The following is a 57,671-nucleotide window of genomic DNA, read 5'->3' as shown; positions in this document are numbered from 1 at the left end:
CTGCACGATGCCATTACTTTTTCCCCGGGTTCTTTCGATAAGACAATAAAAGCAGCGACGCTTCTCAGGGAAAAGAACATAAAAGTCGTCCTTAAGTTCCTTATCATGAACGACAATATTGAAGAGTTTAGGGCTGTTGAGTCTTTAGCGGGGGAGATCGGCGCGGATTTTGTATTTGATTATTGCGTCGTGGGCAGGAACGACGGCTCGAAAGGCCCCTTGAAATACAGGCTCAATGAGGAGAAGATCAAAGATTTCTTCGTATCAAACAGTATCCCCCTTAAGAAAAGAGAGGCTGATGGCGATGCGCTTCTTTGCATCGCCGGATTCAATAATATTTTTATTACGCCCCATCTCGATGTTTATCCCTGTATCGGGTTGAACGTAAAATTGGGCAACCTCCATGAAGAGAAGCTTGGGGATATATGGCGTTCCTCGGAGGGGTTAAAGTTCGTAAGAAATATAAAACTGCCCGACCTCCCGGAATGCAAGAGATGCGGCCTCGTGCAATTTTGTTTTAGATGTTCCGGAATAGCGCTTTCCGAAGACGGCGATATTTTTGGACCGTCGAATTTTGATTGTTCGGTCGCAAAAGCAATAGGAGAAATTGTAGCGGAAAGAAAGGAATTGATAAACGATGAAAGATAGCCCGCGTGAAGGCAAGAAGAAGCCGTACCGCAAGCCGGCCGTCATTTTTTCCAAGAGGATAGAGGTGATATCCACGGTTTGCAATACAGCCAGGGGAGGATTTAGCGGCTGCAGAAAAACAGCCCCCTGCACCCGCGTTCTTTCGTAAATAAGGGCCGGGTTAAAATGGCGGACGTGATGATGCATGGAATGAGATCATTCTCTATCATAAAAGAAGTCATGGCTCGCGAAGGATCTGCGATTAGGTTGTGCGCGAGAGGGGACAGCATGGGCCCGCTGATAAAAGAAGGGGATATCGTCGTCATAAGGCCCATCACTTTCAAAGAGATCAAGATCGGCGATATAGCCGTGTTTGGCGTTAAAGGAAAGCTATGCGCCCACAGGCTTATAATGAAACGGGGCAAAGGCGATCGTCATCTCCTCATTACTAAATCAGACAGGACTTTTACGGCCGACGCGCCTTTCAGACACAAAGATCTGTTCGGCAAGATATACCATATCCAAAAAGGCGCGCTGACGTTAGACCTCGAATCGTTTTTTTTGGCGCCCCTCAATCGCGTCCTGGGGTTATATCATTTAATACTGTGCCAGGCTGCCATCCATCTTCGCCTTCTTTACGCTGTATTTAAAAAAAACGATACTTAATGGGATGAGCAGCACGGAGAATAGCAACAGGAATCCCACCTCTTTGGCGAGCTGTGCCAGAGAATAACCCCTATAAACAGATAATTCCATAGCCCGGACAGCATAAGTTATGGGAAAAAATTTCGCCAGGAATTGCAGCCACCCCGGCAATACGGTAACGGGGAAATAGACCCCGCCTATTAAACCCTCGACACTATTTATTATCCAGCCCAGAGGGTTTCCGCGCTTGAAGACCATTACAAAACTTGCGGATATTATCCCTAATCCGCTAAAGGAAGCAACTGTCAAAAGCAGCGTTACAAGAGCGGATAATATATTTATGCCGGTGAAGTCTATTTTGAATAAAAAGATCCCCAGGGCGATAAAGATAACCATGTCTACAGTTGCGAAGATAAGGTTCCACAAGGCCATGGAGAATAATATGGTAGATATCCCGGCGGGGGTCAGGAGGACCGCTTCTAAGGTCCCCTGCGTTTGTTCGGACTGTATCCGGTTTGAAAAAGAACCCAACCCGATGCCGATATAACTGAAAAACGCCATGCCTAGCAAGACATAGGAAAAATAATTCACGCCAAATTCTTCCAAATGGCTGACCATCATCCGGCCGAATAATTTATCGATGAAGAAATAACCCAGCAGGCTTAGCAGGACCCCGAAGATATTGGCAAGAAAAGCCAGTTTATAACTGGACTCAATAAGGAAGTCCTTCTTTATGAAGGCCAGCGGTATTTTGTGCACCTTACGACCCCGTAGTCAGTTTCACGAACATCTCTCCCAGCGTAGCGGCGGGATCGCCTGCTTGCTTTCGTAATTGTCCTAACGAGCCCATGGCGCGGAGTTTCCCCTTATTTAATATCATAAATAAGTCACAAAAATCCAGGGCTTCGTCCATATGGTGGGTAGCGAGTATTACGGTTTTGCCTTGTGTTTTCACTAAAGTTTCTTTAACGAAGTTTCTCATGCTCAAGGCGGCGGCGTAATCGAGGCTTTTGGTCGGTTCATCTAACAATAGGAGTTCCGGGTCGTGGAGCAGCCCCCTCATTAACGCAAAACGTCTCTTCATGCCGGTCGAATAGGAATCGAACCTTTTGTCTGCGTAATCGACCGCAAATAATCCCGACAGCTCATTTATCCTGGATTTAGCGGTTTTTCCGTCGAGCCCGTAGAGAGCGGCAAAAAATTCCAAATTTTGCCTGCCTGTAAGGCGCCAGTAGAAACTTCTCTCTTCATCAGTCACCAATCCGACGGACATTTTTATCTTTTCTTCAAGATCAGAGCCGTTGAACGATACAGCGCCCTTGTCAGGCAGGAGGAGTGTAGCGATTATCTTTAAAAGGGTGGTCTTGCCCGCTCCGTTCGGTCCTAGGACAGCGAGTATTTTCCCCCTATCAAGGCGGAAGGAAACGTCATCGAGCGCCCTGACCGGTATCCCGCGCCTGAGATCGAACCTGATTAATTTTCCGAAAGAGAGGGGAGGGGTAAAATCCTTGGTTACCCCGTCTACTTCCAATATAGGTCTCATCTGATTAGGTTTTTATTTCGCCTTTGCCTAACTATACCACCGCAAAAAGTAATTGGCAACCAGTTTATTAATATTAATAAAGTTATTGAAAAAGCGGGGAGATATTGTTATAATGACCCTGAGATGAAAGATAAAAATCAGTTTATCGCAGTAAGCCTTATCCTTTGCCTCCTAGCTTTTTTGCCCGCCCCTGTCTTTTCCGAGGAGAAACAAGCCCAAGCCCAAGCCGGGAATAAAGGTTATCTTGCGGGGGGGCCTCCTAAAGAAGCAGAACCGGCCCCGGCCGCCGTAGAAGAGGAATATTGGACGAGGCCTTTGGAATATCACATAGGTACGGGCGATGTCATCGAAATTTCAGTGTGGGACATTAGCGAACTTTCCAAGGAAATAACAGTCCGTCCGGACGGGAAAATCTCATATCCGCTGATAGGCGAGGTCGATGTCTATGGATTAAGCATGAGCCGATTGAACGAAGAACTGACGAAAAGATTTTCCGTTTACGTCAGGCATCCGCAAGTCACCGTCATCCTTAAGAAATTTGAGGGCAAGAGCGTATTTATATTAGGTGAAGTCAAGAGCCCGGGTGTTTATAAGTATGGCGGACAAGTACGGCTTATAGAGGCTATCAGCGGCGCCGGCGGGTTCACTCTTGACGCGGTTCCGAGAAGCGTTCTGGTGATACGGGGGGATATTACTAAGAATAAAGACCCCCAGCTTATAAAGATCGATGTGGCAAATATCTATACAAAGGCAAATTTACGCAACAATATTTTATTGCAGCCTAATGACATCGTTTTTGTCTCCCGCTCGTTCATATCAAACGCCACAGATTTCTTCACGAAGATAAATCAACCGTTGACCTCATATATTTTGACTAAACAAATCATCAACCCCGGCTGGTAGAATGGTTTTTGATGAATTAGCAAAAAGGGCGCATGAGGAAGGGCTCAGCGCCCTTTTGTATTATAGCATCAAAAATACCGGCCTTTCGGATTCATTACCGCCTGAATTCGTTTCAGGATTAGCCCGCCATTATTATAATAACGCATCTTTCAATTTATTCGCTCAAGAGAAATTAAACGAAGTTCTGGCCGCTTTTGAAACGGCGGGTATCGATGCGATAGTCTTAAAAGGCCTCTCGCTGATGGATACGGTATACCCCAATATAGCCGTACGCCCCATAACCGATATTGACCTTTTAATCGAAGAAAGCGATTTTCCGCGCGCGAAAAATAAGTTAAACGAATTAGGCTACGCTTGCGAAGAATATTGCCGGGAGGATTTTTATAACGGCGAAATAGCCATTGATATCCATTCGAGCATATTAAATTCGGTCAGGGTGAAAAGCCGGCATAAAACCTGCAATATCGATAACGCCGAGTTATGGAGAGATTCCGGTTCCATAGCTTTGAGCGGGAGAAAGGTCAGGGTCCTCTCGCCCGAGGACCAGCTGATCTCGCTCTGCCTGCACCTGTTTTATCACCACGGGTTGAAGAGGCTGATCTGGTTCGTGGATATTTGCGCGTTATTAAATGCGTATGAAAATGTATTTGATTGGGCCAGGTTCCTGGATAAATGCCGCAGATTTAGGGTCAAAAGCCCTGTTTACTACTGTCTTATCGCCGCCGAAATAAAAATCGGGATCCGGGTCCCACGGGAAATCTTGGAAAAATTAAAACCGCCGGCTGAAAACATCTTAACGAGGAAGATCCTTGATCTGGCGATACATAAAGATATATCCGAAAAGGTAAGGTTCTATTTTATCCTGTTATCTTTGGAAAAGCTTAAGGATAAGCTTTTATACTTATTCGAGATCATCCTGCCGCGCCCAAGCGTTTTGAGGGCCGTTTATCTGCCCGGGTACTCGCTCCTGCGCCTTTATCTCTTTCATTTTAAAGCGATTTTCGTCGAATCTTCCAAGGCGGCAGGTTCGTTGCTTGACACCTCGCCATAGATGTTATATAATCAATGCCAAGTTTATGAAAATAAAAGAGTTCTGTCAGGGAGCATAAATGCCGCAGTATGAATTAAACCTGCGCGACTATTGGGTTATTTTACGAAAAAGAAAGACGATAGTTTTTCTTACTTTTGGCATCGTCTTGGCCTTAACCGCCGCTTATACGCTTCTCGAAGAACCGGCATATAAAGCCTCCGCGACCGTCAGCATAGCCGAAAAGAAAACCTTCGGAAAGTTATTAACGGAGGTATTTGTCGTTTCCCCGGGAGACCCGCTTCTTTCCCAGTCGAGGATCATAAAAAGCAAGCCGGTCGCAGAAGCGGTCGTCAGGGAATTAAATTTGGCCGGCACCCACCCAACCGAAGAAGAGTTCCAGAAGATGGTCTCGTCCGTGGAAGCATCCATCTCGACGGAGATCGTGACTAATACCAACCTCATCCGCATCGACGTGGTCAATAGAGACCCGCGGAAGGCCGCCGCGATCGCTAACGTCATCACCAAGGCGTTTGTCGTCGAAAATCTAAAGGAAAAGAATAAGCAGGCCCGCTCTGTGCGCGAGTTTGTCGAGAAAAGGATGGAAGAGATCAAGGAGAAGTTAAGGGCGTCCGAAGTCGCTCTTATGGAATTCAGGAGGAAAGAAGCGGCGGCGGGCATCGCGGTCCCGCTTCAAAATAAACTGGTAGAGCTTGAAAGCAAAAGGGCCGAGCTGCTTTTGACGTATACCGAACTTCACCCCGACGTAGTAAAAATAAAAGAACAAATCCAGGGAATAAAGGAGCGGCTCGAGAAGATGTCGGAAACGGAACTCGAATTTGCGCGGCTGACCCGGGAATTCCAGATGAACGAAAAGGCATATCGGGAATTAGAAGATAGGTTCCATGAAGCGCAGTTCGCCGAGGCGGAGGAGGTTTCCGATGTCAATATAGTCGATCCCGCGAGCGTCCCGGTGCGTCCCATGAAGCCGGACCGCGTATTGAATTTGCTGATGGGGGTGATCGTGGGCCTGACTTTGAGTTTTGTTTCGGCTTTTGTCACGGAACACTTAGATACCTCATTAGGGACGATAGAGGATATTGAAAGCGTAATCAAGCTGCCCGTTTTGGGAGTGATCCCCCACTTACCGATCAGAGGCGAAGAAAAGAAGAGCTTCAGGGAGAAAGTTTCTATAATAAAGGACGTCAAGGAAGACGATAAATTATCGCAGCTGAAGCAACAACTGATCATAAATTATCCGAACAAATCTCCGATCATCGAGGCATACCGGATTTTGTATACGAGCATACAAATAGAAGTCTTTGGCGGAGAGCTTAACGGGAAGAATTTATTATTAACGAGCACGGGACCCGGCGAAGGCAAATCGATAACGATCGCAAATTTAGGGCTTACAATGGCGCAGATGGGTAAAAGAGTCCTCCTGATCGACGCCGATCTAAGACGTTCCATAATCCATAAGATCTTCGGGTTCAAAGACAAAAAACCCGGGCTTGCCGATATCCTATTGGGCACTGCGACGGAAAGTTCAATAAGGGGTTTAACAGATTTTCTTATCGGGCTCGGCTGGGATGAGGCGTTGAAGATCCCCGGCATAGACAACCTGAATGTTTTAACTTCCGGTTCAACTGTTCAAAACCCGGCGGAACTTCTCGGTTCGCAAAATATGGTTAACTTTCTCAAGAAGATGAGGGAGAAATACGACGTCGTATTATTGGATTCCCCGCCGGTTTTGGCGGTTACCGACCCGTCTGTGCTTGCGCCGAATGTAAATGCGGTGATTTTACTTTATGAGGCTGGGAAGATATCCAGGAGCGCGCTCCATCGCGCAAAAATACAATTGGAATCCGTAAAGGCGCCTGTCAAAGGAGTGGTCTTAAATAATATCTCACCTGAAGTAGAGATGTATTCGAGTTATTATTATCACTATAAGCCTCATGAAGAGAAGCCCGGCCGGGGCGTGAAAGAGACATGATACTCTTTGGTTATACCGGTTTTCATCCTCAGGCGGCCTCATTTTCCGCATAAAATATCCTTGAGGAATAAAGGGGGGTATTTTTGATTGGGTGAATTTCTCATTCCATCCATAGCGTTGATTTGTCTATTCGCCGGCATTCTCGTCCTGGTAAATACCGATGCCGCGGTAATATTGCTTCTCTTTTCCATGCTCCTTTCTCCCGAATTAGAGGTAGCGCAGGTCCCCCGCCAGGCCGTAGTCATCAGGATCGACGATATACTACTCTGCGTGGTCTTCTTGACCTGGCTGGCAAAAATGGCCATGAATAAGCAATTAGGCCTGTTGAAAAATACCCCCCTGAACCTGCCGATAGCGGTTTATGTGACAATTTCTATTCTTTCGACGGCGTGGGGCATCGCCGGCGGCTGGATCATCCCGGTCAAAAGCCTCTTTTATTTATTGAAATATTTTGAGTATTTTTTGTTATATTACATGATCTCCAATATTATTAAAAGCAGGGAACAGCTAAAGGCGTTTACCTTTGTGTTTTTATTGACCGCGTTTATAATCTGTATCTACGCCTGGACCCAGTTCGGAACGGAAGCGAGGGTTTCAGCGCCGTTTGAGGGGGAGTCCGAGCCGAATACCCTTTCCGGATACCTGTTGATAATAATGGCCCTGTGCTGGGGGCTGGTCTTATGCTTGAAACGGTTTAGCTCGCGCCTGTTACTTTTCGGCTTGTTCCTTTTTACTCTTCTGCCTTTTTTCCACACGCTTTCAAGAGGCGCCTGGATAGGATTACCGCCGATGGCGATCGCGCTTACCGTGCTGCACAAACAGAAGAGCCCTATTCTCGTGGTCCTTTTGACCGCCGTTATTTTAGCGCTGCCGATAGTTTTACCCGATTTCGTAAAACATAGAATAGAGGAGACCTTTGTACCGGATTCTATAACCAAGGAATATGAAGTGGCCGGAAAAAAATTACCGGTAACTTTAGAGGGGTCGGCTATGTTGAGGATAGTAAGTTGGGAATGGATCATAACCGACAGGCTTCCCAAGAAGCCTTTCTTCGGGTGGGGCGTAACGGGCGTTGGGTTTATCGACAGCAACTATTTTCTTATGTTGGGCGAGATCGGTTTGCTTGGCATAGCGGTTTTCTTCTGGATCCTATCGACTATCTTCCGCCAGGCATACTGGAATTTTCAAAATATGAAGGATGGTTTTTACAGGGGCTTAAGTTTGGGCTTGCTCGTTTGTTTGATGGGGCTTATGGTCCAGGCGTTGACGGCAAATAGTTTTATCATAGTGCGCATAATGGAGCCCTTCTGGTTTTTGACGGCTATGGTCATGGTGTTACCCCGTCTGTCCGAGGAAAAAGCAAGCTGAAGATAAATGGCGGCTAAAACAAAACAGAGTCTATCGCAAAAGATAATCAGGAATACCGTTTTTAATGCCGCCGGTGATTTTTGGGGGATTTTAATTGCTTTATTTTTGACCCCCTACATTATCCACCATATCGGTATCGAGAGATTCGGGATACTGGCGATCGTAGGGGCGATAACCGGTTATTTTAGTTTGTTTGATTTTGGGATCGGCAGCTCCTTTGTAAAATACATCGCTGAGTTTTATGCGAAAAAAGATTATGAAAAAATAAATCAGGTCGTTAACACAGGCTTTGTTTTTTATTCCATATTTGCGATATTCATTATTATTTCAACCTTTTTTATTATTAACCCGCTGCTTGCCCTTTTTAAGATCCCCACCCATCTGTACAATGAGGCGTTATTTGTCTTTTTACTCGGGATCGTCCTCTTTGGTGTTACCAACGCTTTAAGCCCCTTTCTGGCGATCCAAGGCGGCTTGCAGAGGATGGATATTACAAATAAAGTGGCGATATCACTCTCGATACCGAGCGCTGCCGGGACAATTTTTTTCCTGGAAAAAGGGTATGGCCTGCCGGGATTAATGGTCAATATGGCCATTTTTTTTGTTATAAGCAGCGTGATCGGCATAGCCATCGCTTTCAAGATATTGCCCGAGTTAAGATTCAATCCTTTGTTGTTTAGCAGGGCGATATTCAGGAAGCTGTTTGGATTTGGATATAAGATGCAGGTATCGGCGATTGCCGGCATGCTTCATTTTCAGATAGACAAGTTTATATTGGTGTATTTCTTGAATTTAGGATTTGTTACTTACTATTCTGTCGCCGCGCAATTGGCCTCTAAGATAAGAGAATTACCCCTGCTGTTGGTTTCAGCGGTTTTCCCCGCCGCTTCAGAACTGGATGCAAGGGACGATAAGGAAACGCTGCATAAATTATACTTCCGCTCGATGAAATACGTTATTCTAATCGGACTTCCGATGTCGGTAGCAGCGATCCTATTGGCCAACCCCTTTATAGCATTATGGTTAGGTAAAGGATATGAAATGACCGCTTTAACGCTGCAAATCCTTATAGTAGGTTATTTTTTTAACATGATAACGGGGCCCGGTTTTTTTATTTTAAATGGTTTAGGAAAGCCTCAATATGGGATGAGGAGCTCGATCCTTTCTACTTTTCTCAAGTTAACCTTGAGCATTTTATTAGTGGTTAAAATAGGTTACTTTGGCGTAGTTATCGGGACGGCAGTCTCCATGATTATCGCAGCTATTTATTTTATTTTTGCGGCTCACAAGGTCATGAATATACCCCTCTGGAAGTTCAGCGGAAAAATATTGCCTAAACCTCTTATGGCGTGTATCGCGGCCCTTTTAGCCGTTTATATCCTGATTAAACAGACGGGACAGACGGGATGGCTTGGTTTCATCGGGGCGGGATCCTTATATTTTGTGATTTTTAGCGTGGTCATATGGCTAGTGAATTACTTGGACGATTTCGATAAGAGACTGGTAAGTAAACATGGCCCAATCCATACCGCAGTTCGATAAAGAAGCGCAGCGGTTAGTTTATTAAGCCGGTTCGCTCCAATAGATCAGCTTTTTTATTATTTTAATTATGGTAGGAACGATCTTCGAGGGGTCCCTGAGGCACTCTTTTATCAACTGTAATGCTAATTTTTTATAAAAGATCCTTAATTTTAACCTGTCTAAAAATTTATAGTCTATATTCTTGATCGTTGGCCTGTACACTCCGGTTCTTTCTATGGCAAAGGGATCGGTCAAATCCGGGAGTATAAGATCTTTTTCCCTGCATAGATCATAGATCTCCGTCCCCTTTATGGGCACAAAATAAAAGGGGCTGATGTAGTCCGGTTTTATCTTCATTATCATTTTGGCGGTCGCCGATTGTTCTTCTTTGGTCTCGGTGGGAAGCCCGAGCATAAAAGTCGCAAATATTTTTATGCCGTGTTTTTTGCAGATACTTGCGGCCTTATAATTTTGTTCAACGGTAGTCCCTTTTTTAAGGAGATCTAGGATTCTTTGGCTGCCGCTTTCGAAGCCTATCACGAAACAATCAACGCCGATTTCGCTTAAGCGTTTTACTATGTTTTCATTTCTGCAAATAATGTCAGCCCTGTTGCAGGCAGTAATAGCTACCCCGAACTTTTCTTTTTCGTAAAGATCGCAGAATTCAAGGGTCCATTCCGGATTTACGGTGAAGGTGTCATCCCAAAAAGTTATGCTTTTGAAGTCAAATTCATTTTTTAGCGACCTTATTTCTGCTATGACATTTTGAGGACTTATCATTCGGTGGGGCCTGCCATAAGTCAGATTTTCCGCCGGTTGGCAGTAGGCGCATTGATACGGGCACCCGCGGCCGGCGATCATTGTAACATGGGGAAGCGCTTGGTCCGGCGTAAAGTGGCAGTTCATCTCTCTGGAATAATCGAATAAATTCCGGTCAGCCCAGGGCAATTCATCCAGGTCCGGGACTTCTCCTTTGTTGAATTTCGGCAAATCCGCATTATTTTCTAATCCCTGGACTATTTTTGTGAAGGTAATTTCGCCTTCCCCCGTAACGATATAATCTATTTTTTGGTTATTTTTGTAACTTTCGGGAAAGATCGTCGGATTTAAGCCGCCGGCAATTATTTTGGCTGAGGGTTTCAAGCCTTTTATGATCTCTACGGCTCTCATCGCTACCTTATAATCAAGATTTGAGATAGAGATACCGATTATGTCCGCATTTAAATTTTCAACGGTTCTTTTGAAATCTTCCCAGGAATTCAATGTTCTCATATCGATAAGTTTGACATCATAGCCTTTGCTTTTGATATAGGCGCCGATGGACGCTAGACCATGATGTATCCAATTGATCTCACCGCTGGCGCTTTTTCCGGCCTGACCGAATCCGAAAATGCCTATTCCGGGGTAAATGAGCGTGATCCGGGATTTTATTTTATTGTTCATAATATTATTTGAATAACTAGCGATTAAATCAGCCACATTAAATTTCCGACATTAACAAGAACATAGCCTATTTTATCATATTATATCGGCATCAACAAGCTTAGGAAAAGAAAGATTGACGCTGGAACGCAGGAAGAAGTATAATCTGAGAAGTAAAAATATTAACGAAAACAATGCCCCATCCGGCACTAAAGAGCAAACCTGCATTAAGCCCATGATACTTATGCAAAAAGACCTGGTTTCTATAGTTATCGTCAACTGGAACGGCAAAAAATATATAATTCAATGCCTCGAAGCCGTATTTAAGCAGACCTATAGGGACTTCGAAGTTATAGTGGTAGATAACGGCTCAACGGATGGTTCCGACCGGTTGATCGAAAGTTATTCACCCCGGATCCGGCTGATCCGCAATTCTGCAAACGCCGGATTCAGCAAAGCCAACAACCAGGGGATCAAATGCTCAAAAGGAGAATTCATATTATTATTGAATACGGATGCAATTATGGAACCGGATTTTTTGCGGGAAGTAGTAAAAGCCGCTAAGTCAGACGAAAGAATAGGCCTGGTAACGGGTAAGATATTAAAGCAGGCGCCTGAAAGCGGCAAAAAGGTGATAGATTCGACAGGCCATACGGGTAGCAGGTATAGGCGTTTTTCCGACAGGGGAGGGGACGAAGAGGATAAAGGGCAATATGATACTTGCGGATATGTATTCGGCGTCTGCGCCGCCTGCGGACTATATAAAATGCTGATGCTGGAGGATATTTCAATAGACGGGGAATATCTTGATGAATCATTTTTTTTATATTATGAAGATGTGGATTTAGGATGGCGAGCTCAGCTTCGGGGCTGGAAAGCTTATTATACGCCCCGAGCAGTCAGCTACCATGTTCGCGGCGGAAGCAGCCTCCAAGAGCACTTGGGACGCTGTTTTGATTATCGGAATTGGCACCTGATGGTTTTTAAGAACGATTCTTTATTTAATATAGTTAAAGATTTTCGCCAGGTTTGTACTTATGATTACTACAGGTCTAAAACCGCATTTGCTGAAGGATATCTGCTTAAGAGCTGGCTTGGCATAATAAGGCTGCTTCCGTCGGTTATAAAAAAGCGGCGGATCATCCAAAGGAAAAAGACGGCAACCGATGAGTACATGCGCCGGTGGTTTAAAACATAACGACAGGGCAAATATGGCTAAAATAAATGTCTTATATTTTACGCCGACCCTTGATGTGGGCGGGGCAGAATGGACATTGTATATGCTGGCCAAGGGGTTAAATAAAGAGAGATTCAACCCCATTGTAGCTTACTTTTTTCAGAGCGGCGCGTTGGAGGATCTGCTGAAGAAAGAGGGGATAGAAGTCTTATGCGTAGGCCCGAATAGGATTAAAATTTCGAGATGGGACAGGCTCAAGGCGATCATAAAGATCTCCATGCTCCTTAAAAAAAACAAGATCAAGATCGTCCACACCTTCCAATTTGACGTGGATATATTGGGGGCTATGGCGGCGAAATTGGCGGGAGTCCCGGTCGTTATGTCGCATATATCCGGGGAAAGCTATCTCACGTGGTTCCAAAAATATAAATGGCGATACATGATTATTTCCAAGTTTTTTGTCGATAAATATATCGTGTGCTCCAAATTTCTAACGGAGCAATTTATTTCAAGTTGCAATGTTAACAGGGCAAAGGTGTCAACGATCCAGAACTGCGTAGACGAAGAGAGATTCCATCCCCGGTACGGCAAGGATGGAAATGACTTGCGCAAGGAATTGGGTTTAGGTAGCGATGAGATTGTCATGGGTTGTATAGCGAATTTTGGCCCGGACAAAGGACATCGATATCTGATCGACGCCATCCCTAAAATCGTATCCTTATTTCCTAATATAAAAATTATATTGATAGGCAGGTTCTTGCCGTTAAAAGAGGAACTTATCGAACAAGCAAAGGCGCTCGGCGTCTTAACCAAAGTCATCTTCCTGGATGTTCGTTTAAACATAGAGGAGATATTGGGTTTAATGGATATATTCATCTTACCGTCTTTATCGGAAGGTTTGCCGGTTGCAATTTTAGAGGCGATGTATATGGCTAAACCCGTTGTAGCGACCGGGATCGACGGTATCCCGGAGGCCGTTATTGAAGGCGAGACGGGAATTTTGGTGCCGCCAAGGAATAGCGCCGAGCTTGCCAAAGCGATAGTCTCTCTTTTGTCCGACAGGAATAAAGCCCTGGAGATGGGCAGGAGGGGCAGGGAAAGATGCCTTGAAGAATTCAGTTCAAGCGTCTTGGTAAGGAAGGTTGAAGGCTTATATGAGTCGTCCCTTAGTAAAAAAGATGTTAATTAATGTTTTCCATAGTCTGCGCGTATAATAATGAAAAGATCCTCAGCGATTATCTGCTCAGGGGCCTGAAAGAGCAAACCTCGAGCTTTGAGCTGATAAAAGTGGATAATACCTCCGGTACGATCAAATCGGCTGCCGAAGGGCTTAACCGCGGCGGCAGAAACGCGAACGGGGATTATATAATCTTTATGCACCAGGACGTCTGCCTTATGTCCGGGGAATGGCTGGAGAAGGCGGAGTCTTTCTTGAAGGAAATCCCGGATCTGGGAGTTGCCGGCATTGCCGGTATGAGAAAAGCGAATACCGCAGCCGCTTTTAAGGTGGGCACAATCCCCGTTGAAAATCGGGTTTGTTTTGTATACCAGGGGCCTGAAAAGAAGCCAAAAGTGTACGGAGATGCTTTTGGCGGGCCCGCAGAGGCGCAGACCTTGGATGAACAACTACTGATAGTTCCAAGAAGTGTTTTTGCCGGCATTAAATTTGACGAAAAGACCTGCGGCGGCTGGCATCTATACGGCGTGGACTATTCTTTATCGGTAAAAAAGGCGGGCCTGAAGGCCTATGTCCTGCCTTTGCCGGTGTGGCACCTGTCCAGCGGATCCCTCGATAACGAATACTATACGACTCTTAATAAGATCCTGAAGAAACACCGGAGAGAAAAAGTAATATGTACAACTTGCGGATTATGGTATACATCCAATTTCTTAAACTGCTTGAATCTGATCTTGATGGCGGTAAAAGGCGGGATCGGCCGCTGGATCGGTATGAATGATTACGGGGCAGGCCCCTTTATAAGGACCATGAAATTGCTGCTAGGAAACAAAAAGTGATTAATCTATGAAGATATTACTTTGCGCTTCCAGTAATCCCCGCTTTATCGAATTGGGAGGATACGTGGAGAGGGCGCTAAATGCATTAGGGCATCGATGCGAGAAGTTCGATTTTCGTCGATTTATTGTGCCTGGTGTCATAAGATATCGAACCCCCTTTCTTAATAAATGGGATTTAAACAGGTTAAATCGTAGTTTGATCAGAAAGGCGTCTGAATATAGGCCTGATATTTTATTTGTAATTCAGGGGCATACACTTTTTCCGGAAACGATATCAACGATTAAACGAAGATTTGGGCCGACGACGATAAACTGGTTCCAGGATTTTCCGAAGGATTTCGAAGTTTCTTTGACATTAGCGCCTGCCTTTGACCATTTCTTTATGACCGACTCGTATGCTGTCCAATATCATTTAAACATTGGAAATAAGAACGTGAAATGCCTTCCTTTTGCCTGCGACCCTCAGATCCATCGCCCTTTTAATTTAACAAAAGAGGAGCAAAAAACTTACGCGGCGGATATCGTATTTGTGGGCAGTATGTACGGATACAGGATCAAACAGCTTGAAAATTTAGTTGATTTTAACCTGGCGATCTGGGGACCGGGTTGGAAGAATTTGCAAGACAGGTCTTCATTAAAGAGATTTGTCAGAGGAGATGCTGTTATTCCTTCGGAATGGGTTAAAATTTTTAATGCGTCAAAGATCACATTTAATCATATCGGACAATATAATATGCCTCCCTATCTTACGGGGAATAATATAGTTAATATGCGCTTTTTTGAAGCGCTTGGTTGTAAGGCATTTCAAATAGTCGATTATAAAAAAGATATCTCCTCTTTTTTATTCTCCGATGGAGAGGATTTAGCCTGCTATAAAGATAATGATGAACTCAAGGAATTGGTTAAGTATTATTTAGCCCGCCCTGAGGAACGCAAAAGGATCTCTGAAAATGGTCATCGAAAAGTATTAGAAAGACATACCTATATCCATAGGATGAAAGAGGTCTTTTCTTGTTTGGAGCAGAAAATATGACATCAGGATATGCAGATTGCATAGGTTGCGGAAACAAAAATTTTGATTTTATATGTAATTTCTTGGACGGAAGCCGCAACTTTAAAGATAATCTGCAGCTTATAAAGTGTAAAAGTTGCGGACTCGTGTTTATCAACCCCTTGCCAAGCCGGGAGAAGCTGGGATCTTACGTCCAAAACCAGCTTTTTAGCGAAATAGACGACGGATCATATTCACCCCAGGTGAAGAAAATTTTATCCATTAAAGATAAGGGAAATATTTTGGACATAGGCTGCGGCAGGGGCTTTTTCCTTAACAGGATGAAACAGTCCGGATGGTCCGCTTTCGGAGTTGAGTTAAATAATGAAATGGCGGCACACGCAAAAGAAAAGTTTGGGCTTGATATCTTTTGTGGCACGCTTCAGGAGACAAAGCTCCCCGACGGGTCCTTCGATGCCGTGAATTTGCGCCATGTTCTGGAACACCTGTTATTGCCGTATCAGACCTTGATCCATATTCATAGAGTATTGAAGCAGGACGGGATCATTGTCATCACCGTTCCTAATTTCGAAGGCTTCCAAAGGAAGATATTCGGCAGATATTATTTGGCGGTAGCCGGCATATTCCATATCTCCCAATTTACCCCGCGCTCGCTGAGGTCTTTATTAGAAAGGGCGGGTTACAGGATAATTTCAATCGACACATTTCAAGAAGGGGCCTCTGTCTGGCTTTACGGGGAAAGCCTTAGGTATTTATTGAGAGATTTGAGGCTCTACCCTTTTTCTGATACCCAAAAACAGCGCCATATCGCAAAGGAAAAGACCCTTAATGGGGTTTCAGCGCGGCCTTTGATCCTTGAATTGCCGATGTACTTGATGCGTTCCATCGAGCGGATATTGTTTAAGGCCGTTGGGGGAGCCGGGGCAAGCCTTGGCATGGGCGATGTGATAGTTTGTTGCGCAAGAAAGATACCATAATGAAGATATTGTTATGCGCCTCTTCCAATAAACGGTTTATAGAGAATGGCGGATATATTGAACTCGCTCTTAAGAAGTTGGGCCATTGCGTGCAGGTCTTTGACTTCAGGGACTACCTTTTGCCTTTTGAGATCAGGAAGAGGCTCCCGGCTTTACACGACTGGGACATGCATAGGATCAATAAGCTTCTCCATGAACAAGCCAAGTCCTTCAAGCCTGATATGCTATTCGTTGTCCAGGGGCAGACCATACTGCCGCAGACGATCATTGAAATTAAGAAAAATTTAGGTTTGATCGCAGTTAATTGGTTTGTAGATTATCCTAAAGAACTAGATTACGGCTTAAAAGTTGCTAAGGCGTATGATTATTTTTTTGTAAACGGGACAGACGCTCTGGAAAAATATCTGGAAAACGGAATTACGCATGTTAAATGGCTTCCGCTCGCTTGCGAGCCTGATATCCATAAACCCCTGGTATTGGATGAAAAGGATAAGGCCAGGTTTAATGATGATATAGTATTTATCGGCTCTTTATATCCGGAGAGGATAATCCTCTTCGGGAACCTGGCAGATCTTCAGTTTGGTATCTGGACCTGGGATAAACGCCGCCAGGAAGCCGGGGTATCGTCCGGCCTAAGAAGATGCATGAGAGGCGGCCCCTTGCTTCCCGGCGATTGGGTAAAATTATATAATAGCGCGAAGATCGCCTTAAATTCTATCGGCCATTTCGGCGAATACGGAGAAAAAATCGGCAGCGATAAAATTCAGATGACAAACGCCCGGACATTCGAGATCCTCGCCTGCGGGACGTTCCAATTAGTGGACAGGAAAAAAGACATTTTAACCTTATTTTCCGATGGGGAGGACCTGGTTTGTTTTAAGGACGGCGATGAATTAAGGGACCTGGCCAAGTATTATTTAACCCACCCCGAGGAACGCAGGAAAATCTCGGAGAGCGGCCATAAAAAAGTGCTGGAAAAACATACTTATACCCACAGGATGAAAGAAATTTTCTCGTATTTGAAAACATGAATAAGATAACAGTAGTCCAGGCGGTGGAAAATTTGCGCATCGGCGGCATCGAAAAGATGGTTTCGACCGTTGCGCAGGGCTTAAATAAAGATAAATATGATGTCAAGGTCTATTGCCTCGCTGAAGGCGGGGCGATTGCGGATGAGCTGATCAGGAACGGCTGCGACGTCAGGGTCTTGAATTTAAGGACCTATCATAACCCGGTAAATATTTTAAAACTTGCCGGTTTAATGCGGAAAGACAGGGTGGATATCCTCCATACCCACGGCTATTTCGCGAGCACATTTGCCCGTTTGGCAGCCGTTATCGCCCGGGTGCCGATAATCTTCACGAAGATCTCGAGCACTTATTACGACCTTAAATTTAAGCATCGGTTGACGGAACGGGTACTTTCCTTATTTTCGGACAAGATAATCTGCGTCTCCGATGCGGTAAGGGAGTTTGTAGTACGGACGGAAAGGATAGATCCCGGGAAGATAACCGTGATCCGTAACGGCGGAAGGATAAAACCTCCTTCTCATCCGGAAGTTACGCTAAGGTCCGGATGGGGCATAAAAGAAGGCGACAAAGTCATAGGTACGGTAGCGAGGCTCGAGCCGGTCAAGGGGGTAGAGCATTTGATCAGGGCAGCCGCCACAGTAGTTAATGCGGTTGATGATGTAAAATTTTTGATCGTCGGGGACGGCGTGCAGAGGCGGGAATTGGAAAGTTTAGCGGATACGCTTCAAATTAAGGATAAAGTGGTATTTACGGGCTTTTTAATGGATCCGCAAGACGCCTTATCGATTATGGATATCTTCGTTTTGGCATCGGCGGAAAGGGAAGGTTTTTCAAGCGCTTTAACGGAGGCGATGGGATTCGGATTGCCTGTAATCGCAACCAAAATAGGCGGAAATGTCGAAGCGGTTTCTGACGGGATAAACGGGGTTTTAATCCCTCCGAAAGACCCCGGTGCCATGGCAAAAGCGATCATTGCCCTGTTGAAGGACCCGCCTAGGGCGAAAAAAATGGCGGAGGAGAGCGAGAAGTTATATCGCGAGAAATTCAGCGCCGGGATCATGATTAATAAAATAGAAGAACTCTACGATCTTTATGTCGCCAAAAAACTTAAGGTCAAAACTGAATATAAGATCATATTTTTCCCGGAAGGGAATACGGCTAATCCCGCGAGCAGGTATAACTGTTATTATTTAGCGGAGGCGTTAACCAGGGAAGGCATAAGGACCTGCATTTCTCACTCTGTTTTCCCCTACGGCAAACCCCTTAATTACGCCAGAGAAAAATATTTACTTATTAAAAACCTGCTTAAAAAGTCCCTTGTGATATTAACCAGCAATAAGGGCGACATAATATTCATCCAGCGCGGCATCCCTTGGAGAGGTTTTTTCGATAGGGCGGTATTCCGACTCTATCTTTTTGCGAAAAGAACCCTGAAGAGAAGAATAATATTTCATTTTGACGACGCGATCTATTTAAACCCTCCTGAATACCCGGCGAGAACTATAATAGAGATTAGCGATATGGTTATCGCCGGCAGCCATCATTTAAGGGATTATGCTTTGAAGTTAAATAAAAACGTATTTTTGATCCCCACCTCGATCGATACCGATAAATGGAAGCCGGGTCAGGATTCGGGAAAGGATAAGAACGGCTTTCGTATCGGCTGGTGCGGAACGGGTTCAAATTTGAAATATCTGAGTTTATTGCGGAAACCTCTTTCGATACTAGGCAAGAAATTCGATATCGAGCTAAAGATAATCGGTCCGGAAAGCGAAGCGGGGAATCTTCCGGGATTCGAAAACGTCAAGATTACATATCAACCGTGGGACCTGGATGATGAGATGAGGGCCATCTCTAAATTTGATATCGGCATTATGCCCCTTTACGACGGGGAGGCCGAAAGGGGTAAATGCGGCTTGAAACTTCTTCTGTATATGAGCCTTGGGATACCGGCGATAGGCAGCGCGGTCGGCGAAAATAGGCATATCATCAGGGACGGAGAGAACGGATTTTTGGCGTCGGATGAGAAAGAATGGGTCGAAAAATTGGAGGCGTTGATCACGGATGATAATTTAAGAGAAAGATTTTCTTTTGAGGGGAGGAGGACGGTCATTGAAAGATATTCTTTAAAGGGAAACGCGGGAAAATTAGCGCAGATCATAAAGGATTTAAGCACAAAATGAAGGTATCGTCCGGAATTTAGATGATCACCGCCACTTTATCCTTTTGAAATACTCCTGGATGTCGCCTCTCCACCCCCTTTTGGTCAGAAAACCCTTCAGGTCTTCCCTCATTTCCATAAGCTCTTCCAGATTGTAGGAATCGGTTTCAGTGACCAAACCCCCTTCTCCCTGGCCGGCTATGTTATAAAATTCACTATAGACCTTAACGATGCGCCTGATCCCGTATTTCTTTTTATGTTCCCAGGTATCGCTGCCCGGGAGGGGGATAAAAGTAAAAAGGGTATATTCATCGGGATCAGCCGTTTCCATAAATCTCTTTGTTTCTTGGATGGTATCCTTATTTTCCCCGGGTATACCCACTATAAGGTAAACTTTCGTTATTAATCCGGCTCTTTTGGCACCTTTTATAGCTTTAATGTTCTGTTTCACCGTGCATTTTTTGTTTATCCTGTCCAAAAGGTCCTGGCTGCCGGATTCCGCCCCAAATGCGATAGTCGTGCATCCCGCTTCTTTTAATCTCACGAAATCTTCGTAATTATTCCGGTCTGCCCTCCCGTTGCACCGGAATTTTATCCGTAATTTTTTAAACTCATCCAATAGAGGATAAAGCCGCGTCCTATTTAACGTGAAAATATCGTCATAAATGATAAAATTCCTGATACCGTATTGTTTTATGATAAGTTTTATCTCGTCTACGACCGATCGATTGGAGCGGTATCTCATCTTTTTAAAGGTCATGGGACTATTGCAGAAAGCGCATTTGTAAGGGCATCCCCTAGAAGTTATTATGGAAGTCGCTAACTTGCCCCCAACGATCCTATGGTAATTTTTTATATCAATTAGATCCCTGGCCGGGAAAGATAATTCATCCAGGTCCTGCGGTATGTTAAAGTCATAAACGGCCTTTTGTTTTCCTTCCATAATATCCTTCAGGCATTCCTTTATACTCAGGTCCGCCTCTCCTTTTATGACGATATCAAAATCTCTTAATGACTGTTCAGGCAGGGCCGTGGGGTGGGCTCCGCCGGCTACGACCCTCGATTTAGGATTTAGTTTTTTACAGATCTTCTTTATTTGTTTTGAAATGGGGTAATTGCAGGTATAAATTTCTATGCCGTATACATCCGCCTTACCGATCAATTTTTCCCATTGCGCATAGGGCCGTGAAGCCAGATCAGCGACCCTTACCTCGATGCCCATATCCCTTATCGAGGCGGCAACGTACAACAGCCCTAAAGGCGGATCTATCTTGTCATCCAAACTGTTGATTTGAGGCGGGCTTATTAAACAGACTTTAATCGTTCTTTTCATAAAGTAACTCCATGCAGTAACAGGTTACATTTTATAGTATGGGGAAGATGAAAATCAAGGAAATTTGCCCATCGGCCGTCAGGCCAAAGCCCTAGAATACGGATACCGCCTGTGATATAATCATCACCTAAGGAGTATTCTATTGGCCCCCATCCGTAATTCTGATTACCGAAAGTTTAAATAAATAAGCCATGTGCGGCATATGCGGGATCTTAGATTTCAATAAGTCCGGATCTGTCGATCCAAACTCGATCAAAAGGATGTGCGATGAATTGAGGCATCGCGGACCGGATGACGAGGGCTTATATTCAAACGGAAGGATCGGCCTGGGAATAAGGCGCTTAAGCGTCATAGATCTGGTTACCGGGCATCAGCCGGTCCATAATGAAGATAAAAAGATATGGGTTGTTATGAACGGCGAGATCTATAATTTCCGGGATTTAAGGGACGGGTTAGAGGGAAAGGGGCATAAGTTTTACACGAAGTCGGATACCGAGGTATTGGTCCATTTATACGAAGAATACGGCGAAAATTGCGTGCAGCATCTTCGCGGGATGTACGCTTTTGCGATCTGGGATGAGAGACGGGATAAACTGACCCTAGCAAGGGACAGGGTCGGGAAGAAACCTTTGTGTTATCGTTTGGAAAACGGGAGGATGGTCTTCGGCTCCGAGATCAAGTCGATACTGGCCGTTTCCGGAACGTCCCCTCGCATGGATCCGGAGGCTTTGGATCTCTACCTTACCTATAAGTATATTCCGGCCCCCAAGACCATCTTTCAGGGAATAAGGAAACTTCCTCCTGCCAGCATCCTGGTCTGGGAAGACGGGAAGATGACCATAAACGAATACTGGGATCTGAAATTTACGCCCAAGGGTGATTTCACGGAGGCCGAATGGGAAGAACGGATCATGGAGCGCTTAAGGGAGGCAGTAAAGATCCGCCTGGTAAGCGATGTGCCCCTGGGGGTCCTTTTAAGCGGCGGGGTAGATTCAAGCGCGGTCACCGCTTTGGCATCACAGCTTTCAGGCGGCCCGGTCAAGACCTTTTCGGCTGGTTTTGAAGAGGCCGATTTTTCCGAATTAGAATACGCCCGCCTTATCGCAAAACGCTTTAATACAGAGCACCGCGAATTTATCGTAAAACCTGAAGCGGCGGAGATCCTGCCGGAATTGATCTCGCATTACGGCGAGCCGTTTGCGGACGCATCTTGTATCCCGACTTTTTATTTGGCAAAATTGTCGAGGGAGTTCGTGACCGTCGCGCTCTCCGGCGATGGCGGGGACGAGAATTTTGCCGGCTACGGCTGGTACAACATCCATTCTTATTTCGCGCCGTTTAACGCCTTTCCGAGGTTTTTATTCGCCTTAAACGACTCCTTATTTAAAGCGATGGGTTTTGCGAGGAGCAGGTCCGTCCTGTTAAGGCGCCTTAAAAAAGCGATGAAGTACGGCAGGTTGGATCCCGTTCAACGATACGGAGAATGGGTATCATATTTTAACGAGGAATTAAAATCGCAACTTTATAATGAAAGGCTAAAAAAAGGATCGAGGAAAGAACGCGAGTATGGTCTATTGCTCGAATGCCTCAAAGGCGCCGGGGACCTGGGCGTATTGGACAAGCATCTCTACGTGGATATCAAAAATTACCTTCCGGGAGATCTATTGGTAAAGATGGATATCGCCTCGATGGCTAATTCGCTCGAAGTGCGTTCGCCTTTTTTAGACCATAAATTTTTGGAGTTTACCGCAACGATCCCCGCCGGATTGAAGCTGAAACGGGGAGAAGGAAAATATATCTTTAAGAAGGCCATGGAAGGATTGTTGCCGGAGGAGATATTGAACCGGAAAAAACAGGGTTTTTCGGTCCCGTTAAAGAAATGGATAGGCAAAGACCTGAGCGGCTTTATCGAGCGGACGCTGTTAAGCAAAGAGTCGGCGGTCGGAGAATATTTTAATACGGGTTTTATTAAGCAGATGCTGACGGACCACCGGAACGGAAGCGTAAATTATGCCGGCCACTTATGGGCGCTTACGAATTTTGAGATATGGCATAAAATATTCATCGAGAAAAAAGACTATGCCGGATAATTCGCGCAAACAAGAGATATTGGCTAAAGAGAGCCCCGATTTCTTAAGTTATTCGCGGCTCTATTTTTGGTGGAAGAAGAACAGGGTGATTTGCGATATCGTGCGCCGGGAATTAAGAAGCCGGAATATAAAAAATATCCTCGATCTGGGATGCGGCGTGGGCGACGATATCTTTTACCTGAACTCCAAATACGGCGCCGAATACGGTTTAACATTCAGCGGGGTAGATAAAAACGCCGAAAAGATAGAGTTTTGTGAGGCGCGGAAGGATTTCAGGGGAGACGGTAATGTAGAATTCAGCGTCGGGGATATAACTAAACTGGAACTAAAAGATTCCTCATGCGACTTAGCGATCTGTTCCGAGGTAATAGAGCATTTAACCCGGCCGTTGGACGCGATCAAGGAAATAAAAAGGGTCCTTAAAAATAACGGGGTGGCCGTAATCAGCACGCCGAACGAGTCCAATCCGATGATGAAAGTCAGGAGATCCTTATGGTTTTTGAAATCCCCAAAAGCTCAACTTGGGGATACTTCGGATGCCGGGCATATTTCGGTGTCCGGCTTGAATGATTGGGTCGGGGTCTTTAGGCGCGAAGGGTTTAAAATCGAGAAAATATGCAGGGGAAGCCTGCTTTTCGGGGGGCATCAAATCGATCCCCACAGGGCTTTATTTTTATTTGTCCTGTTTTTCGATATGGTCTTGGATCTCCTGCCTTTCGGAAAAAATTGGTCGGAAAATATAATCTTTTACCTAAGGAAGAGATGAGAATCTTCAATGTGTTATATGTAGACATATTCGGCGACTGGATAGGCGGCGGGCAGAGAAGCCTGATGGATCTGGCGAAGTCGTTAGATCTTGAGCGCTTCAATCCGGTCATAGTTTGCCCGGAGGAAGGCAAGTTTGTCGATTTGATCCGGAGTCATTCGATCGCCGTTGAAATCGTGCCGATGGGCACATTCAAGACGATAAATTTCATCTCCTGGGTTTTAACTTTTAATAAATTGGCGGCGCTTGTCAAAAAGCGCAAAATCGACTTAATCCACGTAAACGGCCTAAGGGCGGCGATCTATTGCGGCGCGGTGTCGAAGTATCTCAAGATCCCTCTCGTCTGGCATGTAAGGGTGCCGGAATCGGGGGGAGTCGCCGAAAAGGCGGCGTATGCTTTCGCTCATAAGATAATCGTGAATTCAAGGGCTGTCGGCAAAAAATTCGCGAATTGGCGGGGAAGCTCAGATAAGGTCACGGTCATATATAACGGGATAAATCTGGAAGAGTTCAAACCCGGCGAAAGGAAAAACAAGTCAGTTGCCGAATTCGGCTTCGGTGAAAATGATCCTTTAGTCGGCATAGTCGGAGAATTAAGCCCGAAAAAAGGCCAAAAATATTTTTTAGAAGCGGCTTCTAAAGTGATCAGGAGATCACCTCAGGTTAAATTTTTGATCGTAGGGGAAGAACATGGCAGCGGCGTATATAAAGGCGAATTGATCAGGTTGGCGGATAGGTTAAAGATCTCGTCGTCGGTTTATTTCCTGGGATTCCGGGATGATATAGCCGGGATATTGGATTCCCTGGCATTGTTAGTCCATTGCCCGGAGAGGGAGGGATTCGGAAGGGTAGTGGTGGAAGCGATGGCATTGAAAGTGCCGGTTGTCGCAACTAATGCCGGCGGGATACCTGAGATAATCAAAGACGGGGTGAATGGGTTTTTAATCCCTGTCGGTGAGCCGGAGACGCTGGCTAAGACGATATCAGGCCTGTTAAGGGATAAAGCGAGATCCGCGACCCTGGGAGAGGCCGGCAGAAAGACGGTCGAAGAATCATTCGATCTGAAGAATCAGATAAAAAAGATCGAAGGGATTTACCGGGAATTGCTTCAAGGGTATGAAATAGGCGCAATAAAACAATACGCGGATCTATTCTTGGATTCGCTTTGGGGCGACCGGAATGTTTTCGCAATCCAGCCGGAGCATCGGAAGCAGTTGAATGAATTCGCGGATTACCTTGCCGGAGGAAGTATAAACTTCCGGTCAACCGATAGTTTCCTTAAGGACAGGAACAATTTTTTGATAGAAAATTTTTCGACTTTCCTGATCTCCAAAAAGATTTTAAAGGGGTCCCGCTTATACCGGGATCTCGAAACCATCAAAAGGCAAATAAGGGAAAAGGCGGTAACCGGCAAAGATTACGATGAGCGCATATCGATACAGACGCCGGAGTCGTTGATCGGCGAATATTATGATCCCAGGGATCCCGAAAGGAAGAAGAGGCTGGAGATGATCTTGCAAAGTTTAAACGCCGCCGCCGGCGAAAAGATATTGGATTTAGGCTGCGGGGCCGGCGCCCTTGTTTACCATTCAGCGCTGGCGGGAGCTGCGGCTTGGGGGGTCGACTATTCAAATAAATCGATAGAAGCCGCCGCCCGGCTTTCCAGCCGTTATAACTTTAAGGATAAGGCGACATTCCTGGTCCGCGACGTCACAAACGGCGCCCTGCCTTTCGATGACGGATTTTTTGACAAAATCGTGGCGGCTGATTTTATCGAACATATAACCCATTTCGACAAGGAAAAGTTGATTAAAGAAGCGCGCCGGGTCCTAAAAACCGGAGGAACGCTGATAATCTATACGCCCAACGGGATAAGGGAGTTTTTTGGACATTTGAAGCGGCGTCTTTTGCGTGCGTTCAGGGCGGAAAATTATCTTTACGATAACACAAGGCTCCATTTCGGTCTAATTGACAGGTTCAGGTTTGAAGGCCTGTTAAGAAGGAACAACCTTATCTTTAAGAGGTATCGTGTCGATATTACACGGCCATATTTGGCGGCTACGCCCTTGCTTAACGACCTTTTAAGCGCTAATTTTTTGTGGGTGATTAAAAAGAGCGGTAAATTATAAGGTATAGATAATGGAAGAAGTCAACTGCGATATATGCGGGATCAACGGGACGAAAAATATAGTAAGCTCGGATAAATTTAATGTCGTCCAATGCCAGGGGTGCGGCTTGGTATATATGAACCCGAGGCCGGATAAGTCGTGGTTAAGTGAATACTATATCAACTATTACTCGGATCTAAAGGGCCATTATGAAGAAGAGAGGTTGTATAAGTGCCGCTTTAAAGAGCGATTGGACGCGATAAAAAAATTTAAAGACGAAGGCAGGCTATTAGACATTGGCTGCGGCGTCGGATTTTTTTTGCAATCGGCTAAAGAGAGGAAATGGCGAGTATCCGGGATAGAATTTTCACCGTTGTCGGCGGATATGGCCCGGGCTGCCGGCGTAGATGTGCTTACGGACTCGATCGAGGACGCGGATCTGGAGAGCGACTCCTTCGACGTGATCACGATGTGGCACGTGATAGAACATTTACGGCGCCCCTCAGAGGCCCTGAAGAAAGTTTATCGCGCGTTGAAAAAAGGGGGCGTATTAGCCCTTGAGACCCCTAATATTGATTATTATTTTAAATTTAAGGCCGATAAATTAAATGATGTTTTACGTCGCGAACACCTCTATAACTTTTCGAGCCGTACATTAACCCGCTTGTTGGAAAATTCAGGATTTACCGTTTTAAATTTAGAACAAAGGCCGTCGGGGACGGACCTGGGCGGGATGCTGAAAAAATACCGAGTTAAAGGTTATTTGGTAAAGCATCTGCCTTTTTTGTCCATGATCAGGAAACCTTTGATGCGATTCAGGGGTTTGTTAGGCAAAAACGAGGTTATCGTTGCTTACGCAAAAAAATAGGATCAAAAAGATCTTGATCCTGCGGCTAGACCGCATAGGAGATATAGCGCTTTCTACGCCGGCGATCAAAGCGGTGAGGAAATCTTTTCCGGAAGCGCACATCGCGGTGATGGTCAAGGAGGAATACAGGGACTTACTTATGAACGATCCCGCCATAAATGAGGTTATCGGCTGCAAGCCCTTTTGGGATCTTAAGTTCATCGGGGGATTACGGGATAGGAAGTTCGATCTAGCCGTCGACCTGATCATGGCTTGGGATTATAAAAGCGCCTTATTGGCTTATTTGAGCGGGGCCCCTTATCGGGCAGGCTACGATATCGCGGGCAGGGGCATATTTTTCAATATAAAGGCCGGACACGGCAAAGAGAAGAAACATCTCGTTGAAAATAATATGGACGTCATAAGAAAGCTGGGAATAGTGCCCGGCGGGGAGAAGCCTCAACTTCATGTCGCCCCGCAGGATTCGGCATTTGTTAAGGATCTTTTATCATCGCAGGGCATTGATCAGGGCGAAATTTTAGTCGGCATCCATCTTGGAGGGTATTATCCATCGCAACGCTGGCCGGCGGAGAGAGCCGCCGGACTCTCCGATGAAATAATCAAAAGATACCCTGCGAAGGTGGTCCTTATCGGGGGGCCGGAAGAAAGGGATCTGGTCGAAAGGGCCACGGGATCGATGAAGGTAAAAGCTATTGTCGTAAAAGACATCTCTTTGGAGCATTTAATGGCGCTGATCCAGCGGTGCCAACTTTTGGTCTGTAATAATTCCGGCCCTTTGCATATCGCCTGCGCATTAGGGGTGCCCACGGTATCGACTATGGGGCCGACTTTACCCTGGCGGTGGCGCCCTGTCGGAGAAAATCACATTGTCCTGCGGAAGGACCTGCCTTGCAGCCCATGCGAAAAAGGTTTTTGCAAGACGCACGAATGTATGGAATTAATTACAGTAGAGGAGATGTTAGATGCGGTTGACAGGCAGATGAAAATTTTGGTGAAGAATAAATGTGCGGAATCTACGGCGCGATAGGGATCCGGGATCCTTCGCTTTTGGAGCGCATGGGCGCGGCCACATTTTATCGCGGCCCCGATGAAAGCGGCGCCTATTTGGATGATAATGTCTCATTGGGCGTGCGAAGATTAAAGATAATCGGATTAGAATGCGGGCAACAGCCGATACACGATGAGGATCAGGCGCTTTGGCTCGTTTATAACGGCGAGATATATAATTTTCAAGAGTTACGGTATTCCCTTGAGGCGAAGGGGCATAAATTTTATACAAAGACAGACGGCGAGGTGATCGTACACCTCTATGAGGAATACGGCGAGGATTGCGTAAAGCATTTAAGAGGGATGTTCGCCTTCGCTATCTGGGATAAAAAAAATAAGAACTTATTTTTGGCGAGGGACAGGATCGGGATAAAACCGCTTTATTATACATCTGTTGACGGAGTTTTGTATTTTGCCTCAGAACTCAAGGCCTTATTGGAGGCAGATGTGATCAAGAAAGAGATAAATCATGAGGCGATACATAATTTCTTGATCTTTCTTTATGTGCCGGCGCCTTTGACTATTTTTAATTCTGTTTTTAAGTTGCCGGCAGGGCATATCTTAAGGTTCAGGAACGGCAATTATTCGACAGAAAAATATTGGGACTTGGAACCGAACGTAAATGAAGAGAAAAACGAGATCTTTTATCTCGACAAGATATATGATCTATTGCAAGAGGCGGTAAAGTTACATTTAATAAGCGATGTGCCTTTGGGGGTCTTTTTAAGCGGAGGAGTGGATTCGAGCGTTTTAGTAAGCGTTATGGCGGGCCTGACAAATCAACCGATAAAGACTTTTAGTATCGGATACGGAAGAAAAGATGAAGATTATAACGAGCTGAAATATGCCCGCCTGGTCAGTGAATGCTTCGGCACGGAGCATAGGGAGTTTATTGTCGAGCCGAATGAGATCGGGCTCCTGCCGAAACTTGCCTGGCATTTCGATGAGCCATTCGCGGATTCATCCGCGATCCCCACTTTTTTAATTTCACAATTAGCGAGGAAAGACATAACGGTCGCCTTAAGCGGCATCGGCGGAGATGAGGCCTTTGGGGGATATCCCAGGTATTTAGGCGCTTATATTTCCGAATATTATCAACGCCTGCCGGACATTATTAGAAAGGCGGCGTATAAAGCGGCATCCCTGTTTCCCGAGAGCACACAGAACAGGGATCTTTTTGGCTGGGCGCGGAGGTTCGCCAGGGGCGGGCTCCTGTCTTTTGAAGCGAGGTATCTCGATTGGGTGACTTTCCTGCGGCCGGACGAGATGAACAAACTCTACACGGCAGGTTTTATCGCAAAATTGAAGGATGCCGACCCGGTTAAGGATAAGTCGGATTATTTCGGCGGGGACAGATCGATGGAAAGGATCTTTTGTTTTGATATAAAAACCTATCTCGCCGACGATCTGCTCTTTATGGCTGATAAAATGAGCATGGCGAATTCGCTGGAATTGCGAGTGCCATATTGCGACCACAAAGTGATGGAGTTTGCCGCCTCGATCCCTTACGGATTAAAACTCAAAGGGCTTAAATTAAAATACCTGTTAAAGAAGTCCTTCAGGGATCTGCTGCCCCGGGAGATCCTGGCCCGGCGAAAACAAGGTTTTATGATCCCCATAGGCAGATGGATAAAACAGGACCTGAAAGGCATGGCAGAAGATCTCTTGTCCAGGCGGCAGATCGAGAAGCGCGGCTATTTCAATTACGAATATATCCGCCAGATCCTGGATCAGCATTACTCCGGGAAACGGAATTTCACCGACAGGATCTGGGCGCTTATGAATCTGGAGATGTGGCACAGGATATATATAGACAAGGATTGCCGGCTAAATAAAGATATGGATATGGCGGTTGAAGAGATCGCCTCAACCGCGGGGAGGCGTTTCCCCGAGCCTGTAAAGGACGGTTTTAAGGACGTCAAAAAGATCCTTGTCATAAACTTAGCGGGCATAGGAGACGTTGTGATGTCGACCCCTGCCTTGAGGGCATTGAGAAAGAGATTTCCGTCGGCCTTTATCTCATTTCTTACGGTCCCCCGTTCCGCCGGCATCCTCAGGGGCAGCTTGGATGTGAACGAGATCTTGACCTTAGATGCGGAAAAACCGAATATAAAAGATGCCTTAAGGTTGTTGATAAGCTTAAGGAAAGTCAAATACGATATGCTGATCAACCTTTACGAGATAGGTTCGCTTCTCGGCACCATTAAAATGGCATCTATTTTCTGGTTTGTGGGAGGAAAATATAAGGTCGGACGAAATACCGGGGGATTAGGCTTCTTCTTAAATCGTAAAATTTTTGAAAGCGGCCGGCAAAAAAGGCATACGGTTGAGTCGATGCTGGACATCCCGAGATTTTTAGGCGGCAAGGCGGACGGGAAAGGCACGGAGATACCGCTTGAAAAAGATGAGATAGATTTCGCCCATGATTACCTTAAGTCGCGTGATATTTCCGATGGGGACCTGTTGTTCGGGCTCCATAAAGACGCTAAAAGGCCGAGCAGGCGCTGGCCGGATGAAAATTGGGATATTCTGGCAAAAGAATTAAAATTAAGATACGGGGCAAAGATAATTTTTACGCCCGGCGCCGGTGAATTTAATTTAAAACAATTTGCCGCCATCCTTAAAAGGTTCGACCTTTTCATCACAAATGATACCGGGGTCATGCATATCGCCGCGGCCATAGGCACGCCCATGGTGGCTTTGTTCGGACCGTCGGACGTCCATAAGTTCCGGCCTTACGCCGAGAGCGGTAAATTTGCGATCGTAAGGAAATACGCCGGTTGTAAACGGCCTTGCTATGAGAATGATTGCGCCGATAAGGGCTGTATGGAGCGCATTGCGCCTGAAGATGTCCTGATAGCGGCGGAGAGAGTATTAAATGAAAAAAAGATTAAAAGTCCTTCATGTAATTACGCGCTTAGATAAAGGCGGTTCTTCGGAGAATACCCTGTTGACCGCCTCCGGCCTGGATAAGGGAAGGTTTGATGTAACCTTGGTCTTCGGGAAGACTAACGACCCCGATGGCCGGGTAAGAAGGGCTTTGTCCGATAACGGGATAAATTACCGGGTAGTCCCCCGGCTAGTAAGACAGGTAGCCCCCTGGAGCGACCTGATCGCCTTTTTGAAATTATGCGCAATAATAAAGAAAGGGAATTTCGACATAGTCCACACCCATACGTCAAAAGCAGGCATCCTGGGCAGGTGGGCAGCGAAGTTAGCCGGCGTCAAGGCCATAATCCACACCCCGCATGGCCATATCTTCTATGGTTATTTTGGCCCGGCAAGGAACAGGTTGTTCATCATTTTGGAGCGGCTCACGGCGCGTATCACCGACAGGATAATCACGTTGACCCAAAGAGGGAAAGACGAGCACGTTAGATTCAGGATATCGAAGGCCGATAAATTCGTGCCTATTTATAGCGGAGTAGAATTGGAAAAGTTCATAGACTCGAACTATGACCCTGCGCGGACGAGGGAATCGCTCGGCATCCCGCCAAACGGGCCGGTAATAGGGACCATAACGAGGCTCGAGCCGGTAAAAGGGAACATGTATTTTATCGAAGCGATACCTCAGGTCATCAGGATCTTTCCGGATTTAAAAGTTATAATAACGGGCGATGGAGCGCAAAGGCGCGCGATAGAAAACAGGATCAAGGAGCTTTCTTTATCCCGGAATATCATTCTCCGCGGCGCAACGAATGATGCCCCGAGGGCGTTGTCTGCGTTGGACATATTTGTCCTGGCTTCTTTAAATGAAGGAATGGGAAGATGCCTGCTTGAGGCTATGGCCCTGTCCATACCGATAATCGCGACGGATGTCGGCGGGGTATCTGAAATTGTCGAGAATGGAGTGAATGGGATCTTAGTTCCTTCGAAAGATGCGGCCGCGCTGGCGCAAGCTATAATATCTTTACTGAGAGATAAGGCTCGCGCCAAAGAGATGGGCAAGGCGGGTAAAAATAAGCTCAACCGGTTTTTTAGCGCTAAAGCTATGGTGGAAAAGATAGAGGCGTTATACGAAGAACTCATATAAATTTCGCATAGTGAACGGCAGCCTGATATTACCCGGTAAGATCGAACGGGGCAAGACACTTTTCGTAAATAACGGAAGGATCTCGCCGGCCGGCGGGGTCCCTGCCAAGGACTGCGAGGTCTTGGACGCCAAAGGCCTTTTCGTTTCACCAGGTTTCATAGATATGCACGTCCACGGCATATTCGCCGATAAGGCCGCCGCTCTGGACGGTCCGGGCCTGAAAGAGATGTGCGTCCGGCTGGCTAAACATGGGGTCACCGGTTTTCTCGCTACTACAGTTTCATCCCCGCCTTCGACGCTCTTGAAGACCGTAAGAATAGTCAAAAACTTCATCGAAGACAATCCCGGAACGAATCTTTTGGGCGTCCATTTTGAGGGGCCGTTTGTTAACCCCCGGGCCGGTGGCGCCCAGAACCGTAAGTACATACGCCCGTTCGACCCTTCAGGGATGGAGGATGTCTTTTCCGAGGGTAAAGGGATCATAAAGGCCGTGACGTTCGCGCCCGAGGTAAAGGGCGGGATGCGCCTGCTGAAGGCGTTAACGGCCCGCGGCATCAAACCGTTTATCGGCCATTCGGCCGCCGGCTATAAGGAAGTCGAGGCCGCCGCCGCGAAAGGCGCCACGCATATCACCCATATTTTTAATGCTATGCCCGTTTTACACCACCGGGAACCCGGTCTCATAGGCGCGGCGCTTACTATCGATAATATTACCGCGGACATCATAGCCGACGGCATCCACGTCGATCCCTCCGCCGTAAAATTAGCGGTTGAGGCCAAGGGAACCGGTAAACTCGTCCTTATTTCCGACGGGATAGGAAGCGGCGGCAAAACCCTCATGCTTGGCGGCCTGAAGGTGCGCGTAAAGGGCAAAGAAGCGCGGCTCGATAACGGTAAGTTGGCCGGAAGCGTCATAGGCCTCAACGACGCGGTCAGGAATATAATGAAGTTCGCCGGCGTAAGCCTTCCCGAGGCTGTCTGTATGGCGAGCCTTAATCCGGCGCGCATCCTCGGTATCGACGGCAGGAAGGGTTCTCTCGAGCCCGGGAAAGACGCCGATATCGTGATATTCGACCAGGATTTGAGGATCAGGCACACGTTCATAAAGGGGAATGCCTGGAACTGATGATCCGGGACTGACCGTTCCCGCTACCAAAATATTTTCCAATCTGGTATAATTACTTCCATGACCTTCTTTATAATCCTTATCGCGGTCTTCCTCGCGATGAACGTCGGGGCGAACAACGCAGCCGCCGAGATGGAGGCGGCCTACAGGACCGGCGTGCGCACGAAGAAGGAAGCGCTGATATTGATCGCGATCTTCGTCATCCTCGGCGCGATAATATCCGGCCTTCCCGTCCTGAAGACCCTGAGCGAAGGCATAGTCCCCATCCGGACATTCAAATCCTATTTCTATATCGTCTTTGTCGTCATGGCCGTCGCGGCCGCTTACGATTTTATATCCAGCATATTCAAGGTATCCATTCCCACTACCTACGCCATCGTCTCTTCCATCGCGGCGGTAGGCATATATTACGAGACTATGTCTGTCGAGAAATATACCGATATCCTCGCCTGGTGGGTTCTTTCGCCTATCTGCGTATTCGGCGCCGCGTTCGCCATCGGGAAACTGCTTAATTCCAGGGCCGTCAAAGAGTACCGTCACCTGAAAGAGAAGAAGGGCAGGGCCCTGCTCGGGGCGCTCCTTACCTTTTCCGGGTGCTATGTGGCCTTCGCGGGCGGGGCGAACGGCGTCGGAAAGGCGATGGCCCCCGTAGTCGCGGTCGGTTTCATAGATACCAGGTGGGGCATACTGATCGCGGGCATAGGTATCGCGGCGGGAGCCCTTATCTTCGGAAAGGCGGCGCTCGAGACCGACGAGAGGGAGCTTGGGGAGATAGGTTTTGTCAGGGCGATAATCATCGAGCTGATATGCGCCACCGCGCTTTTGGCCGCGTCGATAAGCGGGATCCCGCTTTCCGTCTCCGTGACCGTGACCGCGAGCCTGACCGGCCTCGGCTGCGCCGACATGGGGATCATGCCGAGCATGAAGAAACATCATGCCGTAAGGAACCTCCTGATGTGGCTTATAGTGCCTTTTACGTCCGCGTGGCTTACCTATTTCCTTTTGCACCTCCTTAAGGTCATATTGAAATGAAATTATCCCTGAAAAAAGTCCACATCGCAGAAATGATAGAACACGCGAAACACGAATTCCCGAACGAGGCCTGCGGCCTCCTGGCAGGAAAGAGCAGGAAGGTAAGCAAGGTCTACCGGATGGCGAATACCGAAAGGGGCGGGATGAGATACGCGATAGCGCTTAAGGAGCAATTCGACGCGGCCAGGGACATGCGTTCACAGGACCTGGATATGGTCGCGATCTACCATTCGCATCCGAATGTCCGGCCCTATCCCTCTTTCCGCGATATCCAGCTCGCGATGCATCCCGAGTGTTCCTATGTCATCGTCTCGCTTATCAACGGCATGCCCGAGGTCCGATCCTTCAGGATAAGGAAGGGCATGGTCGAGGAGGAAGAGATAGATGCCGGCTGAGCTCACTTCCGTCCAGCGGGAGAGATACAGGAAACATCTCATCTCCGATATGATAAGAGAAAAAGGCCAGAAAAAACTTTTGTCTTCAAAGGCGCTGATAATAGGCCTAGGCGGCCTCGGTTCGCCGGCCGCTTTATATCTTGCGTCCTGCGGGGTGGGGACGATAGGCATTGTCGACAGCGATGACCTCGAGCTTTCTAACCTCCACAGGCAGGTATTATATTCCACCGGAGATATAGGCAAGCCGAAAACCTCTATGGCCGAAAAGAGACTGAAGGAAATGAATCCTGATATCGATATCAGGGCTACAAAAGCCAGGGTGGCCGCAGATAATGCGAAAGACATGTTAAAAGATTACGATGTAATTCTCGACTGCACCGATAATTTCGAGACGAAATACCTTATCAATGACACGTGCGTTTCTCTGGGTAAGGCCCTCGTGCACGGCGGCATTTACGCCTTCGACGGGCAGGCGACATTCATATTGCCGGGGAGGGGACCATGTTACAGGTGCATCTTTCCCGAGTTGCCCGGCCCCGAGGCGTTCCGCAATTGCCAGCAGGCCGGCATCCTTGGTTCGGCCCCGGCGGTCATCGGCTCTGTTCAGGCGAACGAAGCGTTGAAATACCTTCTCGGGATAGGGAAGAACCTCGTCGGGAGGCTGTTAAGGTACGACGCGCTTACCGGCGAGATCAGGATATCGGAGTATAAAAAAAATGAAAAATGCCCTGTTTGCGGCGGGAAATAATCTGATATGACAGCCAGATTTGAGTTATGGGCGATATTCGGCATCGCGATAACCGCGATGCTCTTTGTCGACCTGTTCGTCGTGAACAGGAAGTCGCACGCGATCTCGGTCAAGGAGGCGCTGAAGTGGGTCGCCATCTGGGTCGGTGCCGCGCTGATTTTTTGCGCGGGGATATTCTTTCTTATGGGGAAGGTGAAGGCCCTCGAATTCCTTACCGGTTATATCCTCGAAGAATCACTGAGCGTCGACAACCTTTTCGTCTTCATAATGATATTTGAATATTTCCACGTCCCCCGCACTTTCCAGCCGCGCGTGCTCAAGTGGGGGATAATCGGCGCCATAGTGTTGAGGGCCCTGTTCATCGTCGCGGGAGTAGGGCTCTTCACGAGGTTCGACTGGATAACATACGTTTTTGGCGCGTTCCTTGTTTTTACCGCGGTCAAGCTCGTGTTGAGGAAAGAGGAAAAATTCGAACCCGAGAAGAACCCTTTATTGCGCCTGTTCAGGAGGTTCTTCCGCGTCTCCCAGGAATACCATGAAGACAGGTTTTTTGTGCTGCATAACGGCGTCTGGGCGGCGACCCCTCTTTTTATCGCGCTGCTCCTGATAGAATCGAGCGATGTGATATTCGCGATGGACTCGATACCCGCGATCCTCGCCATCACCAAGGACCCTTTTATCGTATATACTTCCAATATATTCGCGATACTCGGCCTGCGTTCGCTGTTTTTCGTGATATCCGGAATGATGTCTGTCTTCCGTTATCTAAAGATGGGCATCTCGGCAATACTCTGTTTCGTGGGCATCAAGATGCTCATCTCCCATTTTATGGAAATAGATATCCGCGTCTCGCTGGCGGTCATATTCGGATTATTGGCCGTATCGATACTCGCTTCCGTCATCCATAAAGAAAAAGGAGACAAGTAGATGTCCGAGCTCAGGGAGAACCTCGCTACCAAAAGGTGGGTGGCAATCGCCACCGAAAGGGCGAAGAGATCCGACGATTTCAAAAAAGGCAAAGAATTACCGGCGCCGCGGCCGGCGTATGACGGAAAATGCCCGTTCTGCGAAGGGAATGAGACCCCGGACCAGACCGAGGCCTTCTCGATCCGCGACCCGGGGACAAAGCCCGGAGAAAAAGGATGGAAGATAAGGGTGATACCTAATAAATACCCGGTGCTTGTCCCTCCGCAAAAAGGCGCGGCTATCGAGGTGAAAAGGCATAAGTCCGGCATATACCTCCATATGGAAGGGATCGGAAAGCATGAGGTCGTGATCGAGAGCCCCGCCCACAACAAGACTATCGCGACGATGACTCCCTCCGAGGTCGAGGCCGTCATAAAGGCGTACCATGAGAGATACCTCGCCCTCGACTGGGACCCGGCGTATAAACAGGTCATAATATTCCGTAACCAGGGCGCCGGCGCCGGGGCCTCGCAGCTGCATCCTCACTCGCAGATAATCGCGACGGCGATGATGCCGCAGCATATGAGGTATGCCCTTATTGAGGCGCAAAGATACTATGACGAGCTCGGCAAGTGCGTCTTCTGTGACATGATAAAATGCGAGCTCACAGAGAAAGAACGGCTGGTCATGCAGAACGACAAGTTCGTCGCGTTCGTCCCATACGCGGCACTGCTCCCTTACGAGACCTGGATATTGCCGCTCAAGCATTCGACCTCGTTCGCCGACCTGGCTCCCGGGGATATAGCGCCGCTCGCCCAGATACTGCGCGACATCCTCGCAAAATTATATTACGGCCTTAATAACCCCGATTACAATTATTGCATAAGGAGCGTGCCCCATTACTCGGCGAGCGAGCCGTATTACCACTGGCATATACAGATACTACCGCGCCTTACTACGCCGGCGGGCTTTGAGATCGGCTCGGGTATGGCCGTAAATGTCACGCTGCCGGAAGAGTCGGCTAAGTTCCTGCGCGAATTCAAGATCGGGACGCCATGAGATCAGCCATCGCGCCGGTATTATTGCTCTGTTTGTTATTCCTGCCCGCGGCCGAAGCCGCCTCCGGCAAGACGGTCCCCCCTAAGCTCGACGGATGGTACCTGGTCTGGCACGATGAGTTCGACGGCGACAAGGTCGACCCCGCAAAGTGGAGGGTCGAAGACGCCGCGCTCGTTAAGAACAAAGAACTGGAATATTATTCTCCGTGGAACGTCTATATAAAAGACGGAAAACTTATTTTAAAGAGCGAGAAGAAAGAACGGGGGGGCCGGCCCTACACTTCGGGGCTTGTCGAGACGAAAGGCAGGTACTCTTTTGAATACGGCCGCGTCGAGGTCCGCGCCAAGCTCCCCGGCACAAAGGGCATGTGGCCTGCCCATTGGATGATGCCGGCGAAGGGCGGGTGGCCCCCGGAGATAGATATAATGGAACTCGTAGGGAGCAAACCGAACGTGATACACATGACGAACCACTACGGCGAATTCCCGCGCAACCGTTACGATTCCAAGGTTTTCACCGGCCCCGATTACACGAAAGGTTTCCACGTCTTCGCGCTTGAATGGGAGGAAGGCGAGCTGCGCTGGTATATAGACGGCGTCCGGCATTTTTCCGTTACGAGGAACGTCCCGCACGGCCCTTTTTATATAATACTCAATACCGCGGTAGGGGGGACGATGCCGAGCAACCCGGACGAGACGACGGTCTTCCCGCAATACCACGAGATCGATTATGTCCGCGTCTACATGAAGGAAATACCGGGGACATATTTTCTTATGACATCTGCCGTGAACGGAAAGATAGCGGTCGAGCCGAGGCTTCCAAGGTATAAAAAGGGCGATAAGGTCAAAGTCACCGCTGTTCCCGGGATAGGCTATAAATTCGTAAGCTGGAACGGGGACGCTAACCTGGGCAACGACAGCTCCGGCACGATCCTGATGAACAGGCACAAGACGATAACCGCGAATTTTACGCCCGACCCCAACGCGCCGAAACTCCTTTCGCGCGGCAAGAAAGCGGTTGCCTCGACCGCCGAAGGCCCCGAACTGTCAGCCGGGAACGCCGTCGACGGGGATATGGGCACCCGCTGGTCGTCCGAATTCTTCGACCCCCAGTGGATATATATAGACCTAGGCAAGCCCCGCGTGATAGAGGCTGTCCGGCTCGAATGGGAGAACGCGTCAGCGAGGGCGTTCAAACTCCAGGTCTCTGACGATGCCAGGAGATGGAGGACCGTCTACTCAACCGATAACGGGGCAGGGGGGACGGAGGAGATAACCGGCCTGGACGTTACCGGCAGGTATGTGCGCGTCTACGGCTCTGAGCGCAGGTCAAAGTACGGTTTTTCGCTCTGGGAGTTCGAGGTCTTCGGCAAAGAGCCGCCTTCCGTTATGTAAGCGGGCCCAAACCTACAATTTCCTTGACAAAATCCGGGATATAGTTATAATTATCTTATTGAGTGAGCGCTCACTCAATAAAGGAGACCATGGCAAACGGAACGGCTGTACATACCGACACAAGGCAGAAGATCATAAACGCGACCTTGCTTGTTACCGCCAGGTACGGTTTCGACAGGGCGACGACAGGGGAGATATCCCGCACCGCCGGCGTCTCCGAGGGTATAATTTACCATTATTTCAGGAGCAAGCGGGAGCTTTACGTAAACATGATAAAGGAAAGGGCCGCTAATTACAGGCAGGCCCTCGATAAGGAGCTGGCCGGAGCAGGAAGCCCGAAGGAAAAACTCGACCGGCTTATAGATTTTCATTTCGAGCATTTTACAGGCAGGAAGAGCATGTTCCACGGCGTACTCGACAGGACAAGCGATACGCCGTTAATAAATGAGCAGCTGATAAAGATAGCTATGGCGCCCTACTGCAGGATGATCGCGGAGATAATAAAAGAGGGCATCAAGGCCGGGGAATTCAAGGAGGCCGAATCGCAGCCTGCCGCATTCAGCCTGTTGGGGATGATGCAGCTCCCTGCGATCGTGATGCATTTCGGCCACGCCGGATTTTCCCCCCGGGACGCGGCGGATAACGTCAAAAAAATATTCTTCGGAGGCATATTAAAATGAAAAAACATTTGAAGAGAGGCATCGTTTTATTGGCAGTCATTATTTTATTTGCGACGGTAGCCTTCTATATAATGCCGCGGAAGGCGCCGAAGGGAGTCTTCCAGACGACCGGCATCCTCGAGGCGACCGAGGTCAACCTGGCTCCCAGGATATCGGAGCGCGTAAAGGAAGTCCGGTTCCATGAAGGCGATCGCGTAAAGGACGGGGAGGTCGTGGTCGTCCTCGATGACCGGAAAGAAAAAGCCCAATTCGAGCAGGCCCAGGCCGACCTTGAAGTGGCGAAGGCGAACGTGCTCAACGCGGATGCCAACATAGAAAAGGCCAAGGTAAAGATAGAGGATACCGAGCGGGACCTCGGCAGGTACGGTAAACTTCTCGAGAAGAAGCTCGTGGCGCAGAACGATGTCGACAAGGCGAAAACCGCGTACGATACGGCGGTCGCAGACTTAAACGGGATGGTTGCTCAGAAAATACTCGCTGAGGCAACCATAAAGCAATCCGAGGCCGCCTTAAAGGTCGCCAAGACGAACCTGGACGATACGGTGATATATTCCACTTTATCCGGGATGGTGGTTTTGAGGGCATTTGAGCCGGGAGAGATGGCTTCGAACGGCGCGACGATCTTGACCATTATCGACCTGTCGGATGTATGGGTGCGCGTAGACGTAGAAGAGACCGCCGTCTCAAAGATAAAACTCGGCGATATCGCGAAGGTCAAGGTAGATTCCCTGCCCGGATGGGAGTTCAAGGGGCGTGTCACCGAAATAAACAGCGAAGGCGAGTTCGCGACCCAGCGTGACGTGAAAAGAGGCAGGCAGGACATAAAGACTTTCAGGGTAAAGGTCAAAATAGACGAGCCGGAAGGACTGTTGAAGCAGGGCATGACTGCTACGGCTACCTTCGGGGGATAAGGACGGAATGGCATACGCGGCGGAAGTAAAAAATATAGTCAAAAAATTCCCGTCGGTCACAGCGGTCGACGATGTCAGCTTCTCCGTCGAAGAGGGCGAGATATTCGGTTTCCTCGGCCCAAACGGCGCCGGCAAGACGACATTGATAAGGATACTCACCTGCCTGATGAAGCCGACATCGGGCCAGGCGAATATAAGGGGCATCGATGTCGTCAAGCACCCGTCGCTCGTGAGGCGCAATATCGGCGTCGTCTCGCAGGCGCTTACCAGCGACCTCGACCTGACGGCTTATGAGAACCTGAATATCTACGGGAAATATTTCGATGTGCCGAAGAAAGAGCGCAAACAGAGCATAGATTACCTGCTCGGCAAGGTTGATTTGAAGGACAGGGCTAAAGAGCTCGTCGCGACATATTCCGGAGGCATGAGGCGGCGCCTAGAGATAGCGCGCGGGCTCATACATAAGCCGTATATCCTGTTCCTCGATGAGCCGACGATCGGGCTCGACCCGCAGTCGCGCCGCGTGATATGGGAACTGCTTCAGAAGATACGCAAGGAGACGGGGCTTACGATATTCATCACGACCCATTACATGGACGAGGCCGATATCCTCTGCGACAGGATAGGGATAATCGATTACGGCAAGATCGTGGCCCTCGACTCGCCGGCCAACCTCAAACGGAGCATAGGAGGTTTCGATATAATCGAGGTGTCGCTCAGCAACTTTACGCCTGCAGTCATGGAAAAATTGAAGGCGATGAAATTCATCAGAGAGATCGCCGAAAAAGACGAGATGCTCAGGATCTCGGTCGATGACGCGGCAAAATCGATGTCGGTCCTGATCGATGAATTCAAGAAGATGGGCACCACGATCCTCTACCTGGCCATACACGAGCAGTCCCTGGAAGACGTATTTATCCATTATACGGGCAAGACGATAAGGGAGGCCGAGGTCCAAAAGGTGAACTTCTTTATAGGGGCGGGTGCCCCGAGGCAGATGCCGGGAGGCAGATTGTGAGGGCGCTTGCGGTAACCGAAAGGGACCTCAAGAGGTTCATACGCAACCCGTTCGTAATAGTAGCGAGCATATTCATGCCTCTTATGTACCTTGTCATAATGGGCAGTTCATTCCAGGGCGAACTCAAGCACCTTCCGGTCCTCCTGGTCGACCAGGATAACGGCCCTTATGCCAGGCGCGTGGTCGAATTGCTGCAGGCGCTCGAGGACGGCCCCCACACTCTCGAGATCACGAGAGAGAACGACCAAAAGAAGGCGGTCGATATGGTAAGGGACGGTTTCTATAAAGGGGTCATAATAATACCGCCGGATTTCAGCAAAAATGTCGTCAAGAACGTGGAACCGCAGGTCGGGCTTCTGCTGGATAACACCGATTCGATATCCGCGGGAAGCATTTCAGGCGTGGTCTCGAGGGCGATGGTTTACCTCAAGTCCGATTATTTGGCGGTCCGCCCGGACAGGTCGAGGCCGCAATTGCGCTCGATAGAGCTCTATAAGAAGATAGACTACGACGCTTCGCTGGTACCGGGCATAATAGTCATGGCGATATTCATGGGAACGACGTTCACCGGGGCATTCAGCCTCGTCATGGATAAGTTCCTCGGCATACACGAAAGTTACCTGTCGACGCCGCTTACCCGGTTCGACCTCGTCGCCGGCACGATAATGAGCGGAGTGCTTATCACGACGATAATGTCGATAATAGTCATGATAGGCGGCCTTCTGATAACAGGGATAAAGCTTGCGGGAGGCATAAGCACTGTCCTGCTCCTGCTGGTCACGATGGTGATCACCGCCCTCGGGCTGTTGAGCATGATATTCACGGTCCTGGGACGGGCGGACCATCCTAGGATAGTCGGCGTGCTGGTCGGTTTCCTGAACGTAATATTTTATTTTCCGAGCGGAGCGGTCTATCCTATAGAGAGCCTTCCGAATTGGTTAAGGGCTTTCGCGAGAGTCAATCCCGAGGCGTACGCGGTCCACGCTTTTAAGGAACTCATTCTTAAGGGCTCCGGTTTCACGGCGGTCCGGGGCGACCTTATCTTCCTCACGGCATTTATCGTGGTTATGTTATTTTTAGCGACGCTGACATTTAAAAGGACGATGTGATGGCGTATATAAGGAAGATCGCTGTATTAACAGTATTATTTACGGCCCTGATATCCGGCCGCGTTTATGCCGAGGATATCCCGACCTTGACCCTGGATGACTGCGTCAAGGCCGCGCTCGCGAACAACCCGAAATTAAAAGAAGCTGTTGCCAATGTCGACCTGAATAAGGCCGGGATCGGCTCGGCGAAATCCGCTTACCTGCCGCAGATCTCCACGACAGGTAGCTACATACATTATGATACCTCGAAGGTAGCCTTCGGTTCTTTCGCGCTTTCGGGCAACGTCACTAATGCCTTTCCCGCCGTCGATAAGAGATACGAGGTCTTGTCGGAAAACACCGCTGTAAGCCAGCTTATCTGGGATTTCGGGCAGACGCTGAACAGGATCAAGTTTGCCAACGAGACGCTCTCGGCCTCGCAGTATGAATTTCTCGAGACGCAGGAGAACACGATACTTAACGCCGAGAAGGGATATTTCGACGCCATGCGCGCGCAGCTCCTGCTTGAGGCGGCGAAGGATAACTTTGAGATGATGAAAGTCCATCTCGGACGCACAGAAGGATTTTTCGAGGTGGGATACCGGCAGGCCTATGACGTTACGAAGGACGAGGTCAACGTCGCTAACGCGAACCTCGACCTCGTGACCGCGAAGAAGAATTTCGAGATGTCCAAGGTGACGCTCAATAATATAATGGGAAATACCGGCGGGACGGCATACCGGGTGGTCGAGATCGGTGATTTCAAGCCGGACGAGATAAACCTTGAGGAGGCGCTTAAGTCAGCTGCGTCAAACCGCGTAGAGCTCTCGAAGCTGCAGGCGAGGGCGAGGGCGGCCCAGGCCGACCTCGCGGCCAAGAAGAAAGGCAATTGGCCGGTCATATCCGTAGGCGGCAGCCACCAGGTAAGCGACACATCGACGCCAGGAGTCGGCAACGTCCAGAGTTGGAACGCAGGGCCCCAGATCAGCTGGCCGTGGTTCGACGGCTTCAAGACAAAGTCTGAAGTGGAGGCCGCGCAAGCGAACCTTATGTTAGCCCAGATAGGGATCCAGGATGAGACTTTGAACATAGCGCTCGAGGTCCAGAGCGCGGTGCTTTCCCTCGGCGAGGCGAAGGAGCGGATCGCCGCGACGCAGAAGCTCCTCCAACAATCGAAAGAGTATCTCGATATAGCCAGCGCCAGGTACGATGAAGGCCTCGGCTCGATAATAGAAGTGACAGACGCCGAGAACTCGGTCGTCTCGGCCAGGCAGGGCCATGCCTCCGCGATCGCCGACTACCTGACCGCCTCCGCGTCATACCAAAAATCCATCGGCGTCATCTCCCAGGGCATAGTAAAGTAAATTTTATCCGGCAGGCCCCTCATTTGACCCCTAGTTATAATGCTTGAAATAAGCATTTTGGGCGTTATAATCATTTTATACGCTAAGGGCACAGCCGCTGAGTTCAAACGTTAGATTGCGCCACCTTCATTACAAAGAAGAGGATCAGCAAAAGTCAAGAAAGGAAAATCCTAAGTGAAAAAAATTGTTTCGCTGTCTTTATTCGCAATTATTATTTTTCCCATGTTCATCTGCGCTCAAGCGCATGGTGATCAGATGGGTTGGCTCAACCAGCCTAAAAAATGGTTGAACGACAACGGAAAAATCACGATCGCAGTGGAGAGTAAAACAGATTTCTGGCGTATCACGCATTACGGCTACATTACAGACAACGGACATTTCTACTTTCGGGAGCAGGAAGGTGATTTTATTGCCCAGGTGAAAGTCCAGGGAAACTATAAGTCTCTCTATGACCAGGCAGGCTTGATGATAAGGATCAATGAAAAGAATTGGATCAAAACGGGAATTGAATTTGTCAATAATACGGAGAACATCAGCACAGTAATGACGAGGGATTATTCAGATTGGTCTGTGGTCGCTCTACGCGCAAGACCCAGCTATGTGTGGTTAAAATTGATACGCAAGAACGACTATGTGGAAATCAGTTATTCCTTGGACAACAAGTCATATCAGGTTGTGCGCGAAGGATATTTTCCGCCGAAAGTGAAATGCAAGGTCGGTATTATGGCAGCGGCGCCGGAGGGGCAAGGCTTCCAAGCCGTATTCGAGGAATTTAAGATTACACCCGGGGAATAGTCCAAAAGGCAATCTAACAACCAGATGGGCCGGACTCACTTCCCGGATTATCTTTTGTATCGATCAATCATGCTTGCCGGTCATCTGGAACGTTAGACCTCGGCAAATAAAACGGTTGAGTTTCCGCCCGCGAAGTTATAGAATATGCCTGTGCCAGAGAAGCCCAGATTACTTTTGCATGTCTGCTGCGCGCCTTGCTGCACCTACCCGATAACAGCCCTGCAGGATGAATTCGACGTAGAGTTATTCTTCTACAACCCGAATATCCATCCTGAAGAAGAGTATAAGGCGCGGCTTGACGAGGCGGAGAAATACGCCTTGAAGATAGGCGTCATCCTGCACAAGGCCGCTTATGAGGTAGACACGTGGTTCAGGGCGACGGCCGGCCTCCAGGACGAGCCCGAGGGCGGGGACCGCTGCGAGATATGCTACCGGATGCGGCTCGGCAAGACCGCGCAGTTCGCCGCGACCAACGGCTTCGCTTTTTTTACCACGACGCTCAGTATCAGCCCGCACAAAAACGCGGAAAAGATAAACGAGCTCGGCGCGATGATCGCGGATATGTATATGTTGCAATTTTACGGCGCTGATTTCAAGAAGAACGAAGGTTTCAAGAGGTCCGCGCAGATGTCAAAAGAGGCGGGCCTATACAGGCAGGACTATTGCGGTTGCCAATACAGCAAGAAGGGGAAAGGCTGAAATGAAGAAATGCCCGTATTGCGCGGAAGAGATACAGGACGAGGCGATAAAGTGCAAGCATTGCGGCGAGTTCCTTGATAAGCAGAAGCAGAAATGGTATTTCAAGACCTACGCTTTCGTCATCGCGTTCCTGTGCATCGGGCCGTTCGCGCTCCCGATAGTATGGTTCAACCCGACTTACAGCAGGGTGAAAAAGATGAACATAACGCTTATAGCTTTGGCGGCCAGCGCGGCGCTGACTATCATATTCTGGGGCGCTTTCCAATCTATAGGCGGTTATTATAAGCAGATCGAGGAATTGTTCCCTAAAATATAAAAAAGGAGGAGTTGGAATGGCTGATCTGAAATCAAAGGTCCATGAAGCTTTAAACAAGATACGCCCGATGCTGCAGGCCGACGGGGGCGATATCGAGCTTGTAGATGTCGTCGGGAAAACGGTCAAGGTGAAACTTACCGGCGCCTGCGGTTGCTGCCCGATGTCGCAGATGACGCTGCAGATGGGCGTCCAGCGCGCGATAAAAGAAGACGTGCCAGAAATAGAGAAGGTGGAAGCGGTTTAGGATCAAGGAGGAAATTTCCTTGACAAAGGTTTTTGGGTTGAGTATACTTATAACAAAAGAAAGGGGGAAATTATGAAGAGCAGACTGTTAACGACCACAATTTTGGTATTGGTAGTAATCGGTCTTTTATCCGTAAGCTCGCCTTCATACGCCCAGGGCGCCTTAAATAAGCTGGGGCGCGGAATAGTGAATACTCTCACTGGCTGGCTCGAGATCCCGAAGGGGATAGTTGATGAAAGCAAGGCCAATAACGTATTCACCGGGCTGACAGTCGGGACGATAAAAGGATTAGGCTTAGGCCTGGTCCGCACCGGCGCGGGTATCTACGAAGCGTTGACGTTCCCGTTCCCGATCCCCGAGGGTTATGAACCGATCGTAAAGCCTGAATTTGTTTATTCCGGCGAAAAGTAAAATCTTGTAGTCAGAAGAAAGAATCTTGCGGGCCCCGGAAACACGGGGCCCGTTTTACTAAGTACGGTTCGAAACGTGAAAAATAATCTTGACAAAACCCTATTTATATGGCAATATTTAAACAACCTACTTATTAACAGTACCTTACATACCTGTTTTAAAAAGTCCCTTGTAGCAAATTTCAAATGTACGTAGGAGGAGGGTTTGAATGCGTTTTAAAGTGATTCTTCTTTCCGGTATCTTTGCGGCGTTGTCTACGGCCTATATGGGACCGGCTTTTTCTGCCGGCGAACAGGTTGCGCCGCTTTTTGACCCCGGGACAGAAGAAGTCGTCGATTACGCCAAATACGGCGAGTTCAAAGGCCTTGGTACCGACAGTTACAAGTACGAGATCAAAGACAGGAAAGGGCTTGCCGCAGCGGTAGGGGAAGGGATATATCCAAGCACTAGCATAACAAAAGACCCCGCATACAGGGAAGCTCAGGCGAGCGGGAAGCTCATAGGAAAGCATTGGGAATTCGTAAACAACGAGGACCAGATGCTGGCCTTTTACAAATGGGCGACCGCGAGCGAAGAATCGGGCGTAAAGCAGTATTACACGGCTGCCGCCCTTGCCAGGTCCGGCCATACGCTCCAGGCGATAAAGGCGCATTACGCCATCCTGGTGAATTTCCCGAGGTCGATAGGCTGGACGTATTGGCATACCCCGCTCTATACCTCGAAAATGGCGTTAAATGACCTCGAATACCTTATCAGGACGCACCCGGAGCTGGGCATTAAACTGGTAGACGCGAAGATAACGGTGGAAAATTCCTTCGACAACGACGTATCCAACGATAAATTTATCATAAATCCCGGAAAGCTTGTGAAAGTAAAACCCGGAGAAGTTATACCCCCCAAGACAGATCTCACAAAACTCAAGATCATCAAGACCGCGGGCGGCGCACACGTCAAACTCGTCAAATACGAGAATGGCCACTGGCAGCTCCTGGTCGACGGCAAGCCTTTCCCTATGAAGGCGATCGCCTATTCCCCGAACAAGGTCGGGCTCTCCCCGGATAACGGGACCTTGAACGTCCAGACCGACTGGATGACCGCGGATTATAACAAGAACGGAAAGATCGACGGCCCGTATGACGCCTACGTCGACAAGAACAAGAACAACAAACAGGACCCGGACGAGCCTTCTGTCGGCGATTTCCAGCTGATGAAGGAGATGGGGGTCAATACGATCCGCCTTTACCATCATTCCACCAATAAAGAACTCCTTAAGGATGGCTATGAGAGATACGGTTTCATGTATCTCATGGGAGATTTCCTCGGGATGTATGCCACCGGTTCCGGCGCCGATTGGTATTCGGGCACGGATTACACCAACGAAGAGCATAAGAAGAAGATGATGGCGAGCGTCAGGGAGGTCGTGGAGGAATATAAGGACGAGCCTTATATCCTCATGTGGGTGCTTGGCAACGAGAACAATTACGGCTATCCCGGCGTGCCGGAAGTCGAGCCGGGGATGGGATGCCGCGCCAAGCTCCAGCCGGACGCGTATTACGCCTTCGTCAACGAAGTGGCGAAGATGATAAAATCTATAGACCCCAACCACCCGGTCGCCATCTGCAACGGCGAGACGGTATATCTTGATTATTTCGCCAAGTATTGCCAGGATGTGGACGTATTTGGAGCGAATGTTTACCGCGGCCCGAACGGATTCGGGAGGACGTATTGGGAGGACGTAAAGGACTTTACCGGCAGGCCCTCTATCATAACCGAATACGGCTCTCCTTCCTATTTAAAGGATAACCTGGAAAAAGGGGAAGAGCTGCAGGCGGAATACCATAAAGGCAATTGGGAGGATATCGCCTATAATATGGCGGGTTCAGGTTTCGGGAACGCCCTTGGCGGGGTCTGTTTCGAATGGGTGGACGAGTGGTGGAAGGGGGGGCCTCCGCCGCAGCTCGATCCCGCGAAACAGGAACCTGAAGGATGGGATTACAAGGCAAAGGCAAAGACCCCGGGTAATTTCCGCGGGCCTTTCCCGGACGGGTGGCTGCATGAAGAATATTTGGGAGTAACAAGCCAGGGGAACGGTTCGGACAGTCCGTTCTTAAGACAGCTAAAGAAGGCTTATTCCTGGTATAAGGGAAACTGGACAAAATAACGAAAGGGGGGTTAAGGAAATGAAGAAATCAGTAATTCTGTTGGTGGTATTGGCGCTGGCCGTATGCGTAGCCGGCGTATCCGTCGCCGCCGATGCGGCCGGCACAGGAGGGTTCAAAAGGTTTAATGTCTACACCGACCGCTCAGCCCGCGATAACCATTATATACCTTCGGGCTGGATGGGCGATTATGGCGATATAAAACTTGATACCGGTTGGAAGGATAATCCTCACTCCGGGACCAACTGCATAAAGATCGTCTACACCTGCGAGCAGAAACAGGGCGCCGGCTGGGCGGGCATCTTCTGGCAGAACCCGGCTAATAACTGGGGGACCAAACCCGGCGGTTATGACCTTACCGGAGCCAAGAAGCTCGTCTTCTGGGCGAGGGGCGAAAAAGGCGGAGAGATGCTCTCAAAGACCCAGATCGGCACCTTGGCCGAAGTCAAGGTAGGCGGCATTACGGGTGAATACGCCGATTCGGATTCCGTCTCGATCGGGCCTTTAACGCTTACTCCCGAATGGAAAGAGTATACGATAGACCTGACCGGCAAGGACCTGACGTACATCTCCGGCGGTTTCTGCTGGGCGGCAAGCGCTGCCGATAACCCGGACGGGTTCACGATCTACTTTGATGATATTTATTACGAGTAGACGGGAGCTCATTTACCTAGTATAATATGGATTTGTTAAGGACATAGATTACCGGCGCTTCCCGATAAAGGGAGCGCCGGAGCTTTAGTCTATTTTTATCCGTAATAAAAGGGAGGTTTGACCAGATGAAGAAGCTCGTTGTTTTAATGGCGGCCCTCAGCATCCTTGCCGCCGCCGCGGTATCCTACGCGGAGTTCAAGAAATTCAATGTCTATACCGATAAGATGGCCAAGGATAATCATTATACGCCTTCCGGATGGATGGGTGATTACGGAGATATTAAGGTAGACGCCGGCAGCAAGGATAATCCGCATTCCGGGTCGACCTGCGTAAAGATAAGCTACTCGGGCGAGCAGAAACAGGGCGCGGGCTGGGCCGGGGTATATTGGCAGAATCCCGCCAATAACTGGGGCACGCAGCCGGGAGGCATCGATCTTAAAGGCGCAAAGAAGCTCGTCTTCTGGGCGAGGGGCGGGAAGGGCGGCGAGAAGATAGCGGAGTTCAAGATCGGCGGCATCACGGGTGAATACGGCGATTCCGATTCCGCGGGCATAACCGACGTAACGCTCACGCCCGAATGGAAAGAATATAAGATAGACCTGGCTGGCAAGGACCTCGGATCGATCTCCGGCGGTTTCTGCTGGGTCGCTAACGCCGCGTCGAATCCCAACGGTTTCACGATCTACCTCGACGACATGTATTACGAATAGAAAGATCCGGGCGCGATTCGACCGTAATCTCGAAAGGGGGTTTGGGAAATGAAGAGGCTGGCAATCCTGTTTGTGCTATTGGCGCTGACTGTCTGTGTTTCAGGCCGTTCATGCGCCGCTGACGCGGCCGTTAGTTCCGCCGCTGACACAGGCTTCAAGAGGTTTAACGTCTATACCGACAGATCAGCGCGCGATAACCATTACATACCTTCGGGCTGGATGGGCGATTACGGCGATATGAAGATCGATACCGGATGCAAGGATAATCCCCATAGCGGGACCACCTGCATAAAGATCGTATACTCGGGCGAACAGAAACAGGGAGCGGGCTGGGCGGGCATTTTCTGGCAGAACCCGGCGAATAACTGGGGGACGAAGCAGGGCGGTTTCGACCTGACAGGCGCCAAGAAGCTTATATTTTGGGCGCGCGGAGAAAGAGGCGGCGAGGTATTGGCCGAAGTCAAGGTAGGCGGCATTACCGGCGAATACGGCGATTCGGATTCCGTCTCTATCGGGCCCATTACCCTCACCCGCGATTGGAAAGAATATACGATCGACCTGACCGGCAAAAGCCTTTCTTACATCTCCGGCGGTTTCTGCTGGGCGGCCAGTGTTGCCGATAACCCGAACGGGTTCGCGATCTTTCTCGACGACATCTATTATGAGTAAATAAAATATGGACCATCATACAAGCCATCATCCCGGACATCACGAAGGCCATCATGATGTCCATCACGCTAGAAGGGGCCACAAGAAAAGGCGGTATTTTGCGATCCCGCTGGTACTATTACTGCTGGTTTTCTTCATTGGCGGGTGTTTCCTCCTGAACAAGATCTCGCAGAAGCCCGATGCCAAGACAAAGAAGGTCGTCCTGGAGAGGCTGCTGAAAAGCGGTCATTACAGGCTTTTGGCCGGCGGCGCGCCGTATCTTATCATAGGTGTATGCTATCAGCCCGTACCTCCGGGAAATGACTATACCTACAACTGGTGGGGCGACCCGGCGAAACCGTGGCTGACCGACGGCCAGCTTATGAAAGATGCCGGCATCAATACGATCCGCATCTATCAGCCGGGGGAAAACCCGAAAGAGGTCAAGCAAGTTATAAGTGACCTTTTCCAGAAATTCGGCATCCGCACGATCCTCGGCCACAACCTCGGTATATATGATGTCCCGCCTCCCAATTATACCGACGAAAATTACAGGCAATTATTGAAGGAACAAGTGCTGAGCATAGTCAAGACCTATAAGGACGAACCGGGAATATTGATGTGGGTGTTGGGTAACGAGAATGATTATAGTTTCGACGACTCGATGTCCCCGTGGGGCTCGGCCGAGCTTGACGCGATAGAGGACCCGAAGGAGAGGGCGAACGCTAAAGCTAAGATATATTATTCCTTTGTAAATGACATCGCGAAGGAGACAAAAAAGATAGACCCGAACCATCCGGTAGCGATGGGGAACGGCGAAGTCTTCTATCTCGAGATCGCAAAGCCGTTGACGCCCGATGTAGACATACTCGGGCTTATCTCTTACCGCGGTATGAGTTTCGGCAATACATGGGAGCAGGCTGATAAGCGTCTCGGCAAACCTATAGTATTGATCGAATTCGGCTGTGACAGGTTCAATGCCCTCACTAAAAAGGAAGATGAGGACGACCAGGTCAAGTTCCTTATAACCCAGTGGAAAGAGATGCTTCGCAATAGCTGCGGCATGACGGGCAAGGGGACGGTGCTGGGAGGCTGTATATTCGAGTGGAACGATGAATGGTGGAAGCACGACGCGTCCAATCCCGCGGGCTGGTTTGTGCAGGACGAGGCGGCAGGCTGGCCTAACGGCGCCTATTATTTTGATATCGAGACTGAAGGCCATATGAACATGAACGAGGAGTGGTACGGCATCGTCGGGTTAAGCCTCGAGAAAGATAAAGATACCGGCGTCAACAAGAGGATACCCAAAAAGGCGTATTACGCCCTTAAGGAGTTATGGTCAAAGGGTTGCGCGGCGGTCGAGCCGCCGAGGGTTGGTAAGAAACCTAATTAGCCCCTCAGGGATAATTAGTTCCTTAAGTGGGCGTCCGCGTATTGCGCGATCATCTCCGCGACTTTAGTGGGAGGGATGACCGAGAAGTAATGGTCGACGACGCAATGCGCTATCTCGTGGGCGAGGACATTGGCCGAGACCTTCTCCTCGCTGGCGAAGAGCGTGTTTAGCTTGAATATATAGTAGGCTATGAACTTGTTATCCTGCCTGAATATTTCGACATATACCCTGTCGAGATCGTCCTGCCCCCTGTAGATCCTGACGTTCACCCGAAGGTCTTTCGGCCTCATGTCGAGTATTTCCTGCACCTTGAAGAATATAAGGTCTAATTTGTACGCGATCTCGTCCTTCGTATCGTCGCCCCCGCGCGGAGGTTTTTCCGTAAGCCCGTAATCTATCTTGTACGTGTCTATCCTGCCGTTTACCGCCGCGAGGTCGACGCCGTCCTTAAAAAAGACGGTGCAATAGAGGCTGTTTACGCTCGTCCAATCGCTGCCGTCGAAGAACCGGCCGTCCTCCGAGGTGACGCTCGCCGGGGCGCTCGCCGCGGCGAAGAGGAGGAGGAACAAAAATACGGGGGATATCCTGAAATAAGAGAGGTTGTTCTTTACCTGCCCGATCTTTTTTTCGATATCGCCCAATCTCTTTTCTATCTCGCCTTCAGGCGCGCCCTTAGACCGCAGCAGGGACCTTATCCCTTTGACCTCTTCCTCGAGTTCTTTTATTTTGGCCTGCGAAGAGGAGAGGGGATCTTTTATGTTCTTGACCGCGGCGTTTATTATCCCGCCCAGGTCTTTGAATTCGTCGTGCTCCCTTAGGCGGACTTCCACTGTCAGGTTGCCTTTGCCTATCTCGGCGACATCTTTTTCCAGGCGGTATATGGGCCCGTAGATACGGTGGGATATAAAAAGGAGCACCGCTATGGTCGCGAGGCTCACGAGCACGATGGCTATCATGCCGCTGGAGGCCAGGACAGGCAGTATGTAATCTGCGGTGCTCTTTACGATAAGCCTCAGGCCCTCGAAACTCGTGGTCACGGTCTTCTTTGTAAGGAGGAGGGAGATGACGCTCATTATAAGGCAGGCCAATATCAGGAGCAGGCAGAACTTGACTATGAAACTCGCCTGGAATTTTTTCTTTATGAAATAATTTCTTCTCCTGTTCCTCTGCTCCGGGGCTTTTGTCATTTTATATCTATCTTCTTAAGGGCTTCTCTGTTGATGTCGATCTTCGTCCCCTTCTGGAGGCCGGCGATCCACGCCTTGATCATCCCGCTCGCTTTCCGGTTGCGGTCTTTTTCCGTCTCAGGGATCGAGGAGAGGAACTCTTCCGACTTCTTATTCAGGAGCGAACGCAGGAGGCTCTGCTCCCAGAACCGCTCGACCATCTTCATGAATTCAGGGTCCCTGTCAAGGCCCAGGCGCCGGGCTTCCAGCAGAAGGACCTTTTTCTCTATTATATCGTTCAGGAGCCGTTCTTTGGGGACGCTATTGCGGTATTCCGGAGTGTAAAGCGATGCCTCAGAGAGGAAATCCTCTTTATATAAGGAATAATCGCCTATTTTGGCGATGACCTCTTTATTGGGGCCCTTTTCCGAGCAGCCGGCCGCGGAAAAGACGGCGCCCGCGATAAGGATCAAAAGTATAAAATATCTCACATCCGTTATTATAAGGGCTTTACTTCCTTTTTGCAATATGTTAATTTATTACCATGAAACTTCCCGTCCTTTTGGCGCTTTTTCCCGCTCTTCTGGCCTTAACGCCGGTTTATGCGGAATATAATACCGTCACCCACAGGGACGAGTCGATCAATATGTCTACCGAACAGGAGGTAACCATAGGCGATTCCGTCTCCAAGCAGGTCGAAAAGGCTTACAAGCTCGTCGACGACAAGCATATGGAGGAGCGCGTTGAGCTTATAGGCAACAACCTGGCCAAGGTTTGCGACCGAAAAGAGCTTATCTACCATTTCAAGGTGCTGGATATCAACGACATAAACGCGGTCTCCCTGCCGGGCGGATGGGTCTATGTCTTCAAGGGGCTCGTCGAGAAGTGCAAGAATGACGATGAGCTGGCCGGGGTAATCGCCCATGAAATCGGGCATATCTGCGCGCGGCATTCCGCTAAACAACAGCAGACCAGTTCCATAATGACCGCCATAATGATAGCCGTCACGGCAACCGGCGGCGGGAGTGCCTCCCAGGCTACCAATCTCGCCCTCTCATCCCTTCTGGCGGCCTATTCCAGGGAGGACGAGTTCGAGGCGGACAGGAGGGCCGTCATATACACTAAAAAGGCGGGTTACGACCCGTATGCGTTGATCACTTTTATGGAAACGATGCACGAAGTCGGGAAAGACAAGATAAGGTCCTATACCTACTTCAGGTCCCACCCTTACGAAGGGGAGAGGATCGGCAATATCAACCGCCAGATAAACGGCGTCCTGGATTTTAACGGCTGGATAAATAAGCCGATAGACAAGGACAGATGGTGATCTTTTGGAGGGGAGCATGAAGGCAAAATTCCTTTTTCCCGCAATTATCCTGTGTTTGGTTTTTCTCACGGTGCGTAACGCATATCCCGCGGACAAGCCGCAGCAAAAGCCCGGGGTCCGGATACCGAAAGCGGAACAGCCCGTCCTGATCGACGGGAATCTCGATGAGTATCCCGGGTACGCCATAAGGATGGACGGCGAGTCCTTCGAAAAGCTCCAGTATTTCGAATATGGCGGAAAGGATGACATCAGCGCGGATATTTATCTCCTCTGGGACGATGAGAACCTCTACGTCGCGGCCAGGGTGACCGACGATGTCCCATTAGATAACGGCAAGGAAGGGCCTGATATTTGGGACGGCGACGCCATAGAGGTCCTCTTGGGGATGGACGAGAAGGCGGATCCCGCGAGGATATATTTCGGCAAGGGTGATTACCAGATAGGGCTAAGCCCCGGCAACAACAAGGATATCAAGCCGGGCGAATGGGTCTGGCGGTGCGACGATTACCAGAGCGGCATAGAAGTCGTCTCGAAACAGTGGGATAAAGGGTACATCATCGAGGCCAAGATACCTTTTAAGGTGTTGGGCGGGTTCAAGCCTGAACTGGGCAAGAAGTTTGATTTCGATATAGCGGTAGATGACAGCGACAATAGCAAGGTCCCCGGAGGGAGTAAAAGGAAGGCGCAACTGGCCTGGACCGGCACAAAAGAGTTCTATTCCGATCCCAGCCAGTGGGGGACGGCGGTCCTTGCCGCCCCGCAGGCCGCATTTACGCTCTCTTATGCCGCCATAATAGGCATAATTATCGCCGTTACGGTCATTGTGGTCTTTATGAATTTTACCGTCCATAAGCCTAAATAGGCATTGAAAAAGCCCCCTAATATTGATAAAATCATCAAATCGGAGGATATCCAATGAAATGCGATACATGCGGACGGGACGTGCCTGAGGTGAGGAGGGTGGTAGTCGCCCCGGGATACGACAGGGCGTTGGCCAAGCCGGTCTATAATTGCCCGGAATGCTACGAGAAGAAAGAGAAGGCCAAGAAGTACAACACCCCAGAGAATAAATAGCCGATCATGCCCCAACAGATAAAAGTTCTGGATAACGGATATGTCGCGCTCGTCGATTCCATGGGCGGGGACAAGGCGGTCATAGAAGGCGCACGCCGCTGCTACATGAGCGAGCCGCAGGGCGCTGAAGCCGACGAGAAACTCATCCGCCACCTCATAGCCAAGGACCACGGCACGCCGTTCGAGCACGCCTATTTCAGGTTCGATGTCAAATGCCCGATATTTGTCGCGCGCCAGTGGATCCGCCACCGCATCGGCACATACAACGAGATGTCCCTTCGGTATTGCCTGGCAAAGAGGGATTTTTACACGCCTGATAACATTTCCGGCGAGGCGCTGGAAAAATATAAGAAGACGATAAACGACGCATTTGAAGCTTACGAGGCGATCGTCGCTTCCGGCGTAAAACGCGAACAAGCCCGCGGCGTCCTGCCGCTTTCGCTGTATACGCTCTATTACTGGACGGTAAATGCCCGTTCTCTGATGAATTTCCTCAAGCTGCGCCTCGATAAGGCCGCGCAGCCCGAGATCCGCGAATACGCAAAGGCGCTCCTGGAGATATTTAGGGAGACGATGCCGGTAACGGCGAAGGCCTTTGAAGAAAAGGTGATGCCGAAGCAGTAAATGGGATCCTCAGACCTGGCCAGCCCATCCCCGGAACAATTGATTGAAGGATGCATAAAGAAGGATAAGCGCTCGTGGGACATGTTCGTGGAGCGCTACTCAAAGGTGGTATATTGGGCGATAAGGGACAGGCTGAAACGGCTCGGGTATAATTTCGAAGACGAAGACATAAATGACATCCACCAGGATGTCTTTATCGCTTTATGGGCCGGCGATAAGCTCGCCCAGCTCAAGGAGAAGGATAAGGTCGCCGGATGGCTCGCGATGGTAGCCGGAAACGCGGCGGTCGACCATTTTAGGAGGATGAAGCGCCAGTCGCCGCCTAATTCGATATCCATATATGAAGAGATATACAAAAACGGCGACGGAGGGACGAGGACGCTCGAAGAGGTCCTGCCGTCAAAGGCCCCGGGCCCCGACAGGGAGGCGCAGTTGAGCGAGGCCAGGGAGGCGTTGGAATCGGTCATCGAGGCGCTTAAGCCGAAGGAGAAGATAGCCGTAAAACTCGACATCCTCCACGGCATGAAGCACAGCGAGATAGCAGATGCGCTCAATATTCCGGTAAATACAGTATCTACGACTATCGCGCGGGCGAAAAAATACTTGAAAGAAAAACTCGAAAAAGAGCGTCTATTATAACATGGAAGGGAAGATGACGAAATTACATGACGCGACGGCGACCAGATGCCCGGATGAGGCGGACCTGGCAGCCTTCCTCGGAGGCAAGCTAAAGGACGGCGAGGCACGCGCTATAGAGGAGCATATAGCCGGCTGCCCCGCATGCCTGGAGAGTGTCCGGGCAGGTTATCTGGGGGAGAGGTCGCATAACGCAGGGGACTTGCCGGCGTCAAATATGGAAATAATACGAAAGGCGAAAGGCTTGGCTAAGATGGACTCCAGAAAAAAGCATTTTAAGGCTAATCTATGGCTGGCCGCGACTGTCGCGGCGTTTTTGCTGTCATTTACCGTACCGAAATATTTCGCGCAATTCCTGGCCGCGGCGCTGATACTCGGGCTCAAGTGGGTCTCAGAGAGCGAGTCCGTCCGCACCCTGATAGTCGCGATGGATTCGAAACGCCGGCACGAAAACAAGGAAGAAGAGATCTCTAAATGGGGACGGTAGCCGGCAACAGCAGAAAAGCCGCTTTTCATCTAATAATCATATTTGGGCTGGTCAGCCTCTTCGGCGACATAGTCTACGAGGGCGCGCGCAGCGTCAATGGGCCTTACTTAAAGACGCTCGGTGTCAGCGCCGCCGTTGTCGGTTTCGTAGCCGGATTGGGAGAGTTCATCGGCTACGCGATACGGCTCGTCTCCGGGTATTTCGCCGATAAGACGAGGGCTTACTGGGTCTTTACTTTCCTGGGGTACGGGTTGCTTGTCTCTGTTCCGCTGCTTTCTTTGACAGGCGTATGGCAGGTCGCGGCCCTTTTTATAATAATGGAAAGGTTCGGGAAGGCGTTGAGGGCGCCGGCGCGGGACACGATAGTCTCGCAGGCGTCAAAGCAGGTGGGCACAGGCCTGGGGTTCGCGATATCCGAGGTCATGGACCAGATCGGGGCCCTGACCGGCCCGCTTATCCTCAGCGGACTTTTCCTGGTCATAGGCACGTCCGGGAATGAAATAGCCAAATACCAGAAAGGTTACAGCCTCTTCTGGATACCGTTCATCCTCGTTATGGCCTGCGTCACATTCGCGTTCTTGAAAGTCCCGAACCCGGAAAAGCTGGAGATGGCCGTAAAGAAAGCCCCGGAACCGGACAGATTATCCAAGACATTCTGGCTTTATACCGCTTTTACGTTCGTAACGACAATGGGTTTCGTGAATTTCGCGCTTATAGGTTATCATTTCAAGGCGAAGAACGTCCTTTCCGACGCCCAGATACCGCTTTTCTATGCCATTGCCATGGCGATCGACGGTGTCGCGGCCTGGTTCATAGGGACCTATTATGACCGGCTCAAAAAGAAGAGTAACAACGAGAAAGCCGGGCTCAGCGCGCTGATGACGATCCCGCTGTTATCCGCGTTTATACCGGTATTTGCTTTTTCCGTGAATTTCACGT

The 57,671-nt window shown here is 49.1% G+C and carries 57 protein-coding genes (2 of these 57 cut by a window edge); 51 read left to right on the top strand and 6 right to left on the bottom strand.

Annotation, left to right across the window (positions count from 1 at the left end):
- The 3 genes in view from PHO67_05770 to PHO67_05760 are tightly spaced (at most 41 nt apart) and all read left to right on the top strand, a layout consistent with a single transcriptional unit that may run on beyond the window.
- Positions 1 to 648, top strand: the 3' portion of a protein-coding gene (locus PHO67_05770) for a radical SAM protein (protein MDD5546644.1). 405 nt of this gene lie to the left of the window's left edge; the window shows 648 of its 1,053 coding nt (coding positions 406–1,053); the start codon falls outside the window, past its left edge; it ends in the stop codon at positions 646 to 648.
- On the top strand, positions 638 to 796 hold the full coding sequence (locus PHO67_05765; GenBank protein MDD5546643.1) for a hypothetical protein: 159 nt from the start codon (positions 638 to 640) through the stop codon (positions 794 to 796). Before PHO67_05770 ends, PHO67_05765 begins: the two co-directional genes overlap by 11 nt.
- A 41-nt stretch (positions 797 to 837) precedes the next feature.
- Entirely contained in the window at positions 838 to 1,293 is a 456-nt protein-coding gene (locus PHO67_05760) for a S24 family peptidase (protein MDD5546642.1), read from the top strand.
- Here the strand turns inward: PHO67_05760 and PHO67_05755 are convergent.
- On the bottom strand, positions 1,225 to 2,031 hold the full coding sequence (locus PHO67_05755) for an ABC transporter permease (protein MDD5546641.1): 807 nt from the start codon (positions 2,029 to 2,031) through the stop codon (positions 1,225 to 1,227). The genes PHO67_05760 and PHO67_05755 overlap by 69 nt on opposite strands.
- A gap of 1 nt (position 2,032) precedes the next feature.
- Positions 2,033 to 2,815, bottom strand: a complete 783-nt coding sequence (locus PHO67_05750; GenBank protein ID MDD5546640.1) for an ABC transporter ATP-binding protein — start codon at positions 2,813 to 2,815, stop codon at positions 2,033 to 2,035.
- Positions 2,816 to 2,938: 123 nt separating this feature from the next.
- Between PHO67_05750 and PHO67_05745 the strand changes: the two genes are divergently transcribed.
- The 5 genes from PHO67_05745 (at position 2,939) to PHO67_05725 (ending at position 9,648) form a co-directional block, all read left to right on the top strand.
- Positions 2,939 to 3,718: a polysaccharide export protein gene (locus PHO67_05745; GenBank protein MDD5546639.1), complete on the top strand. Its 780-nt coding sequence runs from the start codon at positions 2,939 to 2,941 to the stop codon at positions 3,716 to 3,718.
- Between the two features lies 1 nt (position 3,719).
- Positions 3,720 to 4,769 (top strand): nucleotidyltransferase family protein, encoded by a 1,050-nt coding sequence (locus PHO67_05740; GenBank protein ID MDD5546638.1) that lies wholly within the window; start codon positions 3,720 to 3,722, stop codon positions 4,767 to 4,769.
- 58 nt (positions 4,770 to 4,827) lie between these two features.
- Positions 4,828 to 6,738 (top strand): polysaccharide biosynthesis tyrosine autokinase, encoded by a 1,911-nt coding sequence (locus PHO67_05735; protein MDD5546637.1) that lies wholly within the window; start codon positions 4,828 to 4,830, stop codon positions 6,736 to 6,738.
- Between the two features lie 87 nt (positions 6,739 to 6,825).
- The gene (locus PHO67_05730) at positions 6,826 to 8,106 is read left to right on the top strand and encodes an O-antigen ligase family protein (GenBank protein ID MDD5546636.1); all 1,281 of its coding nucleotides are present in this window, start codon (positions 6,826 to 6,828) and stop codon (positions 8,104 to 8,106) included.
- Between the two features lie 6 nt (positions 8,107 to 8,112).
- Positions 8,113 to 9,648: a flippase gene (locus PHO67_05725; GenBank protein MDD5546635.1), complete on the top strand. Its 1,536-nt coding sequence runs from the start codon at positions 8,113 to 8,115 to the stop codon at positions 9,646 to 9,648.
- Between the two features lie 21 nt (positions 9,649 to 9,669).
- Here PHO67_05725 and PHO67_05720 read toward each other — a convergent pair whose 3' ends face one another.
- Complete coding sequence (locus PHO67_05720) at positions 9,670 to 11,070, bottom strand: radical SAM protein (protein ID MDD5546634.1); 1,401 nt, start codon at positions 11,068 to 11,070, stop codon at positions 9,670 to 9,672.
- A gap of 223 nt (positions 11,071 to 11,293) precedes the next feature.
- On the opposite strand from PHO67_05720, the gene PHO67_05715 reads away from it, so the two are divergent.
- Genes PHO67_05715 through PHO67_05685 form a run of 7 tightly spaced genes read left to right on the top strand, consistent with a single transcriptional unit; the run spans position 11,294 to position 19,445 of the window.
- Complete coding sequence (locus PHO67_05715; GenBank protein MDD5546633.1) at positions 11,294 to 12,247, top strand: glycosyltransferase family 2 protein; 954 nt, start codon at positions 11,294 to 11,296, stop codon at positions 12,245 to 12,247.
- Positions 12,248 to 12,260: 13 nt separating this feature from the next.
- On the top strand, positions 12,261 to 13,415 hold the full coding sequence (locus PHO67_05710) for a glycosyltransferase (protein ID MDD5546632.1): 1,155 nt from the start codon (positions 12,261 to 12,263) through the stop codon (positions 13,413 to 13,415).
- A complete protein-coding gene (locus PHO67_05705) occupies positions 13,415 to 14,242 on the top strand; it encodes a glycosyltransferase (GenBank protein MDD5546631.1) in 828 nt (275 codons plus the stop codon). Before PHO67_05710 ends, PHO67_05705 begins: the two co-directional genes overlap by 1 nt.
- A 7-nt stretch (positions 14,243 to 14,249) precedes the next feature.
- Complete coding sequence (locus tag PHO67_05700; GenBank protein ID MDD5546630.1) at positions 14,250 to 15,275, top strand: glycosyltransferase; 1,026 nt, start codon at positions 14,250 to 14,252, stop codon at positions 15,273 to 15,275.
- Positions 15,272 to 16,231, top strand: a complete 960-nt coding sequence (locus PHO67_05695; GenBank protein ID MDD5546629.1) for a class I SAM-dependent methyltransferase — start codon at positions 15,272 to 15,274, stop codon at positions 16,229 to 16,231. Before PHO67_05700 ends, PHO67_05695 begins: the two co-directional genes overlap by 4 nt.
- Complete coding sequence (locus PHO67_05690; protein MDD5546628.1) at positions 16,231 to 17,262, top strand: glycosyltransferase; 1,032 nt, start codon at positions 16,231 to 16,233, stop codon at positions 17,260 to 17,262. Before PHO67_05695 ends, PHO67_05690 begins: the two co-directional genes overlap by 1 nt.
- A complete protein-coding gene (locus PHO67_05685; GenBank protein ID MDD5546627.1) occupies positions 17,259 to 19,445 on the top strand; it encodes a glycosyltransferase in 2,187 nt (728 codons plus the stop codon). Before PHO67_05690 ends, PHO67_05685 begins: the two co-directional genes overlap by 4 nt.
- Positions 19,446 to 19,469: 24 nt before the next feature.
- On the opposite strand, the gene PHO67_05680 is transcribed toward PHO67_05685, so the two are convergent.
- Entirely contained in the window at positions 19,470 to 20,756 is a 1,287-nt protein-coding gene (locus PHO67_05680; GenBank protein MDD5546626.1) for a radical SAM protein, read from the bottom strand.
- Positions 20,757 to 20,947: 191 nt separating this feature from the next.
- Here PHO67_05680 and asnB (PHO67_05675) point away from each other — a divergent pair, with 191 nt between their 5' ends.
- From asnB (PHO67_05675) to PHO67_05535, 29 genes are all read left to right on the top strand, one after another.
- Positions 20,948 to 22,846, top strand: a complete 1,899-nt coding sequence (gene asnB / locus PHO67_05675; protein MDD5546625.1) for an asparagine synthase (glutamine-hydrolyzing) — start codon at positions 20,948 to 20,950, stop codon at positions 22,844 to 22,846.
- A complete protein-coding gene (locus tag PHO67_05670) occupies positions 22,836 to 23,612 on the top strand; it encodes a class I SAM-dependent methyltransferase (protein ID MDD5546624.1) in 777 nt (258 codons plus the stop codon). The genes asnB (PHO67_05675) and PHO67_05670 overlap by 11 nt, the downstream gene beginning before the upstream one ends.
- Complete coding sequence (locus PHO67_05665) at positions 23,609 to 25,741, top strand: glycosyltransferase (GenBank protein MDD5546623.1); 2,133 nt, start codon at positions 23,609 to 23,611, stop codon at positions 25,739 to 25,741. Before PHO67_05670 ends, PHO67_05665 begins: the two co-directional genes overlap by 4 nt.
- Before the next feature lie 10 nt (positions 25,742 to 25,751).
- Positions 25,752 to 26,588, top strand: a complete 837-nt coding sequence (locus PHO67_05660) for a class I SAM-dependent methyltransferase (protein ID MDD5546622.1) — start codon at positions 25,752 to 25,754, stop codon at positions 26,586 to 26,588.
- Between the two features lie 13 nt (positions 26,589 to 26,601).
- Entirely contained in the window at positions 26,602 to 27,615 is a 1,014-nt protein-coding gene (locus PHO67_05655; GenBank protein MDD5546621.1) for a glycosyltransferase family 9 protein, read from the top strand.
- Positions 27,591 to 30,560, top strand: coding sequence for an asparagine synthase (glutamine-hydrolyzing) (gene asnB / locus PHO67_05650; GenBank protein ID MDD5546620.1), 2,970 nt, complete (start codon positions 27,591 to 27,593; stop codon positions 30,558 to 30,560). Before PHO67_05655 ends, asnB (PHO67_05650) begins: the two co-directional genes overlap by 25 nt.
- Positions 30,514 to 31,668, top strand: coding sequence for a glycosyltransferase family 4 protein (locus PHO67_05645; protein ID MDD5546619.1), 1,155 nt, complete (start codon positions 30,514 to 30,516; stop codon positions 31,666 to 31,668). The genes asnB (PHO67_05650) and PHO67_05645 overlap by 47 nt, the downstream gene beginning before the upstream one ends.
- A gap of 10 nt (positions 31,669 to 31,678) precedes the next feature.
- Positions 31,679 to 32,794 carry an N-acetylglucosamine-6-phosphate deacetylase gene (gene nagA / locus PHO67_05640; GenBank protein ID MDD5546618.1) on the top strand — a complete coding sequence of 372 codons (1,116 nt, stop codon included), beginning with the start codon at positions 31,679 to 31,681 and terminating at the stop codon, positions 32,792 to 32,794.
- A gap of 60 nt (positions 32,795 to 32,854) precedes the next feature.
- Positions 32,855 to 33,826: an inorganic phosphate transporter gene (locus tag PHO67_05635; protein MDD5546617.1), complete on the top strand. Its 972-nt coding sequence runs from the start codon at positions 32,855 to 32,857 to the stop codon at positions 33,824 to 33,826.
- Positions 33,823 to 34,221 (top strand): M67 family metallopeptidase, encoded by a 399-nt coding sequence (locus PHO67_05630; protein ID MDD5546616.1) that lies wholly within the window; start codon positions 33,823 to 33,825, stop codon positions 34,219 to 34,221. The genes PHO67_05635 and PHO67_05630 overlap by 4 nt, the downstream gene beginning before the upstream one ends.
- The gene (locus PHO67_05625; GenBank protein ID MDD5546615.1) at positions 34,211 to 34,969 is read left to right on the top strand and encodes a HesA/MoeB/ThiF family protein; all 759 of its coding nucleotides are present in this window, start codon (positions 34,211 to 34,213) and stop codon (positions 34,967 to 34,969) included. Before PHO67_05630 ends, PHO67_05625 begins: the two co-directional genes overlap by 11 nt.
- A 6-nt stretch (positions 34,970 to 34,975) precedes the next feature.
- The gene (locus tag PHO67_05620) at positions 34,976 to 35,896 is read left to right on the top strand and encodes a TerC family protein (GenBank protein MDD5546614.1); all 921 of its coding nucleotides are present in this window, start codon (positions 34,976 to 34,978) and stop codon (positions 35,894 to 35,896) included.
- Positions 35,897 to 36,934 carry a galactose-1-phosphate uridylyltransferase gene (galT, locus tag PHO67_05615; GenBank protein MDD5546613.1) on the top strand — a complete coding sequence of 346 codons (1,038 nt, stop codon included), beginning with the start codon at positions 35,897 to 35,899 and terminating at the stop codon, positions 36,932 to 36,934.
- Positions 36,931 to 38,328 carry a family 16 glycosylhydrolase gene (locus PHO67_05610; protein MDD5546612.1) on the top strand — a complete coding sequence of 466 codons (1,398 nt, stop codon included), beginning with the start codon at positions 36,931 to 36,933 and terminating at the stop codon, positions 38,326 to 38,328. Before galT ends, PHO67_05610 begins: the two co-directional genes overlap by 4 nt.
- A gap of 89 nt (positions 38,329 to 38,417) precedes the next feature.
- On the top strand, positions 38,418 to 39,008 hold the full coding sequence (locus PHO67_05605) for a TetR/AcrR family transcriptional regulator (GenBank protein ID MDD5546611.1): 591 nt from the start codon (positions 38,418 to 38,420) through the stop codon (positions 39,006 to 39,008).
- The gene (locus PHO67_05600) at positions 39,005 to 39,919 is read left to right on the top strand and encodes an efflux RND transporter periplasmic adaptor subunit (GenBank protein MDD5546610.1); all 915 of its coding nucleotides are present in this window, start codon (positions 39,005 to 39,007) and stop codon (positions 39,917 to 39,919) included. The genes PHO67_05605 and PHO67_05600 overlap by 4 nt, the downstream gene beginning before the upstream one ends.
- Before the next feature lie 7 nt (positions 39,920 to 39,926).
- The gene (locus tag PHO67_05595; GenBank protein ID MDD5546609.1) at positions 39,927 to 40,937 is read left to right on the top strand and encodes an ATP-binding cassette domain-containing protein; all 1,011 of its coding nucleotides are present in this window, start codon (positions 39,927 to 39,929) and stop codon (positions 40,935 to 40,937) included.
- Positions 40,934 to 42,046: an ABC transporter permease gene (locus PHO67_05590; GenBank protein MDD5546608.1), complete on the top strand. Its 1,113-nt coding sequence runs from the start codon at positions 40,934 to 40,936 to the stop codon at positions 42,044 to 42,046. Before PHO67_05595 ends, PHO67_05590 begins: the two co-directional genes overlap by 4 nt.
- Positions 42,046 to 43,389: a TolC family protein gene (locus PHO67_05585; GenBank protein MDD5546607.1), complete on the top strand. Its 1,344-nt coding sequence runs from the start codon at positions 42,046 to 42,048 to the stop codon at positions 43,387 to 43,389. Before PHO67_05590 ends, PHO67_05585 begins: the two co-directional genes overlap by 1 nt.
- A 174-nt stretch (positions 43,390 to 43,563) precedes the next feature.
- On the top strand, positions 43,564 to 44,184 hold the full coding sequence (locus tag PHO67_05580; protein MDD5546606.1) for a DUF1349 domain-containing protein: 621 nt from the start codon (positions 43,564 to 43,566) through the stop codon (positions 44,182 to 44,184).
- 150 nt (positions 44,185 to 44,334) lie between these two features.
- The gene (locus PHO67_05575) at positions 44,335 to 44,883 is read left to right on the top strand and encodes an epoxyqueuosine reductase QueH (protein MDD5546605.1); all 549 of its coding nucleotides are present in this window, start codon (positions 44,335 to 44,337) and stop codon (positions 44,881 to 44,883) included.
- A 1-nt stretch (position 44,884) separates the two neighbouring features.
- Entirely contained in the window at positions 44,885 to 45,199 is a 315-nt protein-coding gene (locus tag PHO67_05570; protein MDD5546604.1) for a zinc ribbon domain-containing protein, read from the top strand.
- A 25-nt stretch (positions 45,200 to 45,224) separates the two neighbouring features.
- A complete protein-coding gene (locus PHO67_05565) occupies positions 45,225 to 45,443 on the top strand; it encodes a NifU family protein (protein ID MDD5546603.1) in 219 nt (72 codons plus the stop codon).
- Between the two features lie 72 nt (positions 45,444 to 45,515).
- Positions 45,516 to 45,854: an exosortase system-associated protein, TIGR04073 family gene (locus PHO67_05560; protein MDD5546602.1), complete on the top strand. Its 339-nt coding sequence runs from the start codon at positions 45,516 to 45,518 to the stop codon at positions 45,852 to 45,854.
- A gap of 208 nt (positions 45,855 to 46,062) precedes the next feature.
- Positions 46,063 to 48,015: a glycoside hydrolase family 2 TIM barrel-domain containing protein gene (locus tag PHO67_05555; GenBank protein ID MDD5546601.1), complete on the top strand. Its 1,953-nt coding sequence runs from the start codon at positions 46,063 to 46,065 to the stop codon at positions 48,013 to 48,015.
- A gap of 19 nt (positions 48,016 to 48,034) precedes the next feature.
- Complete coding sequence (locus tag PHO67_05550; protein ID MDD5546600.1) at positions 48,035 to 48,667, top strand: hypothetical protein; 633 nt, start codon at positions 48,035 to 48,037, stop codon at positions 48,665 to 48,667.
- Between the two features lie 125 nt (positions 48,668 to 48,792).
- Positions 48,793 to 49,377, top strand: coding sequence for a hypothetical protein (locus tag PHO67_05545; protein ID MDD5546599.1), 585 nt, complete (start codon positions 48,793 to 48,795; stop codon positions 49,375 to 49,377).
- Positions 49,378 to 49,425: 48 nt separating this feature from the next.
- Entirely contained in the window at positions 49,426 to 50,046 is a 621-nt protein-coding gene (locus tag PHO67_05540; GenBank protein MDD5546598.1) for a hypothetical protein, read from the top strand.
- A 7-nt stretch (positions 50,047 to 50,053) separates the two neighbouring features.
- Positions 50,054 to 51,418, top strand: a complete 1,365-nt coding sequence (locus PHO67_05535) for a hypothetical protein (GenBank protein MDD5546597.1) — start codon at positions 50,054 to 50,056, stop codon at positions 51,416 to 51,418.
- Between the two features lie 14 nt (positions 51,419 to 51,432).
- On the opposite strand, the gene PHO67_05530 is transcribed toward PHO67_05535, so the two are convergent.
- Complete coding sequence (locus tag PHO67_05530; protein ID MDD5546596.1) at positions 51,433 to 52,605, bottom strand: methyl-accepting chemotaxis protein; 1,173 nt, start codon at positions 52,603 to 52,605, stop codon at positions 51,433 to 51,435.
- A complete protein-coding gene (locus PHO67_05525) occupies positions 52,602 to 53,075 on the bottom strand; it encodes a hypothetical protein (protein MDD5546595.1) in 474 nt (157 codons plus the stop codon). The genes PHO67_05530 and PHO67_05525 overlap by 4 nt, the downstream gene beginning before the upstream one ends.
- 53 nt (positions 53,076 to 53,128) lie before the next feature.
- Between PHO67_05525 and PHO67_05520 the strand changes: the two genes are divergently transcribed.
- The 7 genes in view from PHO67_05520 to PHO67_05490 are tightly spaced (at most 53 nt apart) and all read left to right on the top strand, a layout consistent with a single transcriptional unit that may run on beyond the window.
- A complete protein-coding gene (locus PHO67_05520) occupies positions 53,129 to 53,911 on the top strand; it encodes a M48 family metallopeptidase (GenBank protein ID MDD5546594.1) in 783 nt (260 codons plus the stop codon).
- Positions 53,912 to 53,927: 16 nt separating this feature from the next.
- The gene (locus tag PHO67_05515) at positions 53,928 to 54,773 is read left to right on the top strand and encodes a sugar-binding protein (GenBank protein ID MDD5546593.1); all 846 of its coding nucleotides are present in this window, start codon (positions 53,928 to 53,930) and stop codon (positions 54,771 to 54,773) included.
- A 53-nt stretch (positions 54,774 to 54,826) separates the two neighbouring features.
- Positions 54,827 to 54,985: a hypothetical protein gene (locus PHO67_05510; protein ID MDD5546592.1), complete on the top strand. Its 159-nt coding sequence runs from the start codon at positions 54,827 to 54,829 to the stop codon at positions 54,983 to 54,985.
- A 6-nt stretch (positions 54,986 to 54,991) separates the two neighbouring features.
- Positions 54,992 to 55,609, top strand: a complete 618-nt coding sequence (thyX, locus tag PHO67_05505; protein ID MDD5546591.1) for an FAD-dependent thymidylate synthase — start codon at positions 54,992 to 54,994, stop codon at positions 55,607 to 55,609.
- Positions 55,610 to 56,248: a sigma-70 family RNA polymerase sigma factor gene (locus PHO67_05500; protein MDD5546590.1), complete on the top strand. Its 639-nt coding sequence runs from the start codon at positions 55,610 to 55,612 to the stop codon at positions 56,246 to 56,248.
- Positions 56,249 to 56,261: 13 nt separating this feature from the next.
- A complete protein-coding gene (locus tag PHO67_05495; protein ID MDD5546589.1) occupies positions 56,262 to 56,732 on the top strand; it encodes a zf-HC2 domain-containing protein in 471 nt (156 codons plus the stop codon).
- Positions 56,720 to 57,671: the 5' portion of an MFS transporter gene (locus tag PHO67_05490; GenBank protein ID MDD5546588.1), read on the top strand. It continues 275 nt past the right edge of the window; only the first 952 of its 1,227 coding nucleotides appear in the window; its start codon is at positions 56,720 to 56,722; its stop codon lies beyond the right edge, outside the window. The genes PHO67_05495 and PHO67_05490 overlap by 13 nt, the downstream gene beginning before the upstream one ends.

It is taken from the genome of Candidatus Omnitrophota bacterium (assembly GCA_028716565.1).
Classification (GTDB): domain Bacteria; phylum Omnitrophota; class Gorgyraeia; order Pluralincolimonadales; family Pluralincolimonadaceae; genus Pluralincolimonas.
Note: the sequence above shows the minus strand (reverse complement) of the source record. Positions and strands in the feature narration are given on the sequence as shown.

Bases quoted from the DNA above. Each gene is read 5' to 3' on its own strand.
- PHO67_05765 (MDD5546643.1), top strand. From the start codon at position 638: ATGAAAGATAGCCCGCGTGAAGGCAAGAAGAAGCCGTACCGCAAGCCG.
- PHO67_05710 (MDD5546632.1), top strand. From the start codon at position 12,261: ATGGCTAAAATAAATGTCTTATATTTTACGCCGACCCTTGATGTGGGC.
- PHO67_05540 (MDD5546598.1), top strand. From the start codon at position 49,426: ATGAAGAGGCTGGCAATCCTGTTTGTGCTATTGGCGCTGACTGTCTGT.
- PHO67_05555 (MDD5546601.1), top strand. From the start codon at position 46,063: ATGCGTTTTAAAGTGATTCTTCTTTCCGGTATCTTTGCGGCGTTGTCT.
- galT (MDD5546613.1), top strand. From the start codon at position 35,897: ATGTCCGAGCTCAGGGAGAACCTCGCTACCAAAAGGTGGGTGGCAATC.
- PHO67_05620 (MDD5546614.1), top strand. From the start codon at position 34,976: ATGACAGCCAGATTTGAGTTATGGGCGATATTCGGCATCGCGATAACC.
- PHO67_05745 (MDD5546639.1), top strand. From the start codon at position 2,939: ATGAAAGATAAAAATCAGTTTATCGCAGTAAGCCTTATCCTTTGCCTC.
- PHO67_05685 (MDD5546627.1), top strand. From the start codon at position 17,259: ATGAATAAGATAACAGTAGTCCAGGCGGTGGAAAATTTGCGCATCGGC.
- thyX (MDD5546591.1), top strand. From the start codon at position 54,992: ATGCCCCAACAGATAAAAGTTCTGGATAACGGATATGTCGCGCTCGTC.
- PHO67_05760 (MDD5546642.1), top strand. From the start codon at position 838: ATGAGATCATTCTCTATCATAAAAGAAGTCATGGCTCGCGAAGGATCT.
- PHO67_05665 (MDD5546623.1), top strand. From the start codon at position 23,609: ATGAGAATCTTCAATGTGTTATATGTAGACATATTCGGCGACTGGATA.
- PHO67_05545 (MDD5546599.1), top strand. From the start codon at position 48,793: ATGAAGAAGCTCGTTGTTTTAATGGCGGCCCTCAGCATCCTTGCCGCC.
- PHO67_05610 (MDD5546612.1), top strand. From the start codon at position 36,931: ATGAGATCAGCCATCGCGCCGGTATTATTGCTCTGTTTGTTATTCCTG.
- PHO67_05725 (MDD5546635.1), top strand. From the start codon at position 8,113: ATGGCGGCTAAAACAAAACAGAGTCTATCGCAAAAGATAATCAGGAAT.
- PHO67_05735 (MDD5546637.1), top strand. From the start codon at position 4,828: ATGCCGCAGTATGAATTAAACCTGCGCGACTATTGGGTTATTTTACGA.
- PHO67_05500 (MDD5546590.1), top strand. From the start codon at position 55,610: ATGGGATCCTCAGACCTGGCCAGCCCATCCCCGGAACAATTGATTGAA.
- PHO67_05600 (MDD5546610.1), top strand. From the start codon at position 39,005: ATGAAAAAACATTTGAAGAGAGGCATCGTTTTATTGGCAGTCATTATT.
- PHO67_05570 (MDD5546604.1), top strand. From the start codon at position 44,885: ATGAAGAAATGCCCGTATTGCGCGGAAGAGATACAGGACGAGGCGATA.
- asnB (MDD5546625.1), top strand. From the start codon at position 20,948: ATGTGCGGCATATGCGGGATCTTAGATTTCAATAAGTCCGGATCTGTC.
- PHO67_05660 (MDD5546622.1), top strand. From the start codon at position 25,752: ATGGAAGAAGTCAACTGCGATATATGCGGGATCAACGGGACGAAAAAT.
- PHO67_05705 (MDD5546631.1), top strand. From the start codon at position 13,415: ATGTTTTCCATAGTCTGCGCGTATAATAATGAAAAGATCCTCAGCGAT.
- PHO67_05510 (MDD5546592.1), top strand. From the start codon at position 54,827: ATGAAATGCGATACATGCGGACGGGACGTGCCTGAGGTGAGGAGGGTG.
- PHO67_05530 (MDD5546596.1), bottom strand. From the start codon at position 52,605: ATGACAAAAGCCCCGGAGCAGAGGAACAGGAGAAGAAATTATTTCATA.
- PHO67_05680 (MDD5546626.1), bottom strand. From the start codon at position 20,756: ATGAAAAGAACGATTAAAGTCTGTTTAATAAGCCCGCCTCAAATCAAC.
- PHO67_05695 (MDD5546629.1), top strand. From the start codon at position 15,272: ATGACATCAGGATATGCAGATTGCATAGGTTGCGGAAACAAAAATTTT.
- asnB (MDD5546620.1), top strand. From the start codon at position 27,591: ATGTGCGGAATCTACGGCGCGATAGGGATCCGGGATCCTTCGCTTTTG.
- PHO67_05625 (MDD5546615.1), top strand. From the start codon at position 34,211: ATGCCGGCTGAGCTCACTTCCGTCCAGCGGGAGAGATACAGGAAACAT.
- PHO67_05595 (MDD5546609.1), top strand. From the start codon at position 39,927: ATGGCATACGCGGCGGAAGTAAAAAATATAGTCAAAAAATTCCCGTCG.
- PHO67_05670 (MDD5546624.1), top strand. From the start codon at position 22,836: ATGCCGGATAATTCGCGCAAACAAGAGATATTGGCTAAAGAGAGCCCC.
- PHO67_05560 (MDD5546602.1), top strand. From the start codon at position 45,516: ATGAAGAGCAGACTGTTAACGACCACAATTTTGGTATTGGTAGTAATC.
- PHO67_05550 (MDD5546600.1), top strand. From the start codon at position 48,035: ATGAAGAAATCAGTAATTCTGTTGGTGGTATTGGCGCTGGCCGTATGC.
- PHO67_05515 (MDD5546593.1), top strand. From the start codon at position 53,928: ATGAAGGCAAAATTCCTTTTTCCCGCAATTATCCTGTGTTTGGTTTTT.
- PHO67_05630 (MDD5546616.1), top strand. From the start codon at position 33,823: ATGAAATTATCCCTGAAAAAAGTCCACATCGCAGAAATGATAGAACAC.
- PHO67_05645 (MDD5546619.1), top strand. From the start codon at position 30,514: ATGAAAAAAAGATTAAAAGTCCTTCATGTAATTACGCGCTTAGATAAA.
- PHO67_05740 (MDD5546638.1), top strand. From the start codon at position 3,720: ATGGTTTTTGATGAATTAGCAAAAAGGGCGCATGAGGAAGGGCTCAGC.
- PHO67_05605 (MDD5546611.1), top strand. From the start codon at position 38,418: ATGGCAAACGGAACGGCTGTACATACCGACACAAGGCAGAAGATCATA.
- PHO67_05720 (MDD5546634.1), bottom strand. From the start codon at position 11,070: ATGAACAATAAAATAAAATCCCGGATCACGCTCATTTACCCCGGAATA.
- PHO67_05690 (MDD5546628.1), top strand. From the start codon at position 16,231: ATGAAGATATTGTTATGCGCCTCTTCCAATAAACGGTTTATAGAGAAT.
- PHO67_05750 (MDD5546640.1), bottom strand. From the start codon at position 2,815: ATGAGACCTATATTGGAAGTAGACGGGGTAACCAAGGATTTTACCCCT.
- PHO67_05520 (MDD5546594.1), top strand. From the start codon at position 53,129: ATGAAACTTCCCGTCCTTTTGGCGCTTTTTCCCGCTCTTCTGGCCTTA.
- PHO67_05635 (MDD5546617.1), top strand. From the start codon at position 32,855: ATGACCTTCTTTATAATCCTTATCGCGGTCTTCCTCGCGATGAACGTC.
- PHO67_05585 (MDD5546607.1), top strand. From the start codon at position 42,046: ATGGCGTATATAAGGAAGATCGCTGTATTAACAGTATTATTTACGGCC.
- PHO67_05495 (MDD5546589.1), top strand. From the start codon at position 56,262: ATGACGAAATTACATGACGCGACGGCGACCAGATGCCCGGATGAGGCG.
- PHO67_05700 (MDD5546630.1), top strand. From the start codon at position 14,250: ATGAAGATATTACTTTGCGCTTCCAGTAATCCCCGCTTTATCGAATTG.
- PHO67_05535 (MDD5546597.1), top strand. From the start codon at position 50,054: ATGGACCATCATACAAGCCATCATCCCGGACATCACGAAGGCCATCAT.
- PHO67_05715 (MDD5546633.1), top strand. From the start codon at position 11,294: ATGCAAAAAGACCTGGTTTCTATAGTTATCGTCAACTGGAACGGCAAA.